This is a genomic window from Neisseria sp. Marseille-Q2251 (assembly GCF_940793045.1).
Lineage (GTDB): Bacteria > Pseudomonadota > Gammaproteobacteria > Burkholderiales > Neisseriaceae > Neisseria.
Window position 1 is genome coordinate 1 of record NZ_CALNWV010000012.1, and the last position, 56,664, is coordinate 56,664.

Genomic DNA, 56,664 nt, shown 5'->3' on the forward strand with positions numbered 1-56,664 from the left:
GCCCGCCGTCTGACCGTCCTCACCAACGAGAACGGCGAAACCTACCGTCTCGATTACGACCCGACCGACAACCTGATCCAAGAAACCGGCTGGGACGGCAAAATCACCGCCTACGGCTACGATGCCGTCGGACAACTGGTTCAGCAGACCGAATACGGTCAAAGCACCGATAAAGGTCGTCTGAAAGACCGTCCCGAGACTTGGCACCGAGCGGTTTGTTTTTTTGTATTGGTTGGTTTGAGTATTAATGGGAATACCCTCGTTGGGTTTGGCACAAATTGTGGCACAAATTGTGGCACAAATGACCGCAGCCAGTAGTATATGAACAGATAAAAAACGCCCTAAGTCAAGGGCGTTTGTCTATACACATACTACTGGTTACGGGCTAGGTGGGTTCGATTCCCCCCGCCTCCACCAAGCCTAATTTTCAGTTTTATTTTATAACGTATAAAAGCCTTGAAATATAATAATTTCAAGGCTTTTTGTTATCTCATTGCTGATATTTAAAGCAAACAGGAATCTACTATCGACAAATCAAACTGCTTCACCGTTCTGCTTTGCCTCCAAAAGCTCCCAGCGTTCCAATTTTTCCAAAAGCAGCGTTTCGATTTTTTCGGCGCGGTTTTGTAATGCGCCGGCTTTTTCGTAATCTTTGAAAATTTCGGGATCAGAAAGTTGCGCATTGATTTCCGCCTGTTCGGTTTCCAAGGCGGCGATTTCGTCGGGCAGGGCGTCGAGTTCGCGTTGTTCTTTGTAGGAAAGTTTGACTGTGCGGTTGGCTTTGGGTTTGACTTTTTCCGGTTCTGCGGTTGTTTTCGGCGCGGAGGTCGTCTGAATTTTCTCTTCGCGCGATTTTGCGTCGATATAGTCCTGATAGCCGCCGATGTATTCTTTCAGACGGCCTTGTCCTTCGAAAACAATGCTTTGGGTAATTACGTTATCAAGGAACATACGGTCGTGCGAGACGAGGAATACCGTGCCTTGGTAATCGCGCAGCAGGTCTTCGAGCAGCTCTTGGGTGTCGATGTCCAAATCGTTGGTCGGTTCGTCCAAGACCAGGATATTGGCGGGGCGGGTGAAGAGTTTTGCCAGCAGGAGGCGGTTGCGTTCGCCGCCGGAGAGCGATGAGACGGGGCTTTGCGCGCGGGCAGGGTGGAACAGGAAATCTTCCAGATAGCTCATGACGTGTTTTTTCTTGCCGCCGACTTCGACGTAGTCGTTGCCTTGACCGAGCGTGTAAAACACGGTGTCGTTTTCGTTCAGCGCGCTGCGGAACTGGTCGAAATAGGCGACTTCCTGCTTGCTGCCGATGCGGATTCTGCCGTAGGTCGGCTGCAATTCGCCCAGAATCAGCTTGAGGAAGGTGGTTTTGCCGATGCCGTTGGGGCCGATTAAGCCGATTTTGTCGCCGCGCTGCAGGATGGCGGAGAATTTGTCCATGATGACTTTGTCGCCGTAGGCAAACGAGGCGTGTTCCAGTTCGGCGATGATTTTGCCGCTTTTCTCGCCGCTGTCGAGTTTGAAATTGACCTGTCCCTGCACGTTGCGGCGTTCGGCGCGCTGGCGGCGCAGTTCTTCCAAACGGCGCACGCGGCCTTCGTTGCGGGTGCGGCGCGCTTCGATGCCTTTGCGTATCCACGCTTCTTCCTGCGCATGGAATTTGTCGAAGAGGCGGTTGTGTTCCGCTTCAACCGCCAACTCTTGCGCTTTTTTCTCGCTGTATTTGGAGAACGAGCCGGGATAGGAGCGCAGAATGCCGCGGTCGAGTTCGACAATGCGCGTGGCAATGTTGTCCAGAAAACGGCGGTCGTGGGTAATCACGACCAGGCTGCCTTCAAACGCCTTGAGCAGGTTTTCCAGCCAGATAATCGCGTTGATGTCCAAATGGTTGGTCGGTTCGTCCAGCAGCAATACGTCGGGCTTCTGCACCCAAGCCTGCGCCAAGGCGACGCGCTTTTTCTGCCCGCCGGAGAGGTTGCCGATTTTTTCGTTTTCCGGCAAACCGAGTTCGCCCAAAGTCTGCTTCACCGCCGCATCCAGCTTCCAGCCGTCCTTCGCTTCGATTTCAAGCTGCAATTCGTTGAGTTCTTTTAATAAAACGTCGTCTGAATTGTGTTCCAAATCATGGCTGACGCGGTGGTAACAGCGCAGCAGGTCGCGGATTTCGCCCAAGCCTTCAGCAACGGTGTCGAATACGGTGGCTTCTTTGTCGAAAAACGATTCCTGCGGCACATAAACGATTTTGAGGTTGTTTTGAACGATAATCTGCCCGTCGTCGAGTTTCTGCACGCCGGCGAGGATTTTCAGAAATGAAGACTTACCCGCGCCGTTGCGGCCGATTAAGCCGATTTTTTCGCCACTGTCGAGTTGGAAGGAAGTTTTGTCGAGCAGGGCGACATGGCCGACGGCAAAGGAAGCGTTTTCTACGGATAAGATGTTCATAAGGAAATAGGGAAAAATAAAATCAAGTCGTGTATTTTAACTGATTTTAAAAAGCTCTGTGATAGGTATGAAGAGAGATGGGTAGAACTGTAGAAAGAATATTGGAAAGCTCGAATCAATCTATATGATTTAACATAATATACATTATACGAATCCATGTGACGGGTAATCAGGTGCTCACAAACAAAATCCGCCCTTTATTTTTACGGGCGGATTTTTCTAATCGTAAACTATTTGATTTTATGCATACGTTTGTCGGTATAAACACACAATACACCGCTATTGTTGTAGATGATTTGATGATTGGTATCACAGAAAAATGCTGACAATTCAATAGGAACTTTCTCACTGCCCCATGTTTGTGGTGAAATGAATATAAGTTTGCCCGATGTACATTTTTGGATTTCGTCTTTATTGATTTTGCTCACGACACAAACATCACTTTGATCGATATTTGTATCAGACTTCATTTTGTCACAACCAGCAATCAGTACAGTCAAAGCCGTAAAAATTAAAATCAATGATTTCTTCATATCTATTTACTCCACTCAATTATCTGTATTTAAAGAAAAACTCAAACTAAATTCACAACTTGGCAATAAACTTCGACGGAACCTTTTCAGTCAACCAAACGCCGTTGTCTGCGAGGTAAAACTGATGACCCTCGGCAAGCATGGCGGCGGTGTTGATGGTCAACACGACGGGTTTGCCATGTCGGGAGCCGACTTTTATTGCGGTTTCGATATCTGCGGAAAGATGGACGAAATGGCGTGAACCTGCATGCAATCCCTGACCAAATATTGATTGAACCGATTTTTCCGCTGTGCCGTGATATAGGATATCAGGCGGTGTCGTTGCACAATACTGGATTTCAACCTGTTTTGTGGAGTGCCCTTGCGCGGCACGAATACGCTTACCGTCTTCTGATACGGTAAACCGTTTTTTATCATTGGTTTCAACAATTTCCATTAAAGTATCGTACGTCAGCGAAACTCCGGTAAAGTTGTGCTTGGGATGATTGGCTTGTGCCAACAGGATATCAATATCCACCCAGCCGTTTTTGTCCAGAGTGATTCCGATTTGTTCGGGTCTGTGACGTAAGATCAGGCTAAGGAATTTGCTGACGGATTTTTGTTGTTTTTCGTTTAATTTCATTGGTCTTTTCTTTCTTTTAAATATTTTCAGACGACCTTCCCTCTTTAAAGGTCGTCTGAAATTTATTTATCCAACCCTTCCTGTACCATCTGCGCTGCTCTAACCACGGCGCGGGCTTTGTTTTGCGTTTCCTGCCATTCGGAGGTCGGGTCGGAGTCGGCGACGATGCCTGCGCCACTTTGGACGTATAGCGTGTTGTTTTTCACTACGGCGGTGCGGATGGCAATCGCCAAATCCATGTCGTTGTTGAACCCCCAGACACCGACGGCGCCGCCGTATATGCCGCGTTTGCTCGGTTCGACTTCTTCGATAATTTCCATGGCGCGGACTTTGGGTGCGCCGGAGAGTGTGCCGGCGGGAAACGTAGCGGCGAGGATGTCCATGTTGGTAATGCCCTCTTTCAGACGACCTTCGACGTTGGAAACGATGTGCATCACATGGGAGTATTTTTCAATCACCATTTTGTCGGTTACTTTGACTTCGCCCGTTTTGCTGATGCGGCCGACGTCGTTGCGCCCTAAATCGATAAGCATGACGTGTTCGGCGATTTCTTTGGCGTCACTTAATAAGTCCTGCTCGTTGGCAAGGTCTTCTGCGGGGGTTTTGCCGCGCAGGCGCGTGCCGGCGATGGGGCGGACGATGACGTCGTCGCGTTCGCGGCGGACGAGGATTTCGGGCGAGGAACCGACGATGTGGAAATCGCCGAAATCGTAGTAAAAGAGGTAAGGCGAAGGGTTGAGCGTGCGCAGGGCGCGGTAGAGGGCGAGCGGGCTGTCGGTGAATTCCATACTCATGCGCTGGCTGGGGACGACCTGCATGCAGTCGCCTGCGAAGATGTAGTCTTTGATTTTGTTGACGCAGGCTTTGAACGGTTCTTCGCCGAACTCGCTGACGGCTTCAGTGTGTTTGCTGCCGAGCGAAAGCGGGATGGCGCAGCTTTGGCGCAACTGGGTGCGGATGTCTTCGAGGCGTTCGCGGGCGCGTTCGTAACCGTCGGGCTGTGAGGGATCAGCGTAAACGATGAGGTGGATTTTGCCGCTCAAATTGTCGATAACCGCCAACTCTTGCGACAGCATCAGCAAGATGTCGGACGTACCGAGCGGGTCGGCTTTGGCGGTGTTTTTCAGGCGGTGGGCGAAGTGTTCGAAATTGTAGATGGTTTCGTAACCGAAGTAGCCGACCAATCCGCCGGTAAAGCGCGGCAGGCTTGGGATTTCGGGCGTTTTGAAGCGGTTGTGGAAGGCTTCGATAAAGGGCAGCGGATTGCCGTCGTGTTGCTCGACGATTTCGCCGTTTTGATAAACATCGACATGTTTGCCGCTGGCTTTGAGATAGTGGCTGCAAGGCAGTCCGATAAAGGAATAGCGGCCGAAACGTTCGCCGCCGACAACGGATTCGAGCAGATAGGTATAGGGGCGGTTGGCGAGTTTGAGATAGAGGGAAAGCGGCGTATCCAAGTCGGCAAGGAGTTCTTGCACGAGCGGGATGCGGTTGTAGCCTTGGGCGGCTTGGGCTTGGTATTCTTGTTTGCTGATCATTTCTATTCCGTTTGTCGGGTACTTTTCAGACGACCTTATCCGAGTAAAAACCGGTCGAATTATAGTGGATTAACAAAAATCAGGACAAGGCGACGAAGCCGCAGACAGTACAAATAGTACGGAACCGATTCACTTGGTGCTTCAGCACCTTAGAGAATCGTTCTCTTTGAGCTAAGGCGAGGCAACGCCGTACTGGTTTAAAGTTAAGCCACTATATCCGAAAAGTATAGCAGTTTATCGATAGCGTTGACAGTACGCGGGTCGTCTGAAAAAGCAAAACGCCGTTTGGGGTTAACGGCGTTTTAGGTTTGGATTTCAGGCGCGCGGAGCGGCGGAATGGCGTTTTTTAGCCTGCTTCCATTTGAACGAATAGCCGAACGCTACCGGAATGAGAGACAGGATGAATTTGAAAGTCCAGCTTGCATACCAAGGTTTGGTTACGATAATAGCCTCCCCTCCGGATGCCGGAACGACGATGTCTTTGATGGCATACCAATCCAAATATGGCCACCAACACATCACCAAGCTGCCTAAAAACAGCGGCCAGATATTGCGGCTCAGGTTGATCTGCCACAGGCGGAAACACACAACTGCCCATAACAGCGTCAAACCGGTAATCAGGAAGATGGTGTAAGTATCTGCGCCGAGAAAGGCGGCGATGAAATAAGTCAGCACCACCCAAATGACGGCAAGGACAAGGACAATGATTTCTTCAGGACGTTTGAACATTTCAGCGCTTCTCCAAAGCAATGTCGCATCATACGGTTTAGGGCGGGCTGACGATAGGCGGCGCGGGAATCTTTAGGGATAACATATAAAACATCGCTTCCGCGCCGGTTCAGCCTGCCTGAAAGTCTGTTCAGGCGATACTATACCCGAAACGAAATAGTTTGAATATGCTACTTATTGGTAGGACGGGCGTTTCAGACGACCCTCAAATCGCTGAAAAAGGTCGTCTGAAAACTGATTCCCCAAGATGCCCTTAAAGCCGTTTTCAGACGACCACTTTGCGCCCTGTCTTTCCGATGTATAGTGGATTAACTTTAAATCAGGACAAGGCGACGAAGCCGCAGACAGTACAGATAGTACGGAACCGATTCACTTGGTGCTTCAGCACCTTAGAGAATCGTTCTCTTTGAGCTAAGGCGAGGCAACGCCGTACTGGTTTAAAGTTAATCCACTATATCAGCCCTTCCCTTTCGCCGCCAACATATCCAGCATTCCCGCAAGATGACTTCTGCCTTCTTCCTTGCTCACAATCGGCTCGCCGCCTTTGCGCCCTAAAATCTTGATGTCTTCCTGCGGCATTTCGTCTATGAAGCGGCTGGGTTCGGGGAACTGCCATGTGCCTTGTTTTTTGCGTTTGACGCAGTGGGTCAGCGTAAGCTGGCGTTTGGCGCGGGTGATGCCGACGTACATCAGTCGGCGTTCTTCTTCGACGTTGTCTTCTTCGATGCTGTCGTTGTGCGGCAGGATGCCCTCTTCGCAGCCGACGAGGAAAACGTAGGGGTATTCCAAGCCTTTGGAGGCGTGCAGGGTCGAGAGTTTGACGGCATCGACTTCTTCTTCGCTTTTGCCCTCCAAAAGCGTCATTAAGGCAACGGTTTGGGCAAGTTCGATGATGTTTTTGCCATCTTGCTCGCCTTTGCGCTCCAACCAGCCGGTCAGGTCGCTGACGTTGCGCCATTTGATTTCGCCGGCTTTGCCCTCTTCGCTGGCAAGCAGGTGGTTTTCGTAGTCGATTTCTTTGAGCAGGCTGTTGATGAGTTCGCCCGCTTCGCTGGTTTCGGCTTTGGCGCGGTAGCTGCCGAACATATCCATAAAGGCTTGCAGGTGTTGGCGGTTGGTATTGTTCAACAGGGTAAGGGCTTCTTCGGTTTGCGCGGCTTCATACAGGCTGCATTCGTGTTCGTGCGCGTAGGTGTTGAGCTTGCCCAGCGTTACATCGCCGATGCCGCGTTTGGGTGTGGTAACGGCGCGCAGGAAGGCGGGATCGTCGTTGGGGTTGGCAAGCAGGCGCAAATAGGACAAAACGTCTTTGATTTCGGCTTTGTCGAAAAAACTCTGCCCACCGGAGAGTTGGTAAGGAACGCGCGCGCTGCGCAAAGCTTCTTCAAAAATCCGCGCCTGATGGTTGCCGCGGTATAACACGGCGAAATCGGCGTATTGGGTTTTGTCGCCGCCGACCAGCTTCTGTTTGACAATTTGGCTGACGACCCAGTCGGCTTCGTGTTGCTCGTTTTGGCAGGCGACGACTTTGACGATTTCGCCTTCGCCGAACTGCGACCAAAGTTTTTTGGTGAACAGCTTGGGGTTGTTTTCAATCACTTTGTTGGCGATTTTGAGAATCCGCGCGGTGGAGCGGTAGTTTTGCTCCAATTTGATGACCTTCATCTGCGGATAGTCTTCCTGCATTTTGCGCAGGTTTTCCATGTTCGCGCCGCGCCATGCGTAGATGGACTGGTCGTCGTCGCCGACAGCGGTAAACATGCCTTCCGCGCCGGTCAAGAGTTTCATCAGCGTAAATTGACAGGTGTTGGTGTCCTGACATTCGTCAACCAACAGATAACGCAGCCGCCGCTGCCATTTGTTGCGCACTTCGCTGTTTTGCTGCAACAGTACGGCGGGCAGGCGGATTAAGTCGTCGAAGTCCACCGCCTGATAGCTTTGTAGGGTTTCCTGATAGCTTGCATACACGCGCGCGATTTGTTCTTCCCATGCGTTGGAAGTCGTCTGAAGCACGTCTTCGGGCGTTTTCAAATCATTTTTCCACAGGGAAATCTGGTGCTGAGCTTTGAATAAGGCTTCTTTTCCCGTGCCGCCCAAGAGTTCGCCGATGATTTTCGCGCTGTCGGTGGAATCGAGGATGGAGAAGTTTTTTTTGTAACCGATATGGTTCGCCTCTTCACGCAAAATCTTCATGCCCAAAGAGTGGAACGTGCAAATCGTCAGCCCGCGCGTTTGCGACTTGGGCAGCATTTTGGCGACGCGCTCCTGCATTTCCGTGGCGGCTTTATTGGTGAAGGTAATCGCGGCGACGGTATGCGGCAGATAGCCGACATTGACAATCAAATGCTTGATTTTTTGCGTAATCACGCCGGTTTTGCCGCTGCCTGCGCCGGCAAGCACAAGCAGAGGCCCGCCGAGATATTTGACGGCGGCTTGCTGTTGGGGGTTGAGTTTCATGGGGAATGCAGACGAACCAAAAAGAGGCGCAGATTATAACAGGTCGTCTGAAAGCCCCAAACGTCAATCCAGCATATATAACAAAATCATCTTTGCACCAAACAAACCATTCTTTCCGTTTTTCAGACGACCCCGTTAAAGTGGCAGCATCTTCTTTTTCCCTTCCGACCGACCATGTTATTACTCAAAACGCCCAGCGTACTGCCCGGCTTCAAAATCAGCCTCGGCCTGACCGTATTGTGCCTGTCGCTTCTGGTGGTTTTGCCGTTTGCGATGATGGCGGCGAAGGCGGCGGAAATCGGCTGGGGCGGCTTTTGGAACACGATTGCTGAGCCGAATGTGTTGGCGGCGGTGTGGCTGAGTTTGCGGATGTCGTTTTATGCGATGCTGACCAACGTTGTGTTCGGCACGCTGGTGGCGTGGGTATTGGTGCGCTATGAATTTCCGGGCAAGGGGCTGGTGAATGCGCTGGTCGATTTGCCGTTTGCGCTGCCGACGGCGGTTACCGGTATCGCGTTGGCGACCCTGTATGCGCCCAACGGTTGGATAGGCCGTTTTTTTGAACCTTTGGGCATCAAAATTGCGTTTACGCCCGTCGGCATTTGGATTGCGCTGGTCGTCGTCAGCCTGCCCTTTATCGTCCGTGCCGTGCAGCCGGTATTGGAGGAATTGTCGGGCGAATATGAGGAAGCGGCGGCAACTTTGGGGGCAAACCGCTTCACAACGTTCCGCCGCGTGCTGCTGCCGGAAATCACGCCGGCGCTCTTAACCGGCGCGGGCATGATGTTCGCGCGGGCAACGGGGGAATACGGCTCGGTGATTTTCATCGCGGGCAACATTCCGATGGTTTCCGAAATCCTGCCGCTGATTATTACGGGCAAGTTGGAACAGTTCGACGTACAGGGCGCGTCGGCGGTGGCGTTGTTTATGTTGCTGGTTTCGTTTGTGATTCTGTTTGCGCTGAACGTGATGCAGTGGGCGTTGAGCAGGCGTTCGGGAGCGAAGGGTTGAGGGGTCGTCTGAAAAACGTAGGTTTGTCGGATTCAAGAATCCGACCTGCCTTAAAAAGGTCGTCTGAAAACGAATCCGCTCCCCAAAACACAGAATTCGTAGCAACTGTATTTTTCACCCCGTCGGGCAAAAATACCAAAACTCAAATCAAGCCGTTCGGATGCTGTTTTCGGTGATACCGTTTTCGGCAAAGTAATCACGCATTCGGGCATTCAATATCGTCAGCAGTTTGCGCATACATGCCGTAACGGCAACCTTATACGGCTTACCCTTGGATAGCAGGCGTTGGTAGAAATCCCGAATAAGCGGTTCAAAACGTGTCGCTACCACGGTAGCCATATACAGTGCCTTACGCACCGCAGACCTTCCGCCAAAGCAGCGGCTTTTGAATTTGGTTTCCCCGCTCTCCCTCGGGTGCGGGGCAATGCCGACCAAACTCGCTATCCGTTTGTGCGACAGCCGTCCCAATTCGGGCAGCATCGACATCAGCGTAGCCGTCGTTATCGAACCGATGCCTTTGATTTGCTCAGCCACTTGGGCCTTGCCGTCAAAATGCGTGTGGGTGTGGTCGTCGATTTGTTTGTCCAATTCGTCAATCAGCCGGTCAAAATGGGCAATCAGTTGTTTGACGCTTTCGACTTGCGTTTCATGAACCTGATGCAGACGGTTTTTCTCGGCAGTCCGCATATCCACCAGCTGGTTGCGGCGGTTAACCAATGCTTCCAACACTTCTTCCGCTTCGGTGGGCGGGTGGTAGAGCATGGTTTGCCAATCCTCTTTCTGTGCCGTCATCTGCGCGAAGAAGGCGAGCATTTTGGCATCTTTGGCGTCGGTTTTGGTCAGCGACTGTGATTGGGCAAACTGATGCGTCTGACGCGGGTTGGCGATGATGACGGCTATGCCTGCGCGGTGGATGGCTTTGGCGGCGGGGACTTCGAGACCGCCGGTGCTTTCCATCACGACGAGGGCGACCTTGTGCTTTTTTAGGTATTCGACGGTATGGGCGATCCCTTTGGGGTTGTTGGTTTCGGTTTTGGTTTTAGACAAAGACGAAACGGCGATGACGAAGTTTCGTTTGGCGATGTCGATGCCTGCACAGTTGTATTGGGTACTCATCATAAACCTGCCTTGCATTCGGTTGTGTTGTCTGGCAACTGTCCGGTTGTGTCGATGGGTTGCCCGGCCGCTCCCTGAGCTACGCAACGGTTGTTTGCCTTGGTCGGATGCGGGTGGCGACCGGGCGGTTTGTTGCTATGATACGGGTGTTCCGATATACAAGGTCGGATTCTCGAATCCGATGGCTTTTGAGATGGCAGGCTTATGTCGGATACAAGTATCCGACCTACTACTTAATGAACAAAAAGGTCGTCTGAATCCCCTCAATCCCTTTTCAGACGGCCTCCAAACACCTTAAACAACCAACCAGAGAACACCACCGCCATGAAACCCTATTCCGCCAATCCCAACCTGACCGAACCGCGCTGGCTGCGCGTGTTGCTGACCGCTGTCGCGCTGGGGTTCCTGCTGCTGATGCTGGTCGTACCGCTTGTCGCCGTGTTTTACGAAGCGCTGAAAGGCGGTTGGGATTTGTACCTGCAATCCCTTACCGATCCCGAAGCGTGGGCGGCGATCAAGCTCACCCTGATTACCGCCGCGGTGGTCGTTCCCGTCAATGCCGTATTGGGCGTGGCGATGGCGTGGCTGCTGACCCGTTTCGACTTCCGCGGCAAGCAGTTGCTGACTACCCTGCTCGATTTGCCGTTTTCCGTATCGCCCGTGGTCGCCGGTTTGATGTTCGTCTTATTGTTCGGCGCGCACACGGCATTGGGCGGCTGGCTGGAAGCGCAAGGCATACAGATTATCTTCGCCATCCCCGGCATTATTTTGGCGACGCTGTTCGTTACCTTTCCCTTTGTCGCGCGCGAAATCATCCCGCTGATGCAGGCGCAGGGCGACAGCGAAGAACAGGCCGCGCTGATTCTCGGCGCAAGCGGCTGGCAGATGTTTTGGCGCGTTACCCTGCCCAACATCAAATGGGCGCTGCTCTACGGCATCATCCTCACCAACGCCCGCGCGATGGGCGAATTCGGCGCGGTCAGTGTGGTATCGGGACACATACGCGGCGAAACCAACACCATCCCGCTTTTGGTCGAAATCTTCTACAACGAATACAACTTCACCGGCGCATTCGCCCTCTCCGGTGTATTGGCACTTTTAGCACTGGCGACGCTGGCGGTGCAGAACATCATCACAAAATTACAAGATAAAAAACTCGCCGCCGCCGAAAGGAACGCAGCATGAGTATCACCATCCAAAATCTAAACAAACACTTCGGCAGTTTCCACGCGCTGAAAAACATCAACCTCAACGTCCCCACCGGCAAACTCGTTTCCCTGCTCGGCCCTTCCGGCTGCGGCAAAACCACGCTCCTGCGCATCATTGCCGGACTGGAAAACGCCGACGGCGGCAATATCCTGTTTGACGGGCAAGACGTAACCGCCAAGCATGTGCGCGTACGCAAAGTCGGCTTCGTGTTCCAACACTACGCCCTCTTCCGCCACATGAACGTGTTTGACAACGTCGCCTTCGGCTTGACCGTATTGCCCAAGTCCGAACGCCCGTTCAAAGAACAAATCCGCACCAAAGTCGAAGAATTGCTCAAACTCGTGCAGCTCTCCCACCTCGCCAAATCCTATCCGCACCAGCTCTCCGGCGGCCAACGCCAGCGCATCGCCCTCGCCCGCGCCCTCGCCGTCGAACCGAAACTCCTGCTTCTGGACGAACCCTTCGGCGCGCTGGATGCCAAAGTACGCAAAGAATTGCGTACCTGGCTGCGCGACATCCATCACAACTTGGGCGTAACCAGCATTCTGGTTACCCACGACCAAGAAGAAGCCCTCGAAGTTTCCGACGAAATCGTCGTCATGAACCACGGCAAAATCGAACAAACCGGCAGCGCCGAAGCCATTTACCGCAAACCCGAAAACGCCTTCGTTACCGAATTTCTCGGTGAAACCGACGCATTTGAAGGACGCATCGAAAAAGGCATCTGGCACTACAACGGCTTCGCGTGGAAATTGGACGCGCACTACAAATGGCAGGAACAAACCGCCACCGGCTACATCCGCCCGCACGAATGGCAGATCGCCGCCGAACACGAAACCCCGATGATCCGCGCCGAAATCGAAAAAATCCACGCCGTCGGCGCACTGACGCACGTTTTGGTGAAACACGGCAAACAGGATGTACATATCACGCTCGCAGGCAGCGACGCGTCAAGGCTGGATTTGTCCGCAGGGCGGGAATTGGCATTGGTACCGAAACAGGTTTATGTGTTTTCGCAGAACGAGTTGATTGAATATTCGATTTGATGGTGAGATAACGAAAGGTCGTCTGAAAACAGGTTTTCAGACGACCTTTTGCTTTATCCAAACGGCTTAGAATTTGTATTCCACCTGACCGCGCAAGACGTTGACGTCTTGTCTGCTTGAGCCGGCAGTCGGGGTAACTTGTTTACCCGCCAAGTAAAAGCCTGACACTTTCCAGTTTTTCCAAGGAACGTAGGTCGCGCCGACTTGTACGCCTTGTACGTTTTTACTGTAGTCTTGTACGGAAGATACGCCCGAGAGTGCGCCGACGCGGCGGTAGTTCAGGAAGACGTCGTAGGAATTGCGGACTTTCCAGTCGGCGAGTTTGTAGCGGACTTCGGTGAACAAGCCGTCGTTTTTGATTTTTTGTCCTGCATCGTTATAGGCTTTGATGTTGGACTTGCTGACTGCCGCCATCCAACGCCAATCGTCGTTGAATTTGACATCTGCGCCGATTTCGCCAAAGACGGCATTTTTCTTCGCGCCGCGCACGTCTATGTCTTTCATGTAGCTGACGGTTGCGCCGACGTTGATGTTTTCGTTAATCGGCAGGCTGCTTTGAATGGCGGCGAAGTGTTTGCGGCGGCCGCCTATGCCCCATACGTTGTCGTTGAGGCTGCCGGTACGGCGGCCTGCATAGATTTTGGTGGGCAGGGTTTTGTTGTCAAAGAAGATTTCGCCGCCGGTTACTTCGGTATCCCAGACGCGTCCGTAGGAGGAGAATGCGCCGAATTTACCGACGCGGGCTTTGACGCCTTCGGTAATCGAGCCTTCGGCATAGAGTTTGTTCACGGGAACATCATGGTCGCCGTTGAATTTGCCGGTTTTCAAGTCGATGTTGGGTTCGATTTGGGTCACCAGTTTCCAATCTTTATAAAGCTTGGCGCGTAACCAGAATTCGGCGTTGAAATTGGTATTGGAGGCTTCGGGCGTGGGGTTGGTGCTGCTGTTGTTGGCATTGATGTCTTTGGTGTCGGCGCGGACGCGGAATGAACCGTTTACGGTCAGCAAATCGTTGAAAATACTGATTTTGTCTTCGTCTTTGCGGACAACACTGCCCGCATTGACGTAATCGTCTGTTGTCGCCAATGCGGCGGCATCGCGCTCTACGCTAGCGGTTTCTGCAAATGCGGTGGGTAATGCCGCCAAGGCAGCGCATACAACGGCAAAGTTTTTTTGGATGTTCATGCCAATCTCCGATTGAAGGGTAAAAGGTATTTTTAACAAAAATTCCTAATCAATATTTGTTAGAAATTTACTAATTTTTGTAATCGAACGGCTGTAATCCTATGAAAGACGGCACAAACCGTCAAGAAGATTTAGAGTATTATGCTTATTTCCAAACTGATTTTGACGCACATCAATAGGGAAAGGTCGTCTGAAAACTTCGGCAGCATCCGTTTCGTTTTCAGACGACCTTTAGGGTTTGATTCAAGCTTTCGGTACGAACATGGCATCTAAGATGTCGCCCAATGCCGTGCGGCGGGTTTTGCGGGTTTCCACCGCCAGCCGCCATTGTTCTTCATTTCCCCAAAAGACGAAGCGTTCCCGCGCACGGGTGATGGCGGTGTAGAGCAGCGCATTGTTTAAGCCCGACAGCGCGTCATCTCCACCCTGCTCTATCTTTCCCGACGGCGGCAGCAGCCACACTTCCCGGTATTCCGAACCTTGGCTTTTATGCACGGTCATGGCGAACGCGGATTCAAATTGCGGCAGGCGGCTGATGGCGATTTTTTTGAAGCCGTCCGCATTCGGGAAATAGGCAGCCAAGCCGTTCACCGATTCCGCATCGGGCATAATCAGCCCGATATCGCCGTTGAACACTTCCAGCGTATAGTCGTTGCGCGCAATCATGATGATTTGTCCCGCGAACCACGGCGTATCCGCGCCCGCCCGATGTTTGCGTTGCAGATAACGGCAATACTCTTCGTTGAACGCCTCCGCGTCCTGCCGCCATGCCGCCAAAACGACCACGTCCGCCGCGTGTCCGAACGCCAGCGCCACATCGTTTTTATCGACTGCCTGCCAGTATTTTTCGTGTTTGCGGTAAAGCAGTTCCGCCTGCTGTTTCAGACGACCCTCGCGGATTTCCAGCTCGTTGGGGAACAAGGCAAACTGCGCCCAACCTTCCCCGCTCTTGCCCGATACGACCGCCCTAGCCAAGCAACCGATGCCGCTGTCTGCGCCGAAACGGTGGCTGACCGTCAGTTGCGCGACGTTTTTCGACAAAGCCGGCGGATTTTCTTCCACGGGGAAACCGTGTTCCGGCAAATAAATACTCAGCTGCTCCGCCGTCTCCTTATCCAAAACCGTCCGTCTCGACAACGCCGCCAATACTGCGCCGACGCCGACCGAAGGCAGTTGGAACTCGTCGCCCAAAAAAATCACACGGCAGCCTGACGGAATCGCACGCAGCAAGTGAAGCAGCAAGGAAACATCCAGCATCGAAGCCTCATCCACCACCAACACATCCAAAGGCAGCGGACGGTTGCCGTCAAACGCAGGCAGCATTTGCGGCGGGCGCAGTTTCAAAAGGCGGTGAACCGTCTGCCCTTCCAGCGCGGACAAATGATTGCGTACCGCATCCGGCATCTCGAAGCCGTCCACCGCCCGATGCAGCGCGCGCGCCATATGCGCCGCCGCCTTACCCGTCGGAGCCGCCAGCGCGATACGCGGCAGGCGCGTGGCAGAGTTGGTGCAAATCAGCCCCAAAAGTTTCGCCACCGTCGTCGTTTTACCCGTACCCGGCCCGCCCGTAATCAGCATAAACGCCTGAAGCAAAGCAAGCCCCGCCGCATCCCGCTGACCTTCGCTGCCCTTATTGGCAAACCAGCAAGACAAGTTTTGCGATGCGCTCATCCAATCCACAGGCTCGACTTCCGCTGCCGCCAAACGCTTGATTTCAGCCGCCAAATCATGCTCGAGCTGCCACATCCGCCCCAAAAACAACTTTTTGCCCCGCAACACCAACGGCGACGCGCCCTGCCCGACCGTTGGCGCCAATCCCGCCAACTCCTCCGTCTCGCCCTCATCCAGCCAAACAAACGAATGCCCGTTCTGGAAAGCCGTAAACAGCCGCAACACATACGGCGCCAGCACCGCAGCATGCTCCGGTACGCAACGCTCCAGCAAACGCCCCGCTGCTTGAGCGGCGGCAAGGTTCAAATCGTCGGCAGTATTCTCAGCCATCATCGTTTCCCGTCTTGAAAAAAGGTCGTCTGAAAACTGTTTTTCAGACGGCCTTTCTTTTGTTGACCGCTATTTGCCTTCATCCAGCAGGGATAGGGGCTGCTGTGCCTTGCGCAACTCCTCCACTTCGTCCAGCAAGCGCATAATCAGGCCGAGCGCAGGAATGCCGGCATCGAAGTCGCGGCTCAGGCGCTGGGCGCGACGGATGCGGGCGAGTTGGAAGCCGCTGTACAAAGTTTGTTCCGGCCGGCCGTTTACGCTGATGATTTCTTCCTCTATCAGCTCCAGCAGCCAATCACGGCGGCAGCGGCTGGCAGCAAGGATTTCTTCGAAAGTCAGGGTAATGTCGGTGTGTTGCGTCATGGTTTGTCCTTTCAATTTGATGCGCTTTTGCCGTCAAAGTGGGCGGCAAGCTGCGCCCATGCGGCGCGGTCGGCTTCGCTTTCGACCTTGGGAACGCTGATGCGGATGTTGAGGTATAAATCGCCCGCTTCTTTGGCCGGAATGCCTTTGCCTTTCAGGCGTATGCTTTTACCGTTTTGGCTGTTGGCGGGTAGGTTGACCTGCAAACGTCCGGCTGCGGTGGGAACGATGATTTTCCCGCCCAATACGGCTTCCCAAGGCTTGACGTCTATGGTCTGGTATACATCTTTTTTGTTTTTAACGTATAAATCGGGTTTGTCGTGGAATTTGATTTTCAGATACAAATCGCCGTTTGCGCCGCCGTTATAGCCAGGCAGACCTTGTCCCGTCAAACGGATTTGCTGGCCTTCGGTAATGCCTTTGGGGATTTTGACGTTGAGGGTTTTGGTCTGATAACCGACGCGGCCGTATTCGTCCACGGTCGGCACGTTCAGATTCAGCGAACGCTCCGCGCCGACATAAGCGGCGTAAATATCGATACTCAGTTCGGCATGCTGGTCTTCGCCTTTAATCGGACCGTCCGGCCTTGCGTGTGCATGTCTCTGACTGCGGCCGAAGCCGGCAAACAAATCTTCAAAATTGAAATCGCCCGCACCGAAAGGTTCGCCGCCGCGGTATTCGTAGTGAACGCCGCCGGATTGCGCACCGCCGAACGGATTACCGCCTGCGCTGCGGCCGTAGGGGTTGGCCAGCAATTCGTCGTATTCGGCACGCTTTTCACGGTCGGATAAGGTTTCGTAGGCGGTGTTGATTTCGGCGGTGCGCTCGGCGGCGTCAGGCTCTTTGCTGACGTCGGGATGGTATTTGCGTACCAGTTTGCGGTAGGCCTTTTTAATGGTGTCGGCGTCGGCGGTTTTGTCCACGCCGAGAATTTCGTAATAGGTTTTTTCTGTCATATCGTTCTTCCGTCTTTATCATGTTAATCATTATGCCGTATTTGCTATTTATAAGGGCGGAAGGCATAGATTCAATACTCTAGGCGCACAAATAAACGGTTAAGGCAGGTAAGCATCAAAAAGGTCGTCTGAAAACGGAAATCCGGTTTTCAGACGACCTGTATTATATAGTGAAATCAATCGGCAACAGTTACAAGGCGGAAGTTGTTCAAATCCCATAGCCGTTTGGACAGTTTTCAGGGATTTTAAAAGCCAGCTGGAACATACAGGAGCGTTTCTATTCCGTAGTCGGCTTTGTAAGCTTTTTGCCTAATGCCCTGCTCTTCAGTTATCAAAACCTCCGTATTTAGATACAGAAATTTCTAAAATACTGCCCCCTTTACGGTAACGCCGAGTTTGATTCGGTGCTCTACCTTTACCCGGATAAATTCCTGTTCCCATTTCCATTCTAAAGTCGAAATGTTTCGGGTGGCGGGTAAATATTGCGTATTCACGAGATTCGATTTCCGACATTATGATTTTTTTGACTTTGCCCAACTTGGCTTCTGCATCTTTGATCTTCATGCCCGGATGTACCCCCGAAGCCGTGTGACAGGCGGGAGAGTAGGTCTCCAAAGAATCAATTTTTTTATGGAGTTTTATAGGAGCATCAGGATCGTCGTCTCCATCTTGATGGGTGATAACCATGACGTCTTTAGACAGTGTAATGGCAACATACGCCACACCTTCGGGATCGCTTTCTCTCTCCATTTTCGCCTTCGGGAATTTCTGTTTTACCTGCTTTAAGCTCTGCCCTAGTTTAATTCCTGCGATGCTGTCTTTTTGAATCAAACATTCGGCAGCGGCAGGCATGGCAAAACCCAAAATCAACGCGCCCATGATCCCAATTTTGTGCAACATGGTTACTTTCCTATTTAATAAAAATAGGATATTAACATATCAATATATTTATATGGCAAGGATATCGTTTCAGACGACCTTTTTACCTTATCGGCGGCAATGCCAAATCAACTTTCCGTCTTCGGATTCGGCAGCAAGAAATTCAATACAATCGCCAAAATGGCGCACAAACCGACGCCGGCAAAGCTCAACGTGCCGACATGAACCGCCATGCCGCCGACGCCGACCGTCAAAACCGAGCTGACAATGACCAGATTTTTCGGCTGCATCAAATCCACTTTCGCATCCACCAGCGTTTTAATGCCCAAAGAAGCAATCGTGCCGAACAAAAGCAGCATGATGCCGCCCATCACGGGTAGAGGAATGGAAGCGAGGAAAGCATTGAATTTACCGAAAAACGCCATAGCGATGGCGAAAATCGCCGCCCAAGTCATAATAACCGGATTGCTGTTTTTCGTAATCATCACCGCGCCCGTTACCTCGCCGTAAGTCGTTACCGGCGGGCCGCCGATCAAACCTGCCACACATACGCCCAAACCGTCGCCTGCAAGCGTTTTATCCAAGCCCGGGTCTTTGGTGTAGTTGTTGCCCGTTACATTGCCGATTGCCATGATGCCGCCGATGTGTTCGATGGCGGGCGCAATGGCGACGGGCAGCATAAACAGTGCGGCCTGCCAGTTGACTTGCGGTGTTTCAAAATGCGGCACGGCAAACCACGGCGCAGCCGCGATGGTGGCGGTATCTACCAAGCCCATCACCAAAGCCAAAATATAGCCTGCGGCCACGCCGATTAATATCGGAACCAGTTTCATCATGCGGCTGCCGAAAACCGACACAACCACCGTAACGGCAAACGTAAAGCCCGACAAAATCAGCGCATCCACATAGCCGACCACTTGGTTTCCGCCGGATTTGCCCATTGCCATTTCACTTGCGGCTGCGGCGACAGACAAACCGATAACCATAATCACAGGTCCGATAACCACGGGCGGCAACAGCCGGTTGACCGTAGCCAGCCCGCGCCATTTAATCAGCGCGGCAAACACAAAATACATAAAACCTGCCGCAAACAGCCCGAACATGGTCGAAGGCAGACCCCATGTTTTAATCGAGTAGATAATCGGCGCAATAAAGGCAAAAGAAGAGCCTAAGAAAATCGGCACTTTACGCTTGGTGACTATTTGAAAGAGCAGCGTACCGATGCCCGCACCTAAAAGTGCCAAAGAAGGATTCAGTCCGGTCAAAAGCGGAACAAGCACCATCGCCCCGAATGCCACAAACAAAATCTGCGCGCCGGAAACCGCCAATTTAAGCTGGTTCATCAAAAAGCCTCGTCAAATCAATTCAAACGGCGGGAATTATACAGTTTCACCCCATAAATGAACATTAATTTACAAATAATCCGTTAAATATAGCAAACTTCTAAAAAGTAAAACATGAACCACCCTACCCTAATTATCTCAAGCAGATAACCGTTTTTCTTCATAATGAAATAACCAATACGGCTACGGCGACAAAACAATTTAAAGACGACGTTAACCCACGCTCCAATTAACATCTGAGGTCGTCTGAAACGCTTTTTCAGACGACCTCGGTTCTCATCATTAAACAATTATCTATATAATGCCTGCCTGATACGTTCTTTCAGACGACCTTCTACATTATTTCAGAAAGCCAAAATATGAATACCAAACAAAAAGTCATCGCCATAGACGGACCCAGCGCCTCGGGAAAAGGTACGGTCGCTTCCCGTGTCGCTCAGGCTTTGGGGTTCGATTATCTGGACTCCGGCGCGTTATACCGCCTGACCGCGCTCTATGCGAAGAAACGGGACGTGGAATGGAGCGATGAAGAGGCGGTTGCCGAGTTGGCAGAAAATCTGCCTGCCCGTTTTGAAGGGTCGCAGGTTTTTTTGGAAGATGAAGACGTTTCAGGACAAATCCGCAGCGAAGCAATCGGTATGGGCGCTTCTGCAGTGGCGCAGTTGCCGAAAGTGCGTGAAGCGCTTTTGCAGCGACAGCGTGATTTTCTGACGGAAAAAGGTTTGGTCGCCGACGGGCGCGATATGGGTTCGGTTGTTTTCCCTGATGCGGCGTTAAAGATTTTCCTGACCGCAGGTGCGAAAATACGGGCGGAACGCCGAGCCAAACAAATCGGCATTCCGTGCGAAGGCTTGGAATTTGAACGGATTCTGTCGGACATCGAAGCACGCGATGAAGCGGACCTCCGCCGCAGTGTCGCGCCCTTGAAGCAGCTTCCTGACGCAGAGCTTTTGGATACGGGCGGGCTGAGTATCGAAGAAGCTGTAAAAAAAGTGCTTGATTGGTATCATAAAGTTTGAAATTTAAGGTATAATTCCTGTGTTTTGTTTCAGACGACCTTTGGAGCATCTAAAGGTCGTCTGAAATATTTATTTTCAAAGCCTGTCGCGCCAAGGGCGGCAGGCATTCTCCAACCTACCCCGCACCCCTTGGCGGTGTACCGAAAAGAGTATATATGACTATGGAAAATTTTGCCCAGCTGCTTGAAGAAAGCTTTACCCTGCAAGAGATGAACCCAGGTGAAGTGATTACTGCCGAAGTAGTCGGCATTGATCAAAACTTCGTTACTGTAAACGCAGGTCTGAAATCAGAATCTCTGATTGACGTTGCTGAATTCAAAAACGCTCAGGGCGAGATTGAAGTTAAAGTTGGCGATTTCGTTACCGTTACCATCGAATCCGTTGAAAACGGCTTCGGCGAAACCAAACTGTCCCGCGAAAAAGCCAAACGTGCTGCCGACTGGATCGCTTTGGAAGAAGCGATGGAAAACGGCGACATCTTGTCCGGCGTTATCAATGGCAAAGTCAAAGGCGGCCTGACCGTTATGATCAACAGCATCCGCGCATTCCTGCCGGGTTCTTTGGTTGACGTACGTCCCGTTAAAGACACTTCCCACTTTGAAGGCAAAGAAATCGAATTCAAAGTCATCAAACTGGACAAAAAACGCAACAACGTCGTGGTTTCTCGCCGCGCGGTTCTGGAAGCTACTTTGGGTGAAGAGCGCAAAGCCCTGCTGGAAAACCTGCAAGAAGGCTCTATCATCAAAGGTATCGTTAAAAACATCACCGACTACGGTGCATTCGTTGACTTGGGCGGCATCGATGGCCTGTTGCACATCACCGACCTGGCATGGCGCCGTGTGAAACACCCGAGCGAAGTCTTGGAAGTCGGTCAAGAAGTTGAAGCCAAAGTCCTGAAATTCGACCAAGACAAACAACGTGTTTCTCTGGGTATGAAACAATTGGGCGAAGATCCTTGGAGCGGCCTGACCCGTCGTTACCCACAAGGTACCCGTCTGTTCGGTAAAGTATCCAACCTGACCGACTACGGTGCGTTCGTTGAAATCGAACAAGGTATCGAAGGTTTGGTACACGTTTCCGAAATGGACTGGACCAACAAAAACGTACACCCAAGCAAAGTCGTACAATTGGGCGACGAAGTCGAAGTCATGATTCTGGAAATCGACGAAGACCGCCGCCGTATCTCTTTGGGCATGAAACAATGTCAAGCCAATCCTTGGGAAGAATTTGCCGCCAACCACAACAAAGGCGACAAAATCTCCGGTGCGGTTAAATCCATCACTGACTTCGGCGTATTCGTAGGTCTGCCCGGCGGTATCGACGGTCTGGTTCACCTGTCTGACCTGTCTTGGACTGAAGCTGGCGAAGAAGCTGTACGCAAATACAAAAAAGGCGAAGAGGTTGAAGCCGTTGTATTAGCAATCGACGTTGACAAAGAGCGCATCTCTTTGGGCATCAAACAGCTGGAAGGCGATCCTTTCGGTAACTTCATCAGCGTAAACGATAAAGGTTCTTTGGTTAAAGGTTCTGTGAAATCTGTTGACGCCAAAGGTGCCGTTGTTGCCCTGTCTGACGAAGTAGAAGGTTACCTGCCTGCTTCCGAATTCGCAGCCGACCGCGTTGAAGACCTGACCACCAAACTGAAAGAAGGTGATGAGGTTGAAGCCGTTATCGTAACCGTCGACCGCAAAAACCGCAGCATCCGCCTGTCTGTTAAAGCTAAAGACGCTAAAGAAAACCGCGAAGCCCTGAATTCAGTCAACGCTGCTGCAACCGCCAGCGCAGGTACTACCAGCCTCGGCGACTTGCTGAAAGCCAAACTGTCCGGCGACCAAGAATAAGGTTGCAGACATGACGAAGTCTGAATTAATGGTTCGTTTGGCAGAAGTTTTTGCCGAGAAAAACGGTAACCAATTGCTGGCAAAAGACGTCGAATACAGCGTAAAGGTTTTGGTTGATACCATGACCCGCTCGCTGGCTCGCGGTCAGCGTATTGAAATCCGTGGTTTCGGCAGCTTCGATTTGAACCATCGCCCGGCCCGTATCGGTCGCAACCCCAAAACCGGCGAACGTGTGGAAGTGCCTGAAAAACACGTCCCTCACTTCAAACCCGGTAAGGAATTGCGTGAACGTGTGGACTTGGCTTTACAAGAAAATGCCAACTAAACCTGAGTAAACGAACGCCGCAGAAATGCGGCGTTTTTGTTGTCTGAAAATATGGTTCTCTATTGTTTTCGTAATTTGGGCGGAATTTGTAATGGAAAATTCATAGGGTCGTCTGAAATCATCTATAATACGTTTCTTTTAATGATTGCCCGTTGATAAAACGTATAGTGGATTAACTTTAAATCAGGACAAGGCGACGAAGCGCAGACAGTACAGATAGTACGGCAAGGCAAGGCAACGCCGTACTGGTTTAAAGTTAATCCACTATAATTGTCAAACCCAAAAACATAATAAAGGTCAGATATGAGTGATAGAGGTCAACTGTTTGTCGCCCCTCCGTTTGAGAACCACAGCCCGCTGACTTGGTATCAGGCGGCAGCCGAACAACCGAATTTCATCCGCGATGAAGCACAAGCGCGTGCGATTGAATATTTGGATCGTTTGTGGACGGAACTGATGATGTTCAAACGCAAACGCAACCGTTTCCTAGGACGCAGCCTGCGCTCTCCTCAAGTGCCGAAAGGTTTGTATTTTTATGGCGGTGTGGGTCGTGGCAAAAGTTTTTTGATGGACGCTTTTTTCGGCTGCTTGCCATACCGTCGCAAACGCCGCGTCCACTTTCATGCTTTTATGGCGGAAATCCATAAGCGTTTGAAAGACTTGAAAAGCGAAGCCAATCCTTTAAAAGCAGTAGCTGCCGAGATCGCCAAAGAGACCCGTGTATTGTGTTTTGACGAATTCCACGTCAGCGATATTGCAGATGCGATGATTCTGGGTCGCCTGCTGGAAAACTTGTTGAGCGAAGGCGTGGTTTTGGTGGCAACTTCTAACTACGCCCCGTCCGAGCTTTATCCCCAAGGTCAAAACAGAAGCAGTTTTCTGCCGACCATTGCGCTGATTGAATCCAGCCTGACCGTCTTAAATGTTGACGGCGGAGAAGACTACCGTCTGCGCACTTTACGTCCTGCCGAAATTTTCTTCGTTCCCAATAATGAAGAAAACGAGCAGAAATTGGCTGATTTGTTTAAAGAAATGGCGGGAATTTCCGAACTGAATCCCGGTGTCAGCGTGATACACGGGCGTGAAATTCCGCACAAAGCCCAATCCGACCGCGCCATTTGGTTCGATTTCCGCGCTTTATGTTTTGGACCGCGTTCGCAAGCGGATTACCTCTATTTGGCCGAACATTATGAAATGGTGTTCGTATCAGGATTGGAACGCCTGACGCCGCAGGAAAAAGCCGAAGCGCGCCGCCTTACTTGGCTGATTGACGTATTGTATGATTTCAGAGTGAAGCTCTGTGCTACCAGTACGGTAGGCGTAAACGATATTTATGTCGAAGGCGATTTTGCCGAAGAATTTACCCGCACTGCCAGCCGTATGGTGGAAATGCAATCGGAAGTTTATTTGGAACAGCCGCATCTGACGTTGAAAAAATAAAATTCAGGCGAAGAAAAAAGAGTGGCTTTCCCCAAAGTATACTGAAATTTGATAAAATAGCAGTTCATTTTCCCCAATCTCAGACTATTGCACAACGCAATAAAAACAAGGACATAATATGGCTATTGAGCGCACGATTTCCATCGTTAAACCCGATGCTGTAGGTAAAAATGTAATCGGCAAAATTTACAGCCGTTTTGAAGAAAACGGACTGCGTATTGTCGCCGCCAAAATGAAGCACCTCAGCGTACGCGAAGCCCAAGAGTTTTATGCTGTGCATAAAGAGCGTCCTTTTTACGACAGCTTGGTTGCCTTTATGACCAGCGGTCCCGTCATGATTCAGGTGCTGGAAGGTGAAAATGCTGTTGCAAAAAACCGTGAGCTGATGGGCGCAACCAATCCTGCCGAAGCCGCTCCCGGTACGATACGTGCCGATTTTGCCGAATCTCTCAGCGTAAACGCCGTACATGGCTCAGACAGTCTGGAAAATGCGGCAATCGAGATTGCCTACTTCTTCAGCCAAAGCGAAATCTGCCCGCGTTAACGATAGATGCCGTTCGGGCGTCCGACCGGTTCGGGCGTTTGGACGGTTTTGTCGATATTGTTTGTCTAAATCTGTTTTCAGACGACCTTTCTCAAATGGGGGTCGTCTGAAAATATGATAGAAGGAGCTGTGAAACAAAAGCTGTTTGCTCAACAAGATTCAGGACATGTTCAAACCCACTATGTAACGTCCTAATCCGCCGGATTCGCAAGATTTATCGCGACAGCCTTTATTAAAAGCTTTACCAAGAAATAAACCACATGAAAACCAATCTGCTGAATTACGATTTAAACGGACTGACCCATCATTTTGCCGAGATGGGCGAAAAACCGTTTCGCGCCAAACAAGTCATGCGCTGGATCCACCAAGCCGGTGCGCAAAGTTTCGATGAAATGACCGATTTGGCAAAATCTCTGCGCCTGAAACTCAACGAACAGGCAAGCGTGGATGTGCCCAAACTGATGATGGCGCAAGAATCCACCGACGGTACGCGCAAATGGCTGCTGGATGTAGGAACGGGCAACGGCGTGGAAACAGTGTTTATCCCCGAAGCAGAACGCGGTACGTTGTGTATTTCCTCGCAAGTCGGCTGCGCATTGGAATGCACCTTCTGCTCTACCGGCCGCCAAGGTTTCAACCGTAATCTGACCGCTGCCGAAATCATCGGGCAGTTGTGGTGGGCGAATAAAGCAATGGGCGTTACGCCGAAAAATGAACGTGTGATTTCCAATGTAGTCATGATGGGCATGGGTGAGCCGATGGCGAACTTTGATAATGTTGTTACCGCATTAAGCATCATGTTGGACGATCATGCCTACGGTCTAAGCCGCCGCCGCGTTACCGTTTCCACATCAGGTATGGTGCCGCAAATGGACAGGCTGCGTGATGCGATGCCTGTTGCGCTGGCAGTGTCCCTTCATGCTTCCAACGACGAAGTACGAGATCAAATTGTTCCACTTAATAAAAAATATCCGTTGAAAGAGTTGATGGCGGCATGTCAACGCTATTTGGTCAAAGCACCAAGAGATTTCATTACTTTTGAATACGTTATGTTGGATGGAGTCAATGACAAGGCGCAGCATGCGCGCGAACTGATTGAACTGGTAAAAGACGTACCGTGCAAATTCAATCTGATTCCGTTCAATCCCTTCCCAAATTCCGGCTACGAACGCTCTACCAATGAAAATATCCGCGTTTTCCGCGATATTTTGCAGCAGGCAGGATTCGTGGTAACCGTCCGCAAAACGCGTGGCGACGATATTGATGCAGCTTGCGGTCAATTGGCAGGACAAGTACAAGATAAAACACGCCGCCAACAAAAATGGCAGCAGATTTTGGTCGAACAACAGAGCTGATTATGAAACTGAACATTTGGCAACCCATTATTTTAACTTTGGTTTTGGGCGCATGTGCCGGCCCGAAAGGTCCAAGCAGAGCGGAACGTGCGACACAGGTCGCCAATATCAAAACCCAGTTGGCTATCGAATACATGCGCGGGGGTGATTACCGTCAAGCAACGGTAAGCATTGAAGAAGCATTGAAAGCAGACAGCAGCAATGAAGATGCATGGCTGGTTCGCGCACAAATCTATCAATATCTCAAAGTACGCGACAAGGCGCAGGAAAGCTTCCAAAAAGCCCTATCCTTGAAGCCTGACAATGCGGAAATCAATAATAACTACGGCTGGTTCTTGTGCAGCGAGATGAACAATCCCGCCCAGTCCATCAGTTATTTTGACAAAGCCCTGGCCGATCCAACTTATCCTTCTCCATTTATCGCCAACCTCAACAAGGGTATTTGCAGCGCAAAGATGGGACAATATTCGCTCGCGGAGGCTTATCTTGAACGCTCGTTGGCCGCACAACCTCAATTCCCGCCTGCGTTTAAAGAATTGGCAAGAACCAAAATGCTGGCAGGCAATTTAAACGAAGCGGACTATTATTTCCGTCAATACCAAAGCAAAGTCGATGTCTTGCAGGCAGATGATTTGCTGCTGGGTTGGAAATTGGCGACTGCTTTGGGCAATAGCCAGGCAGCCTACGAATACGAAGCCCAGTTAAGGGCAAACTTCCCCTACTCGGAACAATTACAGGCAGTAACCACAGGTAAATAACTACATGGAAAATCAAAAGAAAAACGAATACGACATTCAAGCTGCCAAATCATTGGGTGATGAGCTGGGACAACTCAGACAAAAATCAGGTTGGGATATTGACGAAGTAGCACGACGGTTGAAACTGTCTGCCGAACAAATTGAAGCACTCGAAAAAGGAGACTATTCGTTCTTTTCAGGATTGGTCTTCGTTATGGGCTATCTGCGTTCTTATGCCCGCCTGTTGAAAATCGATGAAGCAACCATTACAGGTCGTCTGAAAGCCATTTCCGCGCCGGAAGAAGACCATGTCTATCTGGTTGATCGCAAACAAAATGTCGGCTTGAACTATCAAGATGGTGAAAAAGTCGGTTTTCCAAAATGGGTTTTGGGCATGGCCGCGCTCATCCTGCTTGGTGGCGGTATTTATGTTTGGCAAAGCAAGTCCAATCATGAAAACGAACAACAAGTCGCGCAAAACAGCGATGCAGTACGCAACAGTATGCAGACGCCGGATTTGAAAAAAGAAAATGTTGCCGTTTCCAATATGGCAGAAAACGGCAAACAAGAAATATCCAATGCTGAAAAAGCAGCTTCAAGTGTCGCCGCATCCGAAGCAGCGGCATCCGCACCTGAAGTCAAAGTCGATTCAGACGAGCTTTGGATTAAAGTCCAATACCGAAGCAATCTGATTATCACCGACAAGAAAGGTACCATGATTTTCAGCCGGATCATTCCCGCAGGAAGCGAAAGGCGTTTTAAAGGCGGTGCGCCCTACAATGTCTGGATCGGTATTGCCACAGGCGCACAAGCCAATTACGGCGGGACAACCATCAATCTGGCAGAATACCGGGTTGCCGGTGAAAAATCAGCTTCCTTTGTAGCAGGAAAAAAATAAAGATGAACACACCCAAACGCCGCCAAACCCATCAAGTACAAATCAATCATCTCACCGTCGGTTCAGATGCTCCCGTTGTCGTGCAATCGATGACCAATACCGACACCGCAGATGCTAAAGCAACAGCCCTGCAAGTCAAAGAATTGAGCGATGCAGGCTCAGAAATGGTGCGCATTACCGTCAACAGCCCAGAAGCCGCCTCCAAAGTTGCCGAAATCCGCCAGCGTTTGGACGACATGGGTTACACCACCCCGCTGATTGGCGACTTCCATTTCAATGGCGAACGTCTATTGGCAGAATTTCCCGAGTGCGGCAAAGCCTTGTCCAAATACCGCATCAACCCCGGCAATGTCGGCAAAGGCGCAAAAGGCGATGAAAAATTTGCCTATATGATTCGGACTGCCGCCGAAAACGACAAAGCCGTCCGTATCGGCGTCAACTGGGGTTCGCTTGACCAAAGCCTCGCCAAGCGCATGATGGATGCCAATCTGGCGTCTTCATCTCCAAAACCGCCCGAAGAAGTCATGAAAGAAGCCTTGATTATTTCGGCGTTGGAGTCTGCAGAAAAAGCCGTTTTGTTAGGTTTGCCCGAAGACAAAATCATCTTGTCGTGCAAAGTCAGCTCCGTTCAGGATTTGATTCAAGTTTACCGCGAGCTGGGCAGCCGCTGCCGATATCCGCTCCACTTAGGCTTGACGGAAGCAGGCATGGGCAGCAAAGGCATTGTCGCTTCGACTGCCGCCTTGGCCGTACTGCTTCAAGAAGGCATCGGCGACACCATCCGCATTTCTCTGACCCCCGAACCCGGCAGCTCGCGTACGCAGGAAGTAATCGTCGGTCAAGAAATTCTACAAACCATGGGGCTGCGCTCGTTTACCCCCATGGTTACCGCCTGCCCGGGCTGCGGACGCACCACCAGTACAGTCTTCCAAGAGCTTGCCCAAGACGTACAAAATTACCTTCGCCAAAAAATGACCGTATGGCGCACCCTTTACCCTGGTGTAGAATCTTTAAACGTTGCCGTCATGGGCTGCGTCGTTAACGGACCGGGCGAAAGCAAACTGGCAGACATCGGCATCAGCCTACCCGGAACTGGCGAAACCCCTGTTGCCCCGGTTTATGTTGACGGAGAACGCAAAGTGACTTTAAAAGGCGACAACATCGCAGCCGAATTCTTAGAGATTGTCGAAGAATACGTCAAAGTCAATTATTGCGAAGGCGGTGCGAAACGCAATCAAAACCGTATCATCCCGATACAGTCTGCTTGATAAACATAGATAAAAGGTCGTCTGAAAAACGTTCGGGCAAAAACTGAACTGCTCCTAAGGTCTGGGACATTCATAAAAGCCTATTCATCAGACACTCTATATAAGCCGGGTTCTATATGTGACAGGACCCGGCTTTTCAATTTCGAACTGCAACGTTCCTGATTATAGGAATCCATATAATCCTCTATCTGTTTCATCAATTCATCCATCGTCAATTCCCATGCACGGCAAAGAACCCCGTCTTCATTACCGCAAAGAAGCCCCTGCATCGGCGCATTATTCCCAAAGTTCCCTTTGAGCAGCATCTCTTGGATAGAGGCTTAAGTACGAATCCCAATCAAGCATTAAGGTCGTCTGAAAACGTTTTTCAGACGACCTTAATGACGTAACCACACTGTAAAACTTACCGGAAGCTATCAATGCAGGTAAGATTGGTCAGGCAAATTTAGAAGCGATTGTTCATATTATAGTGGATTAAATTTAAATCAGGACAAGGCGACGAAGCCGCAGACAGTACAAATAGTACGGCAAGGCGAGGCAACGCCGTACTGGTTTAAATTTAATCTACTATAAATCATTTGTTCAATAAGGAGACATCATGAAACCTTCCTCAGATGAAAAGCTTAAATCAGCAGTCGAATTAGATTTGTTATTAGATGATTTTATTTTCGAAAAAAAAAACGATTATTTAAAAAGATTATTTGAATTTCCTAGCGGAAAATGGGTTGAAATTAAATATTTTTTTGATTCTGATTATTACGACTCAAATTATCAGAATTCACATATTTCCGTATGCTGGTTGCCGGATACTGATGGAGATTATGATAACAATCGGATAATTGTATTTTTTGATAACAACGATTTGGTATCACAAGTAATATCTTTTAATATGAAAACCTTATGATACAAAACGTATAAATTGGACAATAACCTAATAAGGTCGTCTGAAATCAGTGGACTTCGCGCCAACAGTTTTCAGACGACCTTTTCATCACTTTATCTCAAACTACGCTCAAATCAGGCAAACACCAGCTTGCCGCCCTCTTCTTTCACATGAATCGTGCTTTCGGGTGCATATTTACCTTCGAGCAACGCCATGGCCAGCGGATTTTCGATTTCCGACTGAATGGCGCGTTTGAGCGGGCGTGCGCCGTACACGGGGTCGAAACCGGCTTTGGCAATCAAATCCAAGGCGGCATCGTCCACTTTCAGGTGCAGGTGCTGCGCTTCCAAACGTTTTTCCAAGCCTTTGAGCTGGATTTTCGCGATGTTGCGGATATTCTCCTGATTCAGTCCGTGGAACACGACCACTTCGTCGATGCGGTTGATCATTTCGGGGCGGAAGTAGGCTTTCACTTCTTCCATCACCGCTTCTTTCACAGCTTCATAATCCTGCGTGCCCATTTGTTGAATGTGCTGGCTGCCGATGTTGGAAGTCATGACGATGACGGTATTTTTGAAATCCACGGTGCGGCCTTGTCCGTCGGTCAAACGACCGTCATCCAATACTTGCAGCAGGATGTTGAACACGTCGGGATGGGCTTTTTCCACTTCGTCCAAAAGAATCACGCTGTACGGTTTGCGACGGACTTGTTCGGTCAGGTAACCACCCTCTTCGTAGCCGACATAGCCCGGAGGTGCGCCGATGAGGCGGGCGACGGCGTGTTTTTCCATGTATTCGGACATGTCGATGCGGATGAGGTGGTCTTCGCTGTCGAACAGGAAGCCTGCCAGAGCTTTACACAACTCGGTTTTACCCACGCCGGTCGGACCTAAGAACAGGAAGCTGCCGTAGGGTTTGTTCGGATCGGCAAGGCCGGAGCGGCTGCGGCGGATGGCATCGGACACGGCGCGCACGGCTTCGTCTTGACCGACCACTCGGCGGTGCAATACTTCCTCCATTTTCAGCAGCTTGTCGCGTTCACCTTCCATCATTTTAGATACTGGGATGCCGGTCATACGCGATACGATTTCGGCTACTTCATCCGCGCCGACTTCGGTGCGGAAGAGTTTGTTTTGTTTTTTGCCGTCGGGGTTGCTTTCCGCCGCCTGCAACTGCGCACCCAATTTCGGCAACTCGCCGTATTCGAGTTCGGACGCGCGGGCAAAGTCGCCTTGGCGTTTGGCCTGCTCGATTTTGACTTTGATGTCGTCCATCTGTTTCTTAATGTCGGCGGTGCTGGAGGACGCGGCTTTTTCGGCTTTCCAGATTTCGTCCAAATCGGCGTATTCTTTTTGCAGGCCGTCGATTTCCTCGTCTATCAGCTCCAAACGTTTTTTGCTGGCGTCATCGCTCTCTTTGGCAACGTGCATTTTTTCCATTTTGAGCTGAATGATGCGGCGGTCGAGTTTGTCCATCTGCTCGGGTTTGCTGTCCAGCTCCATTTTGATGCGGCTGGCGGCTTCGTCAATCAAATCAATCGCTTTGTCGGGCAGGAAGCGGTCGGTGATGTAGCGGTCGCTCAACTCTGCGGCGGCAACGATGGCGGGGTCGGTAATGTCGATGCCGTGGTGGATTTCGTAGCGTTCCTGCAAACCGCGCAGGATGGCAATGGTGTCTTCCACGCTGGGTTCGCCGACCAATACTTTTTGGAAGCGGCGTTCGAGTGCCGCATCTTTTTCGATGTATTGGCGGTATTCGTCCAAAGTGGTCGCGCCGATACAGTGCAGTTCGCCGCGCGCCAAAGCCGGTTTCAACATATTGCCCGCATCCATTGCGCCGTCGGTTTTGCCTGCGCCGACCAAAGTATGGATTTCATCGATGAAAATCAGAGTGTTGCCATCGTCTTTTGCCAAGTCGTTCAACACGCCTTTCAAGCGTTCCTCAAATTCGCCGCGGTATTTCGCGCCGGCAATCAATGCCGCCAAATCCAAAACCAGCAGGCGTTTGTTGCGTAGGGATTCAGGCACTTCGCCATTGACGATGCGTTGCGCCAAGCCTTCGACGATGGCGGTTTTACCCACACCCGGCTCGCCGATCAACACTGGGTTGTTTTTGGTTCGGCGTTGCAGCACCTGAATTGCGCGGCGGATTTCGTCGTCGCGGCCAATAACAGGGTCAAGTTTGCCGTCGCGGGCGCGCTGGGTCAGATCGAGCGTGTATTTTTTCAACGCATCGCGTTGGTCTTCGGCATTGGCATCATTCACGTTTTGTCCTCCTCGTACCGCGTCAATCGCGGCATTGATGTTTTGTTCGGTCGCACCGGCTTCTTTCAGGATTTTGCCGGTCGCATCGTTCTGCTGCACCAAGGCAAGCAGGAAAAGTTCGCTGGCGATATAGGCATCGCCGCGTTTGGTTGCCGCTTTGTCCATCAGGTTCAACACCGCCTGCAATTCGCGGCTGGGCAGAATATCGCCGCCCTGACCGGACACTTTCGGCAGGCTGTTCAAATGCTGCTGCAAACGCTGTTTCACCTGCGGCACGTTCACGCCCGCATGAGCCAAGAGCGCGGCGGCTCCGCTGTTTTGGTCGTCAAGCAGGGCTTTCAGCACAAAGCCCGCTTCCAGATAGCTGCTGTCCGCAGCCAACGCCAAACTCTGAGCTTCTGCAAGGGCTTGTTGGAATTTGGCGGTTAATTTGTCGAATCTCATCTTTTTGGTTTCCTTTGGTTAGAATTTCGTTACACCCAATATAGGCCCAAATGTGGATAACTCAACACCAAAAATTTCATTAAAATAGAAAAATATGTTTATATTACTGTTTTATATATATTTTAATTTTAAAATATATGTGTATAACTTTTATTGTTTGAGTTCAAAAGAGATTACCGATACAAAAATAAAGACTTCCACATTCGCAAAAAAGGTCGTCTGAAAACATTTTTCAGACGACCTTTTTGACAGTCGAATACTAATAAAATCAATCAGTTCCCACAGAATCAGAACTAAGACAATCCGCTCAATTCCAGCAAGACATCTTCCTTACCCCTCCATATACCCCTGTTCCCGCATCGAGCAGACTTCTTTCGCCGTAACAATGAAATGATCCAAAAGCGAGACATCAACCAATGCCAAAGCCTGTTTCAGACGACCTGTGAATGCAATGTCTGATTGCGAAGGCGTTGCCGAACCGCCGGGATGATTGTGCGCGATAATCAGGCTGTCGGCGTATTCGTCCAATACGAGCTTGACGATTTCCCTGATATAGACGGTATTTTCCGCCACCGTTCCGCGCGAGAGTTCACGCATGGCAATCAGCCTGTTTTGGCGGTTGAGCAAAAGCGCGGTGCTGACTTCTATCTTTTCGTGCCCTAAATGCAGACGCAGATAGTCGGCAACGGCTTTCGGACTGGAAAGCGTGATGTTTTCCTGCAAATCCTCGCCCAAAATTCGCCTGCCGATTTCTTTGACGACGGCAAATTGGGTAAAACTCGCCAAACCCATGCCCTTGTATGCGGAAAGTGTTTTAGCGTCGGCGCTCATCAGTTTGCCCAAGCTGCCAAACTCGTTCAGCAGATAACGTGCCAAATCCACCGCGCTCATCCCGCGCGTACCGACCCGCAGCAAAATCGCCAGCAGCTCCGCATCGCTCAATGCGCCTGCACCGCGTGCCAATAATTTTTCACGCGGTCGCTCGCCTTCAGGCCACTGTTTGATACTCATGTTTTACCCCTTGCGTAAAAATTCACGGAAAAAATTTATTTGAAAATCTGTTTCTCATTGTGCTTGGGTAAAACCCCACGCCAAGAAACTACTTTTATTGTTAATATTTCAAATTTTATTATATTTTGAATAAATATTTAAGATAAAAGCATAATATCTATATAAATTAATTGCATAAAAACAACGCGCTTAAATTTCCCATATGAAGGCAACTGCTCCTTCCTATTTGCCCATATGGGTTTGATAGTAGATTCAATCCGACCGATAACAAGCCGCACTGTTTAAATCGAATCCGCGAAAAATCAGCCCCTTCGGGCAATTTCGTATTGCCCCTGCGTGCCATAGGCTAATATAATAGCGAGTTCTGCGGAGACGGTTTACCCTTGTATTTCCAGCCGTTTCCCATCCATGCTGCCCGTGCGCTTCACAAGAGTTTCAGACGACGTTTCGACGTTGCGACTCCCGCCAGCAATCAAACAGCTTTTTATCACCCTTTCGAAAATCCGTTTTGCCGGTACTCGTCATTTTTATTGGAGTATTGCCATTATGACCGCAACCACTGCGTCTTCAGCCAAACCTTATCTCAAAATCCAAGGCTTGGTGAAAAAGTTTGGTGACAATTACGCTGTCGATAACATCGACTTGGATATTTATCAACATGAAATCTTTGCCCTTTTGGGCAGCTCCGGCAGCGGTAAATCCACGCTGCTGCGTATGCTGGCGGGCATGGAAAGCCCTAATCAGGGCAAAATCATTCTGGACGGTCAGGACATTACCAAACTTGCCCCCTACGAGCGCCCCATCAATATGATGTTTCAAAGCTATGCCCTGTTCCCGCACATGACTGTGGAGCAGAACATTGCCTTCGGTCTGAAACAAGACAAAATGCCCAAAGATGAAATCGCTGCGCGCGTGGAAGAAATGCTGCGTCTGGTGCAGATGACCAAATACGCCAAGCGCAAACCGCATCAATTGTCCGGCGGTCAGCAACAACGTATCGCTTTGGCACGCAGCTTGGCAAAACGTCCGAAAATCCTGCTGCTTGACGAACCTTTGGGCGCGTTGGACAAAAAATTGCGCCAACAAACCCAGCTCGAATTGGTCAATACGCTGGAGCAAGTCGGCGTAACCTGCATCATGGTTACCCACGACCAAGAAGAAGCGATGACGATGGCGACCCGCATCGCCATTATGTCCGACGGTCAGTTGCAACAAGTCGGTACGCCTAGCGATGTGTACGACTATCCAAACAGCCGCTTTACTGCCGAATTTATCGGCGAAACCAATATTTTCAGCGGCGTCGTGATTGAAGACCATGCCGATTATGCCGTCATCGAATGCGAAGGCTTGGAAAACCACGTCCGCATCGACCACGGTCTGGGCGGCCCGAGCGAACAAGACATTTGGGTCAGCATCCGTCCCGAAGATATTGATTTGTACAAAGAAAAACCCGACCACTTGGGCAGCTTCAACTGGGCAAAAGGCACAGTGGAAGAAATCGCCTACTTGGGCAGCTTCGCCATCTACCACATCAAACTCGCCAACGGCCGCGTCGTCAAAAGCCAAGTTCCCGCACCTTATTGGTACGTGCGTAACATCACGCCGCCGACTTGGGACGAAACCGTCTATATCAGCTGGCCGGAAAACCAACCGACTCCGTTGTTCCGTTAATTTAAGGGGAATGAGATGAACCTTAAAAAACTGAAAAACAAACTGTTCCGCCGCCCGGGTCAGCGTGCGGTCATCGCCGTGCCGTATATCTGGCTTTTGGTGCTGTTTCTGATTCCGTTCGCCATCGTGCTGAAAATCAGCTTTGCCGAACAAGAAATCGCCATTCCGCCGTTCACGCCGCTGACCAACGTGGATGAAGATTTAGGTCGTCTGAACATCGCCATCAGTTATCAAAACTATGCCGATATTTTCCAGAATTTTTGGAATACCCTGAATCCGTTCGGCGACAGCGAAAACAGCAATATCTATCTGATGACCTACTGGTCTTCCATTAAGACCGCGCTGACGACGACCATCATTTGTCTGCTGATCGGTTATCCGACCGCCTATGCGATTTCGCGCGCCAATCCAGCCATGCGTAACGGTCTGCTGCTTGCCATTATGCTGCCTTTCTGGACTTCCTTTCTGTTGCGTGTTTACGCATGGATGGGACTGCTGGGACACAATGGCATCATCAATAATTTCCTACTCAAAATGCAGATTATTGAAGAGCCTTTAGACCTGTTCTACAACGCGTTCTCGCTGAACTTGGTCATGGTTTATGCCTATCTGCCGTTTATGATTCTGCCGCTTTACACGCAACTGGTGAAACTCGACAACCGCCTGCTCGAAGCTGCTTCTGATTTGGGCGCAGGACCGGTCAAATCGTTCTTCACCATCACCCTGCCTCTGTCCAAAACAGGCATCATCGCAGGCTCTATGTTGGTTTTCGTTCCCGCAGTCGGTGAATTCGTGATTCCCGAGCTGGTCGGCGGTTCGGAAAACCTGATGATCGGTAAAGTCTTGTGGCAGGCGTTCTTCGATCAAAACAACTGGCCGTTGGCTTCCGCCGTCGCCGTCGTCATGGTCGCATTGCTGGTCGTGCCGATTGCGCTGTTCCAGCATTATGAAAACCGCGAATTAGAAGAAGGAGCCAAATAATGCAAAAATCCCGATTATCTTGGTTCCTGAAACTGATGCTGATGCTGTCGCTGGCGTTTCTGTATATTCCGCTGGTCGTCTTGGTCATCTATTCCTTTAACGAATCCAAGCTGGTTACCGTTTGGGGCGGCTTTTCGACCAAGTGGTATGGCGCATTGTTGGAAAACGACACTATCTTGGAAGCCGCTTGGCTGTCGCTGCGCATTGCCGCCGCATCCTCGCTTGCAGCCGTCGTTTTGGGTACGTTGGCAGGCTACGCGATGGCGCGTATCAAACGCTTCCGCGGCAGCACCTTGTTTGCCGGTATGATTTCCGCGCCTATGGTTATGCCTGACGTGATTACCGGTCTGTCCATGCTGCTCCTGATTATTCAGGTGCAAATGTTCCTGCAAGGCAGCGAATTGCTGCAAAACCTGTACTTCGACCGCGGTTTCTTCACTATTTTCCTCGGACATACGACGCTTTGTATGGCATACATTACCGTCGTTATCCGTTCGCGTCTGGTGGAGCTTGACCAATCGCTCGAAGAAGCCGCCATGGACTTGGGTGCGCGTCCGCTGAAAATCTTTTTCGTCATCACCCTGCCCTTGATTGCGCCTGCCATCGCTTCAGGCTTCCTGCTCGGCATTACCCTGTCGCTGGATGATTTGGTGATTACCTCCTTCCTGTCCGGCCCCGGCTCTTCCACATTGCCGCAGGTGATTTTCTCCAAAATCAAGCTGGGTCTTGACCCGCAAATGAACGTGTTGGCAACCATCCTGATCGGCATCATCGGCACGCTGGTCATCGTCATCAATTACTGGATGATGCGTCAAGCAACCAAACGCGACCGGGAAGCCGCCGAAGCCTACCGTCAGGAAAAGCTCGCCGCAGAAAAAACAAATTGACCCAATCAGACAGGCTGACCGCATCAATGCAAGGTCAGCCTGTTTTCTTCACACAACCCGTTTAACCCACTTTTCAGACGACCCTCAACTACCCTCCAAAGGTCGTCTGAAACCACCGTAAAGCATTACCCTATGATTCATCCCAATTTTAAAGAATACCTTCCCTCCTATTATTTCAGCACCATCAATCCCCACGCCGCTTATCCCAAACTTGAAGGTCGTCTGAAAACCGAGACCTGCGTTATCGGCGGAGGATTGACAGGACTTTGCAGCGCCCTCCCCCTTGCCGAAAACGGACGCGAAGTAACCGTACTCGAAGCCGCCCGCATCGGCTTCGGCGCATCAGGGCGCAGCGGCGGGCAAGTCATCAGCGATTACGCCTGCGGTATGGAAGAAATCGAAAAACAAGTCGGCTTGGAACAAGCCCGCTGGTTTTGGCAGCAATCTCTGCAAGCCGTCGAACTCGTTGACGAACGGGTTAAAAAACACCAAATCGCCTGCGATTGGCAGCGTGGCTATGCTACCGTCGCCATCCGCCCGCAGCATTGGGAAGAATTGCAACAATGGCATGAACACGCCCAAAAACATTACAACGCCACCCATTACGAACTTTGGGATAAAGACACGCTCAAACAACAGCTTAACAGTGATATGTACTTAGGCGCGCAATTCGACCCCCATTCCGGCCATCTCCATCCGCTCAACTATACCCTGGGCGTCGCCCGCGCCGCTGCCGAAGCAGGCGCGCAGATTTTCGAACAGTCCCCGATGACCCGTATCGAACCCTATCAAGGCGGCTGGCTCGTCCATACCCCGGACGGCAGCATCGAATGCCAAAACCTCGTGTATGCCGTTAACACCTACGCCGGTTTGCATCAAAAATTCAAGCCGTTGGAAAAAAAAGCCATCGCCGTCAGCACCTTCATCATCGCCACCGAACCGCTGGGCGAACGCGCCAAAGAACTCATCCGCAACAACATGGCCGTCTGCGACAACCGCCACGTCCTCGACTACTACCGCCTCAGTTCCGACGGCCGCCTGCTCTTTGGCGGTAAAGACAACGAGTTCATCGACGATCCCGACCGCATGACCGAGCTTGTCCGCCAAGATATGCTTAAAGTCTTCCCTCAGCTTGCCGATGTCAAAATCGAACACTCATGGGGCGGCGAATGCGACATTACCGCCAACCTCGCCCCCCGCTTCGGCAGACTCGCGCCCACTATCTACTATGCCCAAGGCTACTCGGGACACGGCATGGCAATTACCGGCATAGCAGGCCTTGCCATCGCCGAAGCCATCATGGGCGATGATGGTCGTCTGAAACCGTTTGAAAAACTCAAACACCCCAGCATCATCACCCAACCTTTCCTGCGTAAACTTGGCTCCTTCCTCGGCTCGAAATATTACCAATGGAAAGACAGCCGTTAAGCATCGGTTAAGCTCAACCACACAAACAAAAGGTCGTCTGAAAACCCGATTCAGGTTTCAGACGACCTTTTCGATATTGAATAGAAGGCTTCCAATCAAACTGCTATCGCATCAAATGCTCAACGAACGCTCGATGATTTTATAGTGGATTAAATTTAAATCAGGACAAGGCGACGAAGCCGCAGACAGTACAGATAGTACTGCAAGGCGAGGCAACGCCGTACTGGTTTAAAGTTAATCCACTATAGATTCCCACCCTCTCCGTTTGTGCTCCAAACCCATTACATCAAATGAATCCCGCTTGCTGGATTGGAGACATTTTCATAGACGGTAATCAAAACGATTTTCCCGCTTTCGTCAAACACAATTTCCAGATAAGGCTTATCAGGGCTGCGGTCGCGGTTGAAAAGGCGGAATACCCTTTGCGCTTCAAAAATCTTCCCGCGCGCTTTCAAATATTCGGGCAGCTGGCTGATGTTTTGAAAACTCCCGCCAAACCCGCCGCCATGTTTCTTAAGATATTCCGGCGTTGCTTCTATGCCGAAATTGCGCGTTATCCTCAGCGGCTGATCCGAGCCTTGGCTTGTCTGTTTGCCTGTTGATAAAACCAACGTATCTCGATGTCTGAGTGTCTCTACTTTTTGCGTCAGCGATTCTACCGCCTGCTGATCATAGCTCCGCTCTCCTTTTGTCATCTGATCAATAGCTTCTATCACTTTATTAACGTTTTCAGGGTCATTCGCATCAATATCAGGAAACACTGCCTGCCCCAAAGGATCATCTCCGCCGGAAATACCCCAAATCGCCGTCAGTTCTTTAGGGCTACGTTCAAACAAACAACTGGAATCGATATTCTCGGCAACCTGACGGACAAAATCATCAATGCCGCCAATCTGATGCAGGTTGGTGCAATTTGAAGAAGGTACGTTCTCCACTGTGTTGACGCTATTGGAGTTGGACACCGTTGGAGTCAAATCGTTTTGGGAAGAAGCTGGGAACGAAGCGGCGGATGCGCCGACTTCTTTGTTTTTATCTTCTTTGCTCGGAGAACACGCAGTTAGCATGATTGCGGTAAGCCATAAGAGAAGTGATGACGTTTCGTTTTTCATGATATTGTTTTCAATATAATGAGGTCGTCTGAAAATCTGTCATTTCATTTTTCAGACGACCTATTATTAATAGAACCAAAGAACCTTGTTATTGCCAACAAGGTTCTCAAGCTATCTTAGCCGACGCGGTAAAACGCCAAGCTGCCCAGAAGGTTAGGGAAATGTTTGACCTGTTTGTTACCTGTCATGACCGCGCGCTCGAGGACGCGGATTTTGTTTTTGGCACACAATAAATCAAAATCTTTGAGCGTACACCAGTGGATATTCGGCGTGTCGTACCAATGGTAGGGCATGCGTTCGGAGACCGGCATATGGCCGCCGATGGCGATTTGGAAACGGTTGCGCCAGTAGCCGAAATTCGGGAAGCTGACAATCGCCTGTTTCGCCACGCGCATAAGGCAGCGCAGGATTTTTTCGGTATTCTGCATGGCTTGGATGGTTTGGCTCAGGACGATAACGTCAAAGGTCTGGTCGCCAAATTCTGCCAAACCTTGCTCCAAATCGGCTTGAATGACGTTCACGCCGCGCGACATGGCGGCGATGACGCTGTCGGTGTCGATTTCGATGCCGTAGCCGCTGCATTTTTTGTGTTCCACCAAAGCCGCCAGCAATTCGCCGTCGCCGCAGCCCAAGTCTAAGACGCGGCTGCCTTCGGGAATCCAGTCGTAAATCAACTGCAAATCGTCGCGCAAGTTCATGATCGGCAATCCTTATCCACATTGTTCATATAAGTCGCTACGGCGCGCATATAGGCTTCGTCTTCCATCAAAAAGGCGTCATGGCCGTGGTTGGATTTTACTTCGATATACTGTACCGGCTTGTGAGCGGCAATCAGCGCTTTAACCAACTCTTTGGAACGCGCAGGCGAGAAACGCCAGTCGGTGCTGAAGCTGGCGACAAAAAATTTCGCTTTCACATTTTGCAGGGCGCGGGTCAGACTGTCGCCGAAATCCGCTGCCGGATCGAAATAGTCCAAAGCCTTGGTCATGAGCAGGTAAGTGTTGGCGTCGAACCGTCCGACGAATTTGTCGCCCTGATAGCGCAGATAGGATTCCACTTCAAATTCAACACCAAAGCCGTATTGATAACCGTTTGAACGCAAATCGCGCCCGAATTTTTTACCCAAACCGTCTTCGGCAAGATAAGTAATGTGTCCCATCATGCGGGCAATCCGCAAGCCCCGTGCGGGAACGGTATTGTGGCTGCGGTAATGTCCTTCGTTGAAATCGGGATCGGTCAAAATCGCCTGACGCGCTACATCATTAAACGCGATATTTTGCGTCGAGAGTTTCGGCGCAGACGCAATCACTAAGGCATGGCGCACGCGCTCCGGATAGGAAATCGTCCACTGCAAAGCCTGCATGCCGCCCAAGCTGCCGCCGACAACCGCCGCCCATTGTTCGATGCCGAGATAGTCGGCAAGCGCGGCTTGGGATTTTACCCAGTCCTTCACCGTAACTACCGGAAAATCCGCGCCGTATTCCCTGCCCGTTTCAGGATTGATCGACAAAGGCCCGCTGCTGCCGTCGCAGCCGCCCAGATTGTTCAAACCAACCACGAAAAAACGTTCCGTATCAATCGGTTTGCCGGGTCCGACCATATTGTCCCACCAGCCTGTGTATTTATCCTCCGCCGAATGCCTGCCCGCAACATGATGGTTGCCCGACAGCGCATGGCAGATTAAAACCGCATTGTTTTTTTCGGCATTCAGCTCGCCGTAGGTTTCAATCATCAGATCGAAACGAGGCAAAGTTTTACCGTTTTCCAAAACCAGCGGCATCTCAAACGGAATTTTTTGGGGCGTTACAATGCCCACCGAGGCATTTTGACTCATATCCTGTTCCAACAAATGCGGCGAAAAGCGTTATTATATAGCAAACGGCATGACTTTTTGACACGGTCGGACAAGCAGCCTGACGCGCTCAAACATCCGTCCCCATGCCGCCGTGCCCGAACCATACTTTTTCAGACGACCTCCCCCGCTCCCCGACATGATAGGCAGACTTTTCCGTATTTTTTTCTTTTTCGCACTTGCCGCGCTGATTATCAACCGCCTCTTCAGCCGCAAGCAAAAACGCGCCCTGCGTGATGTCGCCAAAATCAGCGCATGGGTGCTGCTTGGCGCAGCCGCAGCCGCAGCGACGCTATTTTGGTATCTGGTCATGCTGTATTTCAAACACATCCCGGATTCTTATTGACCGGATATTCATAGACAACAAAAGGTCGCCTGAAAACGCAAATCTGCATTTTCAGACGACCTTTTCCCGCATATTAAAAATACGGAAGATTGCTACATTACCAAAGCGGCTGTCTCAACTCAACGTTTAGAATCCGACTTCTGCTTAAACTCTATTCCGACGAACGTCCGTTTTGGATTGCCGCGCTCCACCTGATAAAGCTGGCTGTGTTGCGCGCGGGCGTAATCGTCGGTCTGTCCGGCATGATGTTCCGCCAACTTTTGTGCCAGCAGGGTCAAAGCCAATTTTTTGTTGGCATGTTGACTGCGTTCGCTCTCAACGCGCACGGAAATACCGCTTGCTTTATGAGTAGCACGCACAGCACTTTCAGTTTTATTGACGTGCTGCCCGCCTTTGCCGCCCGAACGGCAGGTTTGAAACTCAATCTCGCTTTCAGACGGCATTTCAGGCATATCAGGCATGCGGAAAACGCCGATATACCAGTTTTTACGCGGATGCTTTGGGCGGACGGGGCTGGCGCATATCCATTGGAGCGAACCTTGCCAACGCTGCGCCAGAGTTTCAGCAGGTTTGCCGTCCAATTTAAGCACCGCCGACATAATGCCGTGTTTATCGGCAGTTTCGGAGATGATTTCCGCCCTGATACCTTCCGCCTTCGCCTCGGCAAGCAGCCTGCCCAATACGAAACGGGCAAAGATGCGGCATTCCGCAGGCCCTTGCGCGGTGGAAATTTGCAGATAAATTGTTTGCATATTTTGCTTCATATTTATTCTCCACATCCGCCGCTAGTTTTGTAAGTCAAAACGGGTTTGAACCGAGCGACCAATTCAATCAGACCTGCGCTTTTCATGGCTGAAATGACGCTGTCTATGTTTTTATAAGCCTGCGGAGCTTCTTCAAAAATTAAAGCCTTATCCTGACAAACGACCACGCTGCCGAATGCGGTTTGGCGCAGGCTGTCGGCGGAATATTTGTGTGACAGGCGGCCTTTGCATTCGCCGCGCTGCCATTTCCGTCCTGCGCCGTGTGCCAACGTGTTCAGCGAAATTTGGCAATCTTGGGTCGGCAGAACCAGATAGCTGTAATCGCCGCGCGAGCCGGGTATCATGACCAGACCTTTATCGGCGGGCGTTGCACCTTTTCGGTGCAGCCAGCCGGTTTGTCCCGCGATTTCGGTTTGCTCGAGGAAATTGTGATGCACGTCGAGCAGGCATTCGCCTTCCGTACGCCAGCGGTCGAGCATTCTGGCGGCAATCAGACGACGGTTTAAACGGGCAAACTCAAGTGCTGCCTGATGTTCGGCAAGATAGTCCGCCGCAGCCTCGCTGCCTTCCGCCAAACCTCGATGGCCGTAGGCTTCGATGTGGCGTCGCAAAATTTGCTGACCCAGTCCGCGCGAACCGCTGTGTACCAACAATTGCAAACGGTCTGCATCAAAGGCGACGGGAAGCAAATCGTCGCGGTAAACGGTTTCGACGGTTTGCAATTCGGCAAAATGATTGCCGCCGCCAATGGTGCCGACAGCGAGGTCGTCTGAAAACGGATAATCGGATGCGGCTTCTCCGAGTAAGGCTTCTTGTTCGTCTTGGCTCAAAGGCGTATCGATGTTGCCAAGCTGCTTGGCGAGTTTGGCGGGTTTAAGCTTGGCGGCGGACAAATCGGTTTGCCAAAACGCCATGCCGCAACCGATGTCGTTGCCGATGAGCGCGGGATAAAAATGGTGTTCGCTGAAAAACGCTGCGCCGACGGGATAACCGCGCCCCGCGTGCAAATCAGGCATACCGGCTACGCACAACATGTGCGGCAGCTTGGCGGTGGTTTCGAGTTGAGCGACGGCGTTGCCTTCAATCCAGGTTTCTGAATCAGCGATGATGTGAATATGATGGGGATTTTGATAATTGCCCATGTGTATGCTTTCTTTAACACGGACAGAGGGCAAAACGAGTCCAAACCGACGGCTTAAAAAAGATACGCGGCTTGAAAATATACCGACTGCCGTCTGACGTTTTCAGACGACCTCTGTCCGATTGATGGGAAAGCAGCCCGAAGCGGGCGATATGGGAAATGCGGGAACGCGTTGTCCGAAAATCAGGCCGACGCTTGGGCTGCAAAGAATGTGATTGAGCGGATTGAAGTGTTGCGTGTCATGGCTGCTCCTTTCTTTGCATGTGAAAATTGAAAACAGGCGGATTATAGGGGAAATGTTTGAAACGTTACAATCAAACTGTGTTTTTTATGAAGAAATGTTGTATAACTGCCATAATGTAATGAAAACAAAAAAGCAGCCTGTTACACTACCCGCACCATCGTTCCACGTTGTCAGACCGCCGCTTGGTTTATCATCTGTTCAAACCTGTTCCAACAAGTTTTCAGACGACCCCAAAGGTCGTCTGAAAATCAAAAACACAAAAATCAAAACCTTACCGACCACCCATACGCATCAACCGCAGCACGCCCAACCGCTGGCGGTGAAACTTCCGAAAAGCCATTCAAAAAGCGGACTGCACGCCAAATTCATTTTGTAAACGGTTCCACACAGGGGTCATCTGAAACCACCAGAAAGGCAGAAACCATGAATCCTAAATCTCTCTACCGCGCCGCCCTGCTCGAATGCCTCAATTATGTCTGTTCTGACGAAGCCTACGCCGCCTACCGCAAACTCGCCAAAAAAGGCTGTCCCGACGGCTGGTTCGGTCTCGGCAATGCCCACCAATACGGCGAAGGTGCCAAGCCAAACCTCACCAAAGCCGAAAAATATTACCGCCGTGCCGCCAAACTCGGTCATCCCAAAGCAAAGGAATCCCTCGGCCGCCTGTACGAATTTGCAGAAAAGCCCGACTACCGCCGCGCCCGCAAATGGTATACACGTGCCTTTAAGCAACACAGTATTACAAACCCCGATATAGCCTATGCAGCCTACCGCCTCGGCTGGCTGAACGAGCGCGGCCTCGGCGGCAAAAAAGACATTAAGACAGCCTGCCAGCTCTACCGCAAAGCAGCCAAAGCGGGTTGCGCCGAAGCCCAACGCGCCCTCGGTTACCTGTACGATAAAGGTCTCGGTCTGCCCCGAAGCTATGCCAAAGCCTACAAATGGTACGCCCGCGCCGCCTTACAAGCGGATGAAACCGCCTGCAACAACATAGGCGTCCTCTACGACAGGGGCAACGGTGTGCGCCGCAGCAAAAAACAGGCGAAAAAATGGTACAAACTCGCCGCCCGCGCGGGCAGCATCATCGCATTATCCAACCTCGGTATCCTCTATGAAGATGCAGGTCGTCTGAAAAAAGCCGCCCGCTACTACCGCCGTGCCTCCGAGGCAGGCAACAAATATGCCGCCAAGCAATTGAAGCGGCTGGAGAAGAAAAAGTCTGTACAATAAACTAAGGTCGTCTGAAAACGGCGTGTCGCGTTTTCAGACGACCTTTTACCTACTTCCCTCCAAAACCTCCAGCCATTTCTCCAGACCGTGTTCAAGCGATGTTTTAGTTTTTAAATCTAATTTTTCCATCAACCGTTTTTCGTTTTCCACATGCGGAAACACGGCTTGTTCAATCAATTCTTTGCCTTTGTCGGTCAGGCGTACCAGCATACTTCGCGCGTCGTCCGGATTGGGCAGGCGGTCGATTAAGCCTTGGTTTTCCAGATTTTTCAGGCGCGTGGTCATGGTGCCGGACGTTACCATCAGCGCTGAAAACAGCTCGGTCGGTGTCAGCGTATAAGGCGCGCCACTGCGGCGCAAAGTGGCCAGCACATCAAACGAGCCTTCGGTTAAACCGTATTCTCCATAAACTTTTTCCAATTCGCGTGCGATGACGGCAGCGGCGCGTTTCAGACGGCCGATTAACAGCATATTTTCGGCGGCCAATTCAGGCAGTTCCTGCTTCCATTGGGCAACGGCGCGGACAGGAGCATCGGCGTGTTCGGTCATGTTTTTCTTTCAGTTTTTAAATTCCCACTATTTTATCTTGACTTCAAACTAATCTCTATTTATATTTAGTTTGAATTCAAGATAAATTTACAGGAAAAACCATGTTTACCGATAAACAAGCTGTTTTAAACGCCTTCCGTTTCCGCCACGCCTGCAAAAGTTATGATACGGCGAAGAAAATCCCTGCCGATGATTTCGCCTATATTCTGGAAACTGCGCGCCTGTCGCCCAGTTCGTTCGGGCTGGAACCTTGGCGGTTTTTGGTGATACAAAACCGTACTCTGCGCGAAGAGTTGCGCGGCATTGCATGGGGCGCGGCGGAAAAAATTATGGATTGCAGCCATTTTGTGATTTTGTTGGCACGCACACAGGCTGCCATGCAGGCGGATTATCAAGAAAAAATCTGGGGCGGCGCGCATGGAATGCCGTCTGAAACTATTGGGATGATGCAAAAATTTTTCAAACAGTTTGCCGAAACCGATTTTGCCATTGCCGATAATCCGCGCGCATTTAACGACTGGGCAGCCAAGCAAACCTATATCGCTTTGGCGAATATGATGACCGCTGCCGCGTTGATTGGTGTGGATTCCACGCCGATGGAAGGCTTTCAAAAAGAAAATGTGGAAAAACTGCTGTCGGAAAAAGGTTTAATCAATCTTGACGAATACCGCGTCAGCGTCATGGCGGCGTTTGGCTATCGCGCAGGCGAACCCAAGCGCGCCAAAACGCGGCAGGCAATAGACGATGTGGTTGATTGGATTGAATAAACACCTGAAAATCAGCAACACAGACATTCACCAGTTGGCAAAATTAAGAGTTTTGACCGATGGCAGCCTGCACTTGAATGAAGAAGAGAAGGTTTCCGATAGGCCAAATTTCCCACCCGCTTATTCATTTATTTGGAGGACTTATGCGCTTGCACTATTCCCAATATGCTCTTAATACCTATAAGGCACTGCTGGCCTTGGAAGCCAGCCTCACGCTGGATAGTACCCTGAAAGATTTAGTGAAACTGCGTGTTTCGCAAATCAACGGCTGCATTTTTTGTGTCGATATGCACGTTAAAGAAGCCAAGCTGCACGGCGAGCGCGAACTGCGCCTGCATCATTTGGCCGTTTGGCACGAATCAACCCTGTTTACCGAAAAAGAACGGGCCGCGCTGCAATGGGCGGAAAACCTGACCCGCATCTCCGAACAGGGAGTCTGCGATGCAGACTACGCAGCGGTACGCGCCCATTTTGATGAAGAAGAACTGGTGGCATTGACCCACGTCATCAACACCATCAACGTTTGGAACCGCCTGAACGTGGCTTTTGCCACCCCGGCAGGCAGCATGGACGGCCTGATGGGATTGGAGAAGGCAGGGCTGGTTTAGTCTGGCAAGACAATCTGAAATCGATCAAACAACAACAGGGGCTACCTAAAATATAAAAAGCAGTCTGCACATTCAAAACCAAAGTGCAGGCTGCTATTGCCCCATCACACCCCATTCCCTTTTTTCAGACGATCTACTGTATAGTCAATCTGAAAAAGCTGCATTCCTACGAGAATCAAAATGCCTAGCCGTACCGCCACCATCCTGACCACCGCGCTCGCCCCGCTGATTTGGGGCAGCACCTATCTCGTGACCACCGAATTCTTGCCGCCTGATCGCCCATTTACCGCTGCACTGATACGCGTGTTGCCCGCCGGGCTTTTGCTGTTGGCGTGGACGCGGCGCATACCCAAACGCGATGAATGGGCAACCGTTGTCTTGCTCGGTTTTTTGAACATCGGCTTTTTTCAGGCCATGTTGTTTGTGGCGGCGTATCGCTTACCGGGCGGACTGGCGGCGGTATTGAGTTCGACGCAGACGCTGATGGTGCTGGTGTTCACTTGGTTAATCGGCAAAACCATGCCGCCGAAAGCGGCTTGGGCTTGGTCGGCGGCAGGCGTTGTGGGGATTGCACTTTTGGTTTTGTCGCCGCAGGCGCGCTATGACGGGACGGGGATTTTGGCGGCATTGGCGGGCGCGGCGGCGATGGCGTTGGGCGTGTATTTGTCGAAACACCGCCGCACTTCGCTACCCGTGTTGGCGTTCACAGGCTGGCAGCTTTTCATCGGCGGCTTGTTTTTACTGCCCGTCGCCCTGCTTGCCGAACCGCGGCTCGAATCTTTAAGCCCCGCCAATATCGGCGGCTATCTGTATTTGTGCCTGTTTGGCGCGGTGTTGGCTTATGTGCTGTTTTTCAGAGGAATTGCGAAACTTTCGCCTGCTGCGGTTTCGTCGCTGGGATTGCTCAGCCCTGTCTCGGCATTTGTCTTGGGCTGGCTGTTCCTCGGGCAAGGCATGAACGCAAAATCGCTGTTGGGATTTGCGTTGGTCTTGATATCAATCTTCGGGGTACAGCGGGCAGTCATGAAAAAGGTCGTCTGAAAACAGCCTTGAAGCCTTCAAGCTGCTTTTCAGACGACCTCTTGCGCCGGTCGCTTTATTTCTTCAAGAATGCCCGTTTCAGAATAATCAACCAATCTTTTTTATCCAAAACAGGGCGTTGCGTGAATACATCGTATTTGCTGCCGTCCAGTTTCTGCAAAATCAGTTGTCCGCCGACAATAATCATCCGCAATTCAAATCCCAAACGGCCTTTCAGCGTTTTACCCAAGGGTGAGCCGCCTTTAAGCATTTGGAACGCGCGGTTGCATTCATACGCCATCAGTCTTTGGAACGCAAAATCCGCCTTGCCTTCGGCAATTTGCGCTTCGCTTACTTTGAATTTTTCCAAGTCGTCCTGCGGGATATAGACGCGACCTTTCTGCCAATCGACGGCAACGTCCTGCCAAAAGTTGATAAGTTGTAACGCGGTGCAGATGCCGTCGCTTTGGGCGATGCTGACTTCGTCGGTTTGTCCGTAAAGGTGCAGCATAATGCGTCCGATTGGATTAGCGGAACGGCGGCAGTAATCAATCAGGTCGCCAAAATCCTGATAACGGGTTTTGACAACATCCTGACTGAATGCGGACAAAAGATCGTAAAACGGCTGCAGCGGCAGTTTGAAGGGAGCGATGGCTTCGCGTTGCAAACGTTGCATTAGCGGGGTCAGCGGCGTTTCGCCACGCTGTATGCGGTCGAGTTCGGATTTGAGTTCGTCCAAAGCGCGCAAGCGTTCATCGGCTTTTGCACTGCCTTCATCGGCGAGGTCGTCCGCAGTGCGCGCAAAAGCGTAAACGGCATGAGTAGGTTTGCGCAGGCGGCGCGGCATAACGAGCGAACCGACGGGGAAATTTTCGTAATGGTTGACGGACATAGCTATTTTAAATTCGGTATCTTGGGGTCGTCTGAAAGTATGGAACCGCATTCTCAAATGGTTTACCAATAACGCGATATACTTTCAAACCCATATTAGCAACTCAGCATGATTTTAACACAACACATTATTTTATTAATGATTTAACTGTACGGCGCAAACAGAAATCCGAACGCCAAACACCCAATCATCTTGTTTTCCAAATTCAGACGGCCCTATTCACAAAACAGATTTTTGCTACGGCAAAAACTATATTGAGATGACAAACCGACATCTGGAAATAGACTGTCCCATCAAAACTTGCCCCGAAACCAATGCCGTCCTCGTTCTTCAATATACCCGTAAACACTTGATTCACTTATAATCCCCATACTGCCAAGCAAGCTGAGACTACGATGGACATGATGGCTTTCACGAATATTTTCTTAATCGTTCTATGTATTTTCACCATGCTGCTGGTGTGGTCGCGAAATTGGAAGCACAAACAGGCGTATTTCGAAAAAATCAAAAACAATCCGGACAATCTGAAATGGCTTAAGCAAAATCTGACCGGAAAAGAAAAAACAGACCTCAAAAACATCAACGAGCATTTCGGACTGCCTTTGCTGCAAGCGAAGCAACTGCTGGAATACTACAAACAACAGTCAAAAAAATAATCTGTCTTTCCAAACAGGCGGACTGAATAGCGGGCAATATCCAGTTCGCCTGTTTTTTGCTATTTTCAAAAAATCTTTTATTTCTGTATTGACAGAAATAAAAGACAAAAATAAAATACCCTCACTATGAAACTGAATCCGACCACTGAAAAATTCATCCTCCACTGGGGCGAAATGGGCACCAAATGGGGCGTCAACCGTACCGTTGCGCAAATCCACGCCCTGCTCTACATTTTAGGCAGACCGATGAATGCCGAAGAAATCACCGAAACGCTCGGCGTAGCGCGCTCCAATGTCAGCAACAGCATCAAAGAGCTGCAAAACCTGAGACTGGTGCATACCGTGCATATTTTGGGCGACAGACGCGATCATTTTGAAACTTCAGACGACGTCTGGACTTTGTTCCGCACCATCGCAGAAATGCGTATGCAGCGTGAAATCGAACCGACGCGGCAATTTTTGCAAAGCCTGATCGACAGCCCTGAATTTAGTCAGGAAAACGAAACCGCCAAGCAGCGAATCCGACAAACCCATGATTTCATCAGTACGCTTACCACGTGGGCAAATGAAATGTTGAAGCTTTCTACTTCAACCATGGTGAAAATTTTAAAAATAGGCGCCGGAATACAAAAATTTTTCCGATGATGCCAATTAAATGGGTTTTTATAGTGGATTAACTTTAAATCAGGACAAGGCGACGAAGCCGCAGACAGTACAGATAGTACGGCAAGGCGAGGCAACGCCGTACTGGTTTAAAGTTAATCCACTATAATATACCCAACCCGGTTTCTCTTACGCAATCATAGGTGTGTTATGTCGCATTCAACAGAAGATTATTTCAACTATCCGAGAGGCAGAGTCATCATCGCTTATACTGCATCTACGATATTTTTTGCGTTTAGTATCGGTTACTATGCTTTATTCTTTACCGTACCAGCCCTAATTTGCGGTTTGATCTTAAGTTTGACGTCTACATATAGAGACTTACGCGGCCTTATACGGGCCATCATAACCGGATCATTATGCGGTTGCCTGTATCTTTTACTGTTTGGTGCAGATTTTGTCACCAGCCTCCTAGCCGGCATGGTAATAGGCGGTACTTATTCTTTGATTGTTGGCGTTTTGAGCTTGCCCAATCCTCCGGGGGAAGATGATATTCAAAAACCTGCCTAATTTTTTTTACCCTTATATTTCTCTTTTGACAGAAATTTTAGAAATTACAGACTAATTATATAAACAACCTGAAATGAAATTAGGAAAGCAATATGTCTGACAATGCTACGCACTCTCCCCCTGCCTACCTGCCTTACTCGATGGGGCTGCTATGGCTATGGAGCGGTACCCAACCTCTGTTTTTCATGCCTGAAATGTCATTGGATTTGCTGCATTCGGTCGGTCTCCCCAATCCGTTGCAATGGCCGACATTGATCGCCGCTTCGCTACTGGACATCGGTTTTGCCTATTTATGCTTCAGCCGCTTTCGCTCCCGTTCAGCAATATGGCTGCTGCAATTGATAACCGTCGCGGCATACAGCCTGATCATTGCCTTCAGACTACCCGAAATGTGGGCGCATCCGTTTGCGCCTTTGGTAAAAAACCTGCCGATTATGGCTACTTTATTTTTCCTGTATCAATCCGTAGGAGATAAAAAATGAACACTTATTTAATCGTTAAAACCCTGCACATCATCTCGGCTACCTTAATGGTCGGCACCGGCTTTGGTACGGCGTTTTACCTCTTTTGGGCAAACCGCAGCGGTTCGGTTGCCGCGCAGTCGGTCGTATCGCATTGGGTCATCAAAGCAGACTGGTGGTTTACAACCCCTGCCGTCATTTTCCAACCTTTGTCCGGCTTATGGATGCTGTACGAACGCGGCTATACCGTGTCGACGATGTTAGAACAAGATTGGATATGGATGACGCTTGGCTTATACGTTCTTTCGGGTATTTGCTGGCTGCCCGTTGTCTGGCTGCAAATCCGCATGGCAAAGATTGCCGAAAAAGCGCATAAAGAAAACGCAGACACCATTCCGGAACCCTATTGGCGTTACGCCAGACGCTGGGAATTACTGGGCTATCCCGCCTTTTGCGCCACTATCGTGATTTACTTCCTGATGGTGATGAAACCGATTTAAAGATTTTCAGACGACCTCAGCAACACCATAAAGAAAAACCATGAACATCATCATTTTCGGAGGCAGCGGCTTCATCGGCAGCCGTACCGCTCAAATCCTCAAAGAACAAGGTCACCAAGTTTGTACGCCCGACCGCCGCGCCTTCGATTTTCTTCATCCCGACGAAACCGCCGCACGCCGTTTATTAGAGGGGCAAGACGTCCTCATCAACTGCATAGGCATCATGAGCCGTCATGCCGAAATACTCGAAACCGTACACCACCACACACCCAGACAGCTCGCTGCATGGGCAAAAGCAGCAGGCGTAACACGCTGGGTGCAACTATCCGCACTGGGTGCCGACCCATCTCAATCCATCAACTTTGTCGGCAGTAAAGGACGTGGGGATGATGCCGTCGTCCAAAGCGGCATCCCGATTGCCATAGCCAGACCATCCGTCGTTTACGGGCGAGGGGGAACCAGCTGCGAACTGTTCATCAAATTAGCCCGCCTCCCTTTACTTCCCCTGCCGGAAGGCGGCCGCTTTCATTTGCAGCCCGTCCATCTAGCCGATGTTGCCGAAGGTTTGGCAAAACTTGCCGTCCAAACCGGCACCGACCATAGCATCATCAATATGACCGGCAGCCAAACACTGACTTTGGCGGAATACCTGACCACCCTCCGCCAAACCCTGCACCACAAACCGCCGCAACATATCCTGCCTATTCCCCTACGCCTGCTTGACCCTGCGCTGCCGTTGGTAAACATCCTCAGCAACGGCATCATCAGCCGCAACAGTTTTGCCCTACTCGAGCAAGGTTCGTGCGCCGATTATTCTGATTTTGCAGCTTTACTGGGGAGAGAACCATTAGCCGCAGAAAACTTTTCCCATCAAAGTTGAATCAGAAATACACACGAAAAGGTCGTCTGAAACCGCCTCGTCATAAGCCGGTTTCAGACGACCTTTTGCCCTAACGCAAGAGACCGCTGATACAATAAAGCGCCCGCCTGAAGAATATTTTGCTACAATATGTAATTATATGTTATATAATCAGTATATTATCAATAAAATAATATTTTTATCACGACTCATATTATGGCTCAGAAACTTAAAACACATATTAAATACATCCTACTTGCTTCCGTCTTGCTCTCTGGCTGTCAGACAACCTTTGAAGAAGATCAAACCCGGCGCAGCAAAATCACCCAATTCGCCCTCAATCACCCCGTAGCGGCGCAAGCCATCGGTATGGAAGACACAGGCTCATTCAATATCAGCAGCAATGCCACGCGTTTTGCCTACCGCAGCGGCTTAGACGACACAGCCAACGGAGATGGCAAAGGCACGCAGGTCAATGCAGTGCGCCAAACATTGTGGCAAGCTGCCATTACCTCCCAATTCGACAACGTAATCGCCGAAGAAGCAGGTAATGCCTACCTTGCCGACATCAAAATCCGCGAAGGGAAAATCAACTATTTCAGCCGTTATCTCGCGGATCAGGCAGTTGACCAACGCAACAACCGTATCGGCCGCAGCATCGGCAGCGGCAGACCCAATACCGACATGAAAACCCTTGCCGAAAGTGTTTTGCTCTATTACCACAAAATCGGCTTGTGGACCGCATCGGAAACGCGCACCGGCGGACGCAAAGTATGGCGCATCACCCAAGAAAAACTCAGCCCTGCCGCCTACCGCGAAGCCATGAAAAATATCGAGCCGCTGGATGCCCAAGGCTTGCGTGAAGAAGAGCGCAATATGCCCAAACCCGACAAAATCGACTCGATTTCCAAAACGGTCAAAGCCATCAGAAAAGTAAAAGACTGATTTTTCGGCACTCTGAGCAAATTTTGAGTAATCCCCCAAAACGGCGTAAACTGTCGCAAACCCATTTTCAGACGACCCCTGCTTGCAAAGAGGTCGTCTGAAAACATTTCTCCTGCCGATTTAGCTGTTTCCAGAAGGACAAAGGACGATTATGAACTTCCCACCGCGTTACGTTTCCGCCACCCGTATGCGCCGAATGCGCAAAGACGACTTCTCCCGCCGCCTGATGCGCGAGCATACCCTGACCGCAGACGATTTGATTTACCCCGTCTTCGTACTCGAAGGCAGCAACCAAGAAGAAGCCGTCCCTTCCATGCCCGGCGTGAAACGGCAAAGTCTGGACAAATTATTGTTCACCGCCGAAGAAGCCCTCAAGCTCGGCATACCCATGTTGGCACTCTTCCCCGTTGTTACCCAAAATAAAACCGAATTGGCAGAAGAAGCCTACAACCCCGAAGGACTCGTTCCTACCGTCGTACGCACCCTGCGCGAAAAATTCCCCGAACTGGGCATCATGACCGACGTCGCACTCGACCCCTACACCATCCACGGGCAAGACGGGCTGACCGATGCAAACGGCTACGTCCTCAATGACGAAACCATAGAAGTTTTGGTGAAACAAGCCTTGTGCCATGCCGACGCTGGTGCACAAGTCGTCGCCCCGTCTGACATGATGGACGGCCGCATCCTCGCCATCCGCGAAGCCCTAGAAGACGCGGGACACATCCACACCCGCATCATGGCGTATTCCGCCAAATACGCTTCCGCATTTTACGGCCCGTTCCGCGATGCGGTCGGCAGTTCCGGCAACTTAGGCAAAGCCGACAAGAAAACCTACCAAATGGATCCTGCCAATACCGACGAAGCCTTGCATGAAGTCGCCCTCGACATTCAGGAAGGCGCGGATATGGTGATGGTCAAACCAGGCCTGCCCTATCTTGACGTTGTCCGCCGCGTCAAAGACGAGTTCGGCGTACCGACCTACGCCTACCAGGTTTCCGGCGAATACGCCATGCTTCAAGCCGCCATTCAAAACGGCTGGCTGGACGGCGAAAAAGTCATACTCGAAAGCCTGCTCGCCTTCAAACGCGCCGGCGCCGACGGCATCCTGACCTATTACGCCGTCGAAGCAGCAAGGATGTTGAAAAAATAAAACGACAACAAAATGCCGCCGGTTTGCACAGAATGCCCGGCGGCATTCATATTAAGGCATTTGCCCGACAAAATTTATTACAACGGAATGAATAATCAGGTAATTTCTGGTAAAATACCGCGACTTTCAAACAAACACTTACAGCGTCCGTTTTATAAAATTCAAAATATATACAATAAAATGAATACAACAACCGCAGATACACTATTTCGGGAAGCTCACTCATTCATGACCCAAATTCCGCCCGATTTTGCCGCCGCAGTTCCACTGTTGCAAAAAGCAGCAAACGAAGGTCATACGGAAGCAGAATTCCATCTTGCAGGCTGCCTGTTACAAGGGCAAGGCATACCTGCCAACCGTGAAGCCGGCATACGCCTGATGCAACAAGCAGCGCGTGACGGTCATCCCTACGCCAGCTACAACCTCCTGCAAATCCAAGAAGCACAAGGTATGCCGCTCAATACCCTGCTCCCCTCCTATCGAGAATTGGCAGAAGCAGGCATTATCGAAGCGCAGCTTAAACTGATGCGCGCTTATCATGACGCAGGTCAGCACGAAGAAGCCGTCGATTGGGCCGTACTTGCCGCCCGCCAGCAAAACCCTCAAGCCTTATATTTTTTGGGGCAGCATTGCCAATATACTTCGCCACCCGACTATCCCCAATCACACCAGCTCTACCAACTCGCCGCCAAACAAGGATTTACGCCGGCGAATTGGCAGCTTGGGTTGCAATACAAGCTCGGACAAGGCGTAGCACCTGACCTTGAACAAGCCGCCCAACACCTCTACATCGCGGCAAGCGACAACATTGCGCCTGCACAGGTCGCCCTTGCGGAAATCCTGCTTCCGACCCATCCCGACAAAGCCATCCGTTGGCTGGAAACCGCCGCCAGACAAAACAGCAGCGATGCTTACGCCAAGCTCGCAGAAATTCATCTGTTGGGCAAAGATGTTCCGAAAGACACGGATAAAGCACGCCGCTACGCCAAAGCAGCCGCCCGCCGCAACCATCCCGAAGCGCTGCGGTTGCTCGGCGATATCTATCGCTACGGACTGGGCATCCTTCCCGAACCCTCCAAAGCGCGCCATTACTATCAGCTTGCTGCTGATTTGGGCAATCTTGCCGCACACCAAAAACTGCTCGCCGACATTGCCCTGAACAATAAGCAAAACTACCCCCAAGCCAAAGAACACGCGTTGAAACGCCAACAGGCAGAGCAATTCTATCAGTTGGCTTTTGCCGCCCATTACGGTCTGAACCGCTCGCCCGACCATACCGAAGCGTTAACGCTCTATCAACAGGCCGCAGATTTGGGGCACAGCAAAGCGCAAACCAATCTCGGCATGATGTACTACAACGGTTATGGAACGGAGACCGACTATACCGAAGCCGCCAAATGGTTCGCGCAGGCGGCACAGCAAAAAGACACGATGGCGCAATACAACCTCGCCTGCCTCTATTTCCACGGAACAGGCGTCCGCCGCAACACAGCCTTAGCCTGCCGTTGGCTTGAAACTGCCATCAATGATGGTCACGAGCAGTCTGAAATCCTCAAGCAACTGCTGGCGCATTGGAAACAGCAACTCCCATAACATCCTACGCTCGGCAACATTTTTCCAAAGAAGCCGCCAACGCTTGTGATATCCATACAAACCATTGCCTCCGCGTTGTGATTAATGGGGTATCGTTCTACGATAAGTCATATCACTTGCCCATTTCAAAAAATATTGGAAAACAATAGAAAAGGTCGTCTGAAAACCCTGATTGGGGATTTTCAGACGACCTTTGTCTTTGCCGGTTGGTCTGTTCGGATATTAGAAATCCAATTCCGCTTTCAGCCAGTAAGTACGCGGCATGCCGACGACGGCGAAGCTGCGGTCGTATTGCCCGCGCTGTACCTGCCAGTAGTTTTTGTTGAACAGGTTTTCTACCGAGCTGCTGACGGTCAAGGTGTTTTTGCCCAGCTTG

Annotated in this window: 55 protein-coding genes and 2 pseudogenes (1 of these 57 only partly in view); 33 read left to right on the forward strand and 24 right to left on the reverse strand. The window is 50.7% G+C overall.

Annotation, left to right across the window (positions count from 1 at the left end; genetic code table 11):
* A pseudogene (locus AAG834_RS06190) lies at positions 1-318 on the forward strand (RHS repeat domain-containing protein); the annotation flags it as partial.
* Positions 319-534: 216 nt separating this feature from the next.
* On the opposite strand, the gene AAG834_RS06195 reads toward AAG834_RS06190, so the two are convergent.
* From AAG834_RS06195 to rep, 6 genes are all read right to left on the reverse strand, one after another.
* The gene (locus AAG834_RS06195) at positions 535-2,442 is read right to left on the reverse strand and encodes an ATP-binding cassette domain-containing protein (RefSeq protein ID WP_342031597.1); all 1,908 of its coding nucleotides are present in this window, start codon (positions 2,440-2,442) and stop codon (positions 535-537) included.
* Between the two features lie 230 nt (positions 2,443-2,672).
* A complete protein-coding gene (locus AAG834_RS06200) occupies positions 2,673-2,975 on the reverse strand; it encodes a hypothetical protein (protein ID WP_070514182.1) in 303 nt (100 codons plus the stop codon).
* Between the two features lie 52 nt (positions 2,976-3,027).
* Entirely contained in the window at positions 3,028-3,597 is a 570-nt protein-coding gene (locus AAG834_RS06205) for an RNA 2'-phosphotransferase (RefSeq protein ID WP_070514183.1), read from the reverse strand.
* 62 nt (positions 3,598-3,659) lie between these two features.
* Complete coding sequence (trpE, locus tag AAG834_RS06210) at positions 3,660-5,135, reverse strand: anthranilate synthase component I (protein WP_342031598.1); 1,476 nt, start codon at positions 5,133-5,135, stop codon at positions 3,660-3,662.
* A 315-nt stretch (positions 5,136-5,450) separates the two neighbouring features.
* Positions 5,451-5,864, reverse strand: a complete 414-nt coding sequence (locus tag AAG834_RS06215; RefSeq protein ID WP_070514185.1) for a hypothetical protein — start codon at positions 5,862-5,864, stop codon at positions 5,451-5,453.
* A 456-nt stretch (positions 5,865-6,320) separates the two neighbouring features.
* Positions 6,321-8,321, reverse strand: a complete 2,001-nt coding sequence (rep, locus tag AAG834_RS06220; RefSeq protein ID WP_342031599.1) for a DNA helicase Rep — start codon at positions 8,319-8,321, stop codon at positions 6,321-6,323.
* Between the two features lie 174 nt (positions 8,322-8,495).
* On the opposite strand from rep, the gene cysT reads away from it, so the two are divergent.
* Positions 8,496-9,332 carry a sulfate ABC transporter permease subunit CysT gene (cysT, locus tag AAG834_RS06225; protein WP_049229743.1) on the forward strand — a complete coding sequence of 279 codons (837 nt, stop codon included), beginning with the start codon at positions 8,496-8,498 and terminating at the stop codon, positions 9,330-9,332.
* Positions 9,333-9,479: 147 nt separating this feature from the next.
* Here the strand turns inward: cysT and AAG834_RS06230 are convergent, their stop codons facing one another.
* Positions 9,480-10,466 carry an IS110 family transposase gene (locus tag AAG834_RS06230; protein WP_446740451.1) on the reverse strand — a complete coding sequence of 329 codons (987 nt, stop codon included), beginning with the start codon at positions 10,464-10,466 and terminating at the stop codon, positions 9,480-9,482.
* Positions 10,467-10,772: 306 nt separating this feature from the next.
* On the opposite strand from AAG834_RS06230, the gene cysW reads away from it, so the two are divergent.
* Both cysW and AAG834_RS06240 read left to right on the forward strand, forming a co-directional pair.
* Entirely contained in the window at positions 10,773-11,633 is an 861-nt protein-coding gene (gene cysW, locus AAG834_RS06235) for a sulfate ABC transporter permease subunit CysW (RefSeq protein ID WP_003743550.1), read from the forward strand.
* The gene (locus AAG834_RS06240) at positions 11,630-12,703 is read left to right on the forward strand and encodes a sulfate/molybdate ABC transporter ATP-binding protein (RefSeq protein WP_342031600.1); all 1,074 of its coding nucleotides are present in this window, start codon (positions 11,630-11,632) and stop codon (positions 12,701-12,703) included. Before cysW ends, AAG834_RS06240 begins: the two co-directional genes overlap by 4 nt.
* 66 nt (positions 12,704-12,769) lie before the next feature.
* Here the strand turns inward: AAG834_RS06240 and AAG834_RS06245 are convergent, their stop codons facing one another.
* The 6 genes and pseudogenes from AAG834_RS06245 to AAG834_RS06270 form a co-directional block, all read right to left on the reverse strand.
* Positions 12,770-13,888: a hypothetical protein gene (locus AAG834_RS06245; protein ID WP_342031601.1), complete on the reverse strand. Its 1,119-nt coding sequence runs from the start codon at positions 13,886-13,888 to the stop codon at positions 12,770-12,772.
* A gap of 243 nt (positions 13,889-14,131) precedes the next feature.
* Positions 14,132-15,916, reverse strand: a pseudogene (recD, locus tag AAG834_RS06250) (exodeoxyribonuclease V subunit alpha); the annotation flags it as partial.
* A gap of 42 nt (positions 15,917-15,958) precedes the next feature.
* Positions 15,959-16,252 carry a chaperone modulator CbpM gene (locus tag AAG834_RS06255; RefSeq protein ID WP_009312947.1) on the reverse strand — a complete coding sequence of 98 codons (294 nt, stop codon included), beginning with the start codon at positions 16,250-16,252 and terminating at the stop codon, positions 15,959-15,961.
* 11 nt (positions 16,253-16,263) lie between these two features.
* Entirely contained in the window at positions 16,264-17,208 is a 945-nt protein-coding gene (locus AAG834_RS06260) for a DnaJ C-terminal domain-containing protein (RefSeq protein ID WP_342031602.1), read from the reverse strand.
* Positions 17,209-17,532: 324 nt separating this feature from the next.
* On the reverse strand, positions 17,533-18,108 hold the full coding sequence (locus AAG834_RS06265) for a hypothetical protein (RefSeq protein WP_342031603.1): 576 nt from the start codon (positions 18,106-18,108) through the stop codon (positions 17,533-17,535).
* A gap of 107 nt (positions 18,109-18,215) precedes the next feature.
* Positions 18,216-19,430, reverse strand: a complete 1,215-nt coding sequence (locus AAG834_RS06270) for a uracil-xanthine permease family protein (protein ID WP_342031604.1) — start codon at positions 19,428-19,430, stop codon at positions 18,216-18,218.
* 359 nt (positions 19,431-19,789) lie between these two features.
* Here AAG834_RS06270 and cmk point away from each other — a divergent pair, with 359 nt between their 5' ends.
* From cmk to ispG, 9 genes are all read left to right on the forward strand, one after another.
* A complete protein-coding gene (gene cmk / locus AAG834_RS06275; RefSeq protein ID WP_342031605.1) occupies positions 19,790-20,449 on the forward strand; it encodes a (d)CMP kinase in 660 nt (219 codons plus the stop codon).
* Between the two features lie 155 nt (positions 20,450-20,604).
* The gene (gene rpsA, locus AAG834_RS06280; RefSeq protein ID WP_003744633.1) at positions 20,605-22,290 is read left to right on the forward strand and encodes a 30S ribosomal protein S1; all 1,686 of its coding nucleotides are present in this window, start codon (positions 20,605-20,607) and stop codon (positions 22,288-22,290) included.
* 10 nt (positions 22,291-22,300) lie between these two features.
* On the forward strand, positions 22,301-22,615 hold the full coding sequence (locus AAG834_RS06285; protein WP_003744632.1) for an integration host factor subunit beta: 315 nt from the start codon (positions 22,301-22,303) through the stop codon (positions 22,613-22,615).
* 303 nt (positions 22,616-22,918) lie between these two features.
* On the forward strand, positions 22,919-24,055 hold the full coding sequence (gene zapE / locus AAG834_RS06290; RefSeq protein WP_039410089.1) for a cell division protein ZapE: 1,137 nt from the start codon (positions 22,919-22,921) through the stop codon (positions 24,053-24,055).
* A gap of 118 nt (positions 24,056-24,173) precedes the next feature.
* On the forward strand, positions 24,174-24,599 hold the full coding sequence (ndk, locus tag AAG834_RS06295; RefSeq protein ID WP_003759208.1) for a nucleoside-diphosphate kinase: 426 nt from the start codon (positions 24,174-24,176) through the stop codon (positions 24,597-24,599).
* Between the two features lie 260 nt (positions 24,600-24,859).
* Positions 24,860-25,954: a 23S rRNA (adenine(2503)-C(2))-methyltransferase RlmN gene (gene rlmN, locus AAG834_RS06300; protein WP_070513622.1), complete on the forward strand. Its 1,095-nt coding sequence runs from the start codon at positions 24,860-24,862 to the stop codon at positions 25,952-25,954.
* 2 nt (positions 25,955-25,956) lie between these two features.
* Positions 25,957-26,712, forward strand: a complete 756-nt coding sequence (gene pilW, locus AAG834_RS06305; protein WP_070496640.1) for a type IV pilus biogenesis/stability protein PilW — start codon at positions 25,957-25,959, stop codon at positions 26,710-26,712.
* A gap of 4 nt (positions 26,713-26,716) precedes the next feature.
* Positions 26,717-27,589 (forward strand): RodZ domain-containing protein, encoded by an 873-nt coding sequence (locus AAG834_RS06310; protein WP_342031606.1) that lies wholly within the window; start codon positions 26,717-26,719, stop codon positions 27,587-27,589.
* A 2-nt stretch (positions 27,590-27,591) separates the two neighbouring features.
* Complete coding sequence (gene ispG, locus AAG834_RS06315; RefSeq protein WP_342031607.1) at positions 27,592-28,857, forward strand: flavodoxin-dependent (E)-4-hydroxy-3-methylbut-2-enyl-diphosphate synthase; 1,266 nt, start codon at positions 27,592-27,594, stop codon at positions 28,855-28,857.
* 80 nt (positions 28,858-28,937) lie between these two features.
* On the opposite strand, the gene AAG834_RS13810 is transcribed toward ispG, so the two are convergent.
* Entirely contained in the window at positions 28,938-29,162 is a 225-nt protein-coding gene (locus AAG834_RS13810) for an IS3 family transposase (protein WP_446740452.1), read from the reverse strand.
* A 293-nt stretch (positions 29,163-29,455) separates the two neighbouring features.
* Here AAG834_RS13810 and AAG834_RS06320 point away from each other — a divergent pair, with 293 nt between their 5' ends.
* Positions 29,456-29,761: a hypothetical protein gene (locus AAG834_RS06320; RefSeq protein WP_342031608.1), complete on the forward strand. Its 306-nt coding sequence runs from the start codon at positions 29,456-29,458 to the stop codon at positions 29,759-29,761.
* Between the two features lie 113 nt (positions 29,762-29,874).
* Here the strand turns inward: AAG834_RS06320 and clpB are convergent, their stop codons facing one another.
* Both clpB and radC read right to left on the reverse strand, forming a co-directional pair.
* On the reverse strand, positions 29,875-32,448 hold the full coding sequence (gene clpB / locus AAG834_RS06325) for an ATP-dependent chaperone ClpB (RefSeq protein WP_049253965.1): 2,574 nt from the start codon (positions 32,446-32,448) through the stop codon (positions 29,875-29,877).
* A gap of 330 nt (positions 32,449-32,778) precedes the next feature.
* A complete protein-coding gene (gene radC, locus AAG834_RS06330) occupies positions 32,779-33,459 on the reverse strand; it encodes a RadC family protein (protein WP_342031609.1) in 681 nt (226 codons plus the stop codon).
* Between the two features lie 546 nt (positions 33,460-34,005).
* Here radC and AAG834_RS06335 point away from each other — a divergent pair.
* From AAG834_RS06335 to AAG834_RS06350, 4 genes are all read left to right on the forward strand, one after another.
* Positions 34,006-35,130, forward strand: coding sequence for an ABC transporter ATP-binding protein (locus AAG834_RS06335; protein WP_029609631.1), 1,125 nt, complete (start codon positions 34,006-34,008; stop codon positions 35,128-35,130).
* A 15-nt stretch (positions 35,131-35,145) separates the two neighbouring features.
* Complete coding sequence (locus tag AAG834_RS06340) at positions 35,146-36,111, forward strand: ABC transporter permease subunit (RefSeq protein WP_342031610.1); 966 nt, start codon at positions 35,146-35,148, stop codon at positions 36,109-36,111.
* A complete protein-coding gene (locus AAG834_RS06345) occupies positions 36,111-36,998 on the forward strand; it encodes an ABC transporter permease subunit (protein ID WP_003759901.1) in 888 nt (295 codons plus the stop codon). The genes AAG834_RS06340 and AAG834_RS06345 overlap by 1 nt, the downstream gene beginning before the upstream one ends.
* Positions 36,999-37,130: 132 nt before the next feature.
* Positions 37,131-38,426 (forward strand): NAD(P)/FAD-dependent oxidoreductase, encoded by a 1,296-nt coding sequence (locus AAG834_RS06350; protein ID WP_070513604.1) that lies wholly within the window; start codon positions 37,131-37,133, stop codon positions 38,424-38,426.
* A 281-nt stretch (positions 38,427-38,707) separates the two neighbouring features.
* Here the strand turns inward: AAG834_RS06350 and AAG834_RS06355 are convergent, their stop codons facing one another.
* From AAG834_RS06355 to metX, 3 genes are all read right to left on the reverse strand, one after another.
* Entirely contained in the window at positions 38,708-39,535 is an 828-nt protein-coding gene (locus AAG834_RS06355) for an NMB0938 family lipoprotein (RefSeq protein WP_070513601.1), read from the reverse strand.
* 116 nt (positions 39,536-39,651) lie between these two features.
* Positions 39,652-40,233, reverse strand: coding sequence for a methionine biosynthesis protein MetW (gene metW, locus AAG834_RS06360; protein WP_003743445.1), 582 nt, complete (start codon positions 40,231-40,233; stop codon positions 39,652-39,654).
* Positions 40,230-41,369 carry a homoserine O-succinyltransferase MetX gene (gene metX, locus AAG834_RS06365; protein WP_070513598.1) on the reverse strand — a complete coding sequence of 380 codons (1,140 nt, stop codon included), beginning with the start codon at positions 41,367-41,369 and terminating at the stop codon, positions 40,230-40,232. Before metX ends, metW begins: the two co-directional genes overlap by 4 nt.
* A 157-nt stretch (positions 41,370-41,526) precedes the next feature.
* Here metX and AAG834_RS06370 point away from each other — a divergent pair, with 157 nt between their 5' ends.
* On the forward strand, positions 41,527-41,733 hold the full coding sequence (locus AAG834_RS06370) for a protein MIGRI (protein WP_342031629.1): 207 nt from the start codon (positions 41,527-41,529) through the stop codon (positions 41,731-41,733).
* A 119-nt stretch (positions 41,734-41,852) separates the two neighbouring features.
* On the opposite strand, the gene prfH is transcribed toward AAG834_RS06370, so the two are convergent.
* Together prfH and AAG834_RS06380 are read right to left on the reverse strand one after the other, a co-directional pair.
* Positions 41,853-42,485, reverse strand: coding sequence for a peptide chain release factor H (gene prfH, locus AAG834_RS06375; protein WP_342031611.1), 633 nt, complete (start codon positions 42,483-42,485; stop codon positions 41,853-41,855).
* Positions 42,486-42,499: 14 nt separating this feature from the next.
* A complete protein-coding gene (locus AAG834_RS06380; RefSeq protein ID WP_342031612.1) occupies positions 42,500-43,639 on the reverse strand; it encodes an RNA ligase RtcB family protein in 1,140 nt (379 codons plus the stop codon).
* Between the two features lie 361 nt (positions 43,640-44,000).
* Between AAG834_RS06380 and AAG834_RS06385 the strand changes: the two genes are divergently transcribed.
* Both AAG834_RS06385 and AAG834_RS06390 read left to right on the forward strand, forming a co-directional pair.
* The gene (locus AAG834_RS06385) at positions 44,001-44,258 is read left to right on the forward strand and encodes a hypothetical protein (protein ID WP_342031613.1); all 258 of its coding nucleotides are present in this window, start codon (positions 44,001-44,003) and stop codon (positions 44,256-44,258) included.
* Between the two features lie 47 nt (positions 44,259-44,305).
* Positions 44,306-45,112 carry a tetratricopeptide repeat protein gene (locus tag AAG834_RS06390; protein ID WP_342031614.1) on the forward strand — a complete coding sequence of 269 codons (807 nt, stop codon included), beginning with the start codon at positions 44,306-44,308 and terminating at the stop codon, positions 45,110-45,112.
* Between the two features lie 45 nt (positions 45,113-45,157).
* Here the strand turns inward: AAG834_RS06390 and AAG834_RS06395 are convergent, their stop codons facing one another.
* Positions 45,158-45,661, reverse strand: a complete 504-nt coding sequence (locus AAG834_RS06395; protein WP_342031615.1) for a MarR family winged helix-turn-helix transcriptional regulator — start codon at positions 45,659-45,661, stop codon at positions 45,158-45,160.
* A 101-nt stretch (positions 45,662-45,762) separates the two neighbouring features.
* Here AAG834_RS06395 and AAG834_RS06400 point away from each other — a divergent pair, with 101 nt between their 5' ends.
* The 3 genes from AAG834_RS06400 to AAG834_RS06410 all read left to right on the forward strand — a co-directional run bounded on the left by AAG834_RS06400 (position 45,763) and on the right by AAG834_RS06410 (position 48,077).
* The gene (locus AAG834_RS06400) at positions 45,763-46,428 is read left to right on the forward strand and encodes an NAD(P)H-dependent oxidoreductase (protein WP_342031616.1); all 666 of its coding nucleotides are present in this window, start codon (positions 45,763-45,765) and stop codon (positions 46,426-46,428) included.
* 143 nt (positions 46,429-46,571) lie between these two features.
* Entirely contained in the window at positions 46,572-47,036 is a 465-nt protein-coding gene (locus AAG834_RS06405) for a carboxymuconolactone decarboxylase family protein (RefSeq protein WP_342031617.1), read from the forward strand.
* 180 nt (positions 47,037-47,216) lie between these two features.
* On the forward strand, positions 47,217-48,077 hold the full coding sequence (locus AAG834_RS06410) for an EamA family transporter (RefSeq protein WP_342031618.1): 861 nt from the start codon (positions 47,217-47,219) through the stop codon (positions 48,075-48,077).
* Positions 48,078-48,132: 55 nt separating this feature from the next.
* Here the strand turns inward: AAG834_RS06410 and hpnC are convergent, their stop codons facing one another.
* Positions 48,133-48,948: a squalene synthase HpnC gene (hpnC, locus tag AAG834_RS06415; RefSeq protein WP_049230468.1), complete on the reverse strand. Its 816-nt coding sequence runs from the start codon at positions 48,946-48,948 to the stop codon at positions 48,133-48,135.
* A 395-nt stretch (positions 48,949-49,343) separates the two neighbouring features.
* Here hpnC and AAG834_RS06420 point away from each other — a divergent pair, with 395 nt between their 5' ends.
* From AAG834_RS06420 to AAG834_RS06460, 9 genes are all read left to right on the forward strand, one after another.
* A complete protein-coding gene (locus AAG834_RS06420; protein WP_342031619.1) occupies positions 49,344-49,604 on the forward strand; it encodes a hypothetical protein in 261 nt (86 codons plus the stop codon).
* Positions 49,605-49,730: 126 nt separating this feature from the next.
* Positions 49,731-50,249: a GbsR/MarR family transcriptional regulator gene (locus tag AAG834_RS06425; RefSeq protein WP_039409892.1), complete on the forward strand. Its 519-nt coding sequence runs from the start codon at positions 49,731-49,733 to the stop codon at positions 50,247-50,249.
* A gap of 168 nt (positions 50,250-50,417) precedes the next feature.
* Complete coding sequence (locus AAG834_RS06430; protein ID WP_342031620.1) at positions 50,418-50,777, forward strand: hypothetical protein; 360 nt, start codon at positions 50,418-50,420, stop codon at positions 50,775-50,777.
* 92 nt (positions 50,778-50,869) lie between these two features.
* On the forward strand, positions 50,870-51,259 hold the full coding sequence (locus AAG834_RS06435) for a DoxX-like family protein (protein ID WP_342031621.1): 390 nt from the start codon (positions 50,870-50,872) through the stop codon (positions 51,257-51,259).
* Positions 51,256-51,738, forward strand: coding sequence for a DUF2269 family protein (locus tag AAG834_RS06440; protein ID WP_070513557.1), 483 nt, complete (start codon positions 51,256-51,258; stop codon positions 51,736-51,738). Before AAG834_RS06435 ends, AAG834_RS06440 begins: the two co-directional genes overlap by 4 nt.
* 40 nt (positions 51,739-51,778) lie before the next feature.
* Entirely contained in the window at positions 51,779-52,618 is an 840-nt protein-coding gene (locus tag AAG834_RS06445) for an NAD-dependent epimerase/dehydratase family protein (RefSeq protein ID WP_342031622.1), read from the forward strand.
* Positions 52,619-52,813: 195 nt separating this feature from the next.
* Positions 52,814-53,542, forward strand: a complete 729-nt coding sequence (locus tag AAG834_RS06450; protein WP_070513551.1) for a hypothetical protein — start codon at positions 52,814-52,816, stop codon at positions 53,540-53,542.
* Positions 53,543-53,693: 151 nt separating this feature from the next.
* On the forward strand, positions 53,694-54,695 hold the full coding sequence (gene hemB, locus AAG834_RS06455; RefSeq protein ID WP_342031623.1) for a porphobilinogen synthase: 1,002 nt from the start codon (positions 53,694-53,696) through the stop codon (positions 54,693-54,695).
* A gap of 180 nt (positions 54,696-54,875) precedes the next feature.
* A complete protein-coding gene (locus tag AAG834_RS06460) occupies positions 54,876-56,288 on the forward strand; it encodes a tetratricopeptide repeat protein (RefSeq protein ID WP_342031624.1) in 1,413 nt (470 codons plus the stop codon).
* 222 nt (positions 56,289-56,510) lie between these two features.
* Here the strand turns inward: AAG834_RS06460 and AAG834_RS06465 are convergent, their stop codons facing one another.
* A protein-coding gene (locus AAG834_RS06465; RefSeq protein ID WP_342031625.1) for a TonB-dependent receptor crosses the window boundary here: on the reverse strand, positions 56,511-56,664 show its 3' portion. The gene runs 2,069 nt beyond the window's last position; only the last 154 of its 2,223 coding nucleotides appear in the window; its start codon lies off the right edge, out of view; it ends in the stop codon at positions 56,511-56,513.

What these genes read in the sequence shown, in the direction of transcription:
- AAG834_RS13810 (WP_446740452.1), bottom strand. Translation starts at nt 29,162, where the DNA reads ATGCTGCTCAAAGGGAACTTTGGGAATAATGCGCCGATGCAGGGGCTT.
- zapE (WP_039410089.1), top strand. Translation starts at nt 22,919, where the DNA reads ATGAGTGATAGAGGTCAACTGTTTGTCGCCCCTCCGTTTGAGAACCAC.
- AAG834_RS06350 (WP_070513604.1), top strand. Translation starts at nt 37,131, where the DNA reads ATGATTCATCCCAATTTTAAAGAATACCTTCCCTCCTATTATTTCAGC.
- AAG834_RS06215 (WP_070514185.1), bottom strand. Translation starts at nt 5,864, where the DNA reads ATGTTCAAACGTCCTGAAGAAATCATTGTCCTTGTCCTTGCCGTCATT.
- cmk (WP_342031605.1), top strand. Translation starts at nt 19,790, where the DNA reads ATGAATACCAAACAAAAAGTCATCGCCATAGACGGACCCAGCGCCTCG.
- AAG834_RS06230 (WP_446740451.1), bottom strand. Translation starts at nt 10,466, where the DNA reads ATGCAAGGCAGGTTTATGATGAGTACCCAATACAACTGTGCAGGCATC.
- AAG834_RS06265 (WP_342031603.1), bottom strand. Translation starts at nt 18,108, where the DNA reads ATGTTGCACAAAATTGGGATCATGGGCGCGTTGATTTTGGGTTTTGCC.
- AAG834_RS06420 (WP_342031619.1), top strand. Translation starts at nt 49,344, where the DNA reads ATGGACATGATGGCTTTCACGAATATTTTCTTAATCGTTCTATGTATT.
- AAG834_RS06435 (WP_342031621.1), top strand. Translation starts at nt 50,870, where the DNA reads ATGTCTGACAATGCTACGCACTCTCCCCCTGCCTACCTGCCTTACTCG.
- AAG834_RS06335 (WP_029609631.1), top strand. Translation starts at nt 34,006, where the DNA reads ATGACCGCAACCACTGCGTCTTCAGCCAAACCTTATCTCAAAATCCAA.
- ispG (WP_342031607.1), top strand. Translation starts at nt 27,592, where the DNA reads ATGAACACACCCAAACGCCGCCAAACCCATCAAGTACAAATCAATCAT.
- AAG834_RS06370 (WP_342031629.1), top strand. Translation starts at nt 41,527, where the DNA reads ATGATAGGCAGACTTTTCCGTATTTTTTTCTTTTTCGCACTTGCCGCG.
- cysW (WP_003743550.1), top strand. Translation starts at nt 10,773, where the DNA reads ATGAAACCCTATTCCGCCAATCCCAACCTGACCGAACCGCGCTGGCTG.
- rep (WP_342031599.1), bottom strand. Translation starts at nt 8,321, where the DNA reads ATGAAACTCAACCCCCAACAGCAAGCCGCCGTCAAATATCTCGGCGGG.
- rlmN (WP_070513622.1), top strand. Translation starts at nt 24,860, where the DNA reads ATGAAAACCAATCTGCTGAATTACGATTTAAACGGACTGACCCATCAT.
- AAG834_RS06460 (WP_342031624.1), top strand. Translation starts at nt 54,876, where the DNA reads ATGAATACAACAACCGCAGATACACTATTTCGGGAAGCTCACTCATTC.
- AAG834_RS06410 (WP_342031618.1), top strand. Translation starts at nt 47,217, where the DNA reads ATGCCTAGCCGTACCGCCACCATCCTGACCACCGCGCTCGCCCCGCTG.
- hpnC (WP_049230468.1), bottom strand. Translation starts at nt 48,948, where the DNA reads ATGTCCGTCAACCATTACGAAAATTTCCCCGTCGGTTCGCTCGTTATG.
- cysT (WP_049229743.1), top strand. Translation starts at nt 8,496, where the DNA reads ATGTTATTACTCAAAACGCCCAGCGTACTGCCCGGCTTCAAAATCAGC.
- AAG834_RS06385 (WP_342031613.1), top strand. Translation starts at nt 44,001, where the DNA reads ATGAAAACAAAAAAGCAGCCTGTTACACTACCCGCACCATCGTTCCAC.
- AAG834_RS06405 (WP_342031617.1), top strand. Translation starts at nt 46,572, where the DNA reads ATGCGCTTGCACTATTCCCAATATGCTCTTAATACCTATAAGGCACTG.
- AAG834_RS06240 (WP_342031600.1), top strand. Translation starts at nt 11,630, where the DNA reads ATGAGTATCACCATCCAAAATCTAAACAAACACTTCGGCAGTTTCCAC.
- AAG834_RS06430 (WP_342031620.1), top strand. Translation starts at nt 50,418, where the DNA reads ATGTCGCATTCAACAGAAGATTATTTCAACTATCCGAGAGGCAGAGTC.
- AAG834_RS06200 (WP_070514182.1), bottom strand. Translation starts at nt 2,975, where the DNA reads ATGAAGAAATCATTGATTTTAATTTTTACGGCTTTGACTGTACTGATT.
- metW (WP_003743445.1), bottom strand. Translation starts at nt 40,233, where the DNA reads ATGAACTTGCGCGACGATTTGCAGTTGATTTACGACTGGATTCCCGAA.
- AAG834_RS06425 (WP_039409892.1), top strand. Translation starts at nt 49,731, where the DNA reads ATGAAACTGAATCCGACCACTGAAAAATTCATCCTCCACTGGGGCGAA.
- AAG834_RS06395 (WP_342031615.1), bottom strand. Translation starts at nt 45,661, where the DNA reads ATGACCGAACACGCCGATGCTCCTGTCCGCGCCGTTGCCCAATGGAAG.
- ndk (WP_003759208.1), top strand. Translation starts at nt 24,174, where the DNA reads ATGGCTATTGAGCGCACGATTTCCATCGTTAAACCCGATGCTGTAGGT.
- trpE (WP_342031598.1), bottom strand. Translation starts at nt 5,135, where the DNA reads ATGATCAGCAAACAAGAATACCAAGCCCAAGCCGCCCAAGGCTACAAC.
- radC (WP_342031609.1), bottom strand. Translation starts at nt 33,459, where the DNA reads ATGAGTATCAAACAGTGGCCTGAAGGCGAGCGACCGCGTGAAAAATTA.
- AAG834_RS06320 (WP_342031608.1), top strand. Translation starts at nt 29,456, where the DNA reads ATGAAACCTTCCTCAGATGAAAAGCTTAAATCAGCAGTCGAATTAGAT.
- AAG834_RS06340 (WP_342031610.1), top strand. Translation starts at nt 35,146, where the DNA reads ATGAACCTTAAAAAACTGAAAAACAAACTGTTCCGCCGCCCGGGTCAG.
- prfH (WP_342031611.1), bottom strand. Translation starts at nt 42,485, where the DNA reads ATGCAAACAATTTATCTGCAAATTTCCACCGCGCAAGGGCCTGCGGAA.
- AAG834_RS06345 (WP_003759901.1), top strand. Translation starts at nt 36,111, where the DNA reads ATGCAAAAATCCCGATTATCTTGGTTCCTGAAACTGATGCTGATGCTG.
- rpsA (WP_003744633.1), top strand. Translation starts at nt 20,605, where the DNA reads ATGACTATGGAAAATTTTGCCCAGCTGCTTGAAGAAAGCTTTACCCTG.
- AAG834_RS06285 (WP_003744632.1), top strand. Translation starts at nt 22,301, where the DNA reads ATGACGAAGTCTGAATTAATGGTTCGTTTGGCAGAAGTTTTTGCCGAG.
- AAG834_RS06380 (WP_342031612.1), bottom strand. Translation starts at nt 43,639, where the DNA reads ATGGGCAATTATCAAAATCCCCATCATATTCACATCATCGCTGATTCA.
- AAG834_RS06390 (WP_342031614.1), top strand. Translation starts at nt 44,306, where the DNA reads ATGAATCCTAAATCTCTCTACCGCGCCGCCCTGCTCGAATGCCTCAAT.
- AAG834_RS06355 (WP_070513601.1), bottom strand. Translation starts at nt 39,535, where the DNA reads ATGAAAAACGAAACGTCATCACTTCTCTTATGGCTTACCGCAATCATG.
- AAG834_RS06245 (WP_342031601.1), bottom strand. Translation starts at nt 13,888, where the DNA reads ATGAACATCCAAAAAAACTTTGCCGTTGTATGCGCTGCCTTGGCGGCA.
- AAG834_RS06255 (WP_009312947.1), bottom strand. Translation starts at nt 16,252, where the DNA reads ATGACGCAACACACCGACATTACCCTGACTTTCGAAGAAATCCTTGCT.
- pilW (WP_070496640.1), top strand. Translation starts at nt 25,957, where the DNA reads ATGAAACTGAACATTTGGCAACCCATTATTTTAACTTTGGTTTTGGGC.
- AAG834_RS06270 (WP_342031604.1), bottom strand. Translation starts at nt 19,430, where the DNA reads ATGAACCAGCTTAAATTGGCGGTTTCCGGCGCGCAGATTTTGTTTGTG.
- AAG834_RS06400 (WP_342031616.1), top strand. Translation starts at nt 45,763, where the DNA reads ATGTTTACCGATAAACAAGCTGTTTTAAACGCCTTCCGTTTCCGCCAC.
- AAG834_RS06260 (WP_342031602.1), bottom strand. Translation starts at nt 17,208, where the DNA reads ATGACAGAAAAAACCTATTACGAAATTCTCGGCGTGGACAAAACCGCC.
- hemB (WP_342031623.1), top strand. Translation starts at nt 53,694, where the DNA reads ATGAACTTCCCACCGCGTTACGTTTCCGCCACCCGTATGCGCCGAATG.
- AAG834_RS06440 (WP_070513557.1), top strand. Translation starts at nt 51,256, where the DNA reads ATGAACACTTATTTAATCGTTAAAACCCTGCACATCATCTCGGCTACC.
- metX (WP_070513598.1), bottom strand. Translation starts at nt 41,369, where the DNA reads ATGAGTCAAAATGCCTCGGTGGGCATTGTAACGCCCCAAAAAATTCCG.
- clpB (WP_049253965.1), bottom strand. Translation starts at nt 32,448, where the DNA reads ATGAGATTCGACAAATTAACCGCCAAATTCCAACAAGCCCTTGCAGAA.
- AAG834_RS06445 (WP_342031622.1), top strand. Translation starts at nt 51,779, where the DNA reads ATGAACATCATCATTTTCGGAGGCAGCGGCTTCATCGGCAGCCGTACC.
- AAG834_RS06205 (WP_070514183.1), bottom strand. Translation starts at nt 3,597, where the DNA reads ATGAAATTAAACGAAAAACAACAAAAATCCGTCAGCAAATTCCTTAGC.
- AAG834_RS06450 (WP_070513551.1), top strand. Translation starts at nt 52,814, where the DNA reads ATGGCTCAGAAACTTAAAACACATATTAAATACATCCTACTTGCTTCC.
- AAG834_RS06195 (WP_342031597.1), bottom strand. Translation starts at nt 2,442, where the DNA reads ATGAACATCTTATCCGTAGAAAACGCTTCCTTTGCCGTCGGCCATGTC.
- AAG834_RS06310 (WP_342031606.1), top strand. Translation starts at nt 26,717, where the DNA reads ATGGAAAATCAAAAGAAAAACGAATACGACATTCAAGCTGCCAAATCA.